Here is a 45,000-nt window from a genome sequence, read left to right as displayed (position 1 = left end):
TGGGGCAGCCTGCTCCAGCTCGATCTGGTTGAAGGTGAGCTGTTTCACCCCTTTGCCTGCGATATCTTCAAACGAGATGGTCTCGACTCCGAGATAACGCTTGGCCAGCGAATCCATGTCGTGACGGCTGGCGGTAGAGTTGAGCACATAGGACTCGAGCATGGTGTCGTAGGCAATGCCCTGCAGGTCGATGTCGTGGTTGAGCAGCACGTTGCGGTCGTACTTGAGGTTCTGCCCCACCTTAAGACGGGTCGGATCTTCCAACAGCGGCTTGAGCTTGCCCAACACCACGGCCTCGCTCAGCTGTACCGGTGCCCCCAGATAGTCGTGGCCAAACGGCACATAAGCGGCCTTGCCCTGCTCAACCGCGAAGGAGACGCCGACGATCCGCGCCTCCATATAGTCGAGACTGGTGGTTTCGGTATCGAAGGCAAACAACGGTGCCGCTTTCAGCTGTTCCAGCCAGCCGTCAAACTCGGCTTCGTCCAGAATGCAGCGGTAGTCGGTTTCGATGGCGGCAACCGGAGCGGCACTCTCATCGCCAGCCTCGTCTTGTCCGGCGCTCTCGCTGCCCTCTTCACCACCGGATTCCAGCTCCTTGATCAGGTTGCGCAGCTCGTATTCGCGATAGACCGCCAGCAGGGACTCCTTGTCGACCGGTTTGAGCAACAGCTCTTCCAGACTCTGTTCCAGCTCGACATCGGTCTTGATGGTCGCCAGTCGATAGGAGAGACGAACCTGCTCCTCCTGCTCGCGAAACTTGTCAGCGAACGCCTTGGAGCCACGGAAGCCGAGGGCGGCGACCTTGTCGAGGTTGGCGGCAATCTCGTCGATGCTGCCAATCCCCTGCAGCAGGGCCAGTGCGGTCTTCTCGCCGACACCGGTCATGCCGGGAATGTTGTCGACCTTGTCACCCATCAGGGCCAGGTAGTCGATGATGAGCTCGGGCGGCACGCCGAACTTCTCGATCACCCCTTCCCGATCGGTCTTCACATCTTTCATGGTGTCGATCAGGGTGACATGGTCGGAGACCAGCTGTGCCATATCCTTGTCACCGGTGCTGATCAGCACCGGTAGCTGCTTCTCGGTCGCCTGACGGGCCAGGGTGCCGATCACGTCGTCGGCCTCCACCCCTTCCACCATCAGGAAGGGGAAGCCCATCGCCTTGATCATCTGGTGGATCGGGGCGACCTGGCTGCGCAGATCGTCCGGCATGCTGGCGCGGGTCGCCTTGTACTCGGGGTAGATGTCGTCGCGGAAAGTCTTGCCCTTGGCATCAAACACCACGGCCACATGACAGTCAGGATATTGCTTGCGCAGGCTGCGCATCATGTTGGCCATGACACGGACGGCGCCGCTCGGCAAACCGGTCGATGTGCGCAGATCAGCCTGCTGGGAGGCGAAGAAGGCGCGGTAAAGATAAGAGGAGCCGTCGACCAGAATAAGGGGGTTGCTAGGGGCCATGAAATCGTCCTGCCAGAGATAAACAGCCGCTAGGATGCCACAGGGCCCCCCTCACACCAAGGGGCGCAGCAACAGCACACAGCGCCTGATAAAGGGACTCAATCTGTGGATAACTCTGTGTTCAAAAATGGGGCGCATCAGAGCGCACAGTGATAAAACTGTGCATAAGAATATAAAAAGCCATTAAAAACAATGCGTTGAGATCGTAAAAACCGATCGTGAGACAGTTAGAATGATCTCGATCAATGTGGAAAAAGATTTAAGGGAGTAGGTACGGCAGGATCCAAAACGAAACAATCCTAGCACAGCAAGATGACTTGACCAGCGGAGGGCGAGCGATAACCATACAAAAGTACAACAATCCATCCTGGCTCACATTTTCAACAACGAGGAGTTTGCCATGAAAAAAGTGGCCGTGATTTTGAGTGGCTGCGGTGTCTTTGACGGGGCCGAAATCCACGAGGCCGTCATCAGCCTGCTGGCGTTGGCCCGTCAGGGAGCCGCCGTCCAGTGCTTCGCCCCGAACGTGGCGCAACTCCATGTCATCAACCACCTGACCGGTGAAGTGAGCGAGGGAGAGAGCCGCAACGTGCTGGTCGAAGCGGCCCGTATCTGCCGTGGCCAGATCAAGGATGTGGCCGAGCTGGATGCGGCCGATTACGACGCGCTGCTGGTGCCCGGCGGCTTTGGCGCGGCCAAAAACCTGTGCGACTTCGCTATCAAAGGAGCCGAATGCCAGATCCAGCCCGATGTGCTGAAAGCGTGCCAGAGCTTTGCCAAAGCCAACAAACCGGCCGCCTATATCTGCATCGCACCCGCCATGATCCCGCTGATCTATGGTGCCGGGACGCTGGTGACCATCGGCCATGACGAGGGTACCGCCAACGCCATCGAGGCGATGGGTGGCAGCCATCTCAACTGCCCGGTCAACGAATTCGTGGTGGATCAGGAGCGCAAGGTGATCTCCACCCCCGCCTACATGCTGGCCAACAACATAGTCGAAGCGGCAAACGGCATCGAGAAGACAGTCAAGCAGCTGCTGACGCTGTAATCCCCGCCCTGCCAAAAACAGACGGGCCGCTCATGGAGCGGCCCGTTTTCAATTCTGCCTGAAGGCGATGAATTAGATGGTTTCGCCCATCTGATCCATCTTGCCCAGCAGAGCACGCAGACGCTCCTGCCATGCAGTGTGCTCGTTGCGCAGCTGATGGTTCTCGTCTTGCAGCTTGCTGTTCTGCTCTTTCAGCTCGTCCAGCTCCATCTTCAGCAAGGAGATGTTGTCGACGGCGGATTGTACTTTGGATTCGAGTTGCTCAAGGACTTCTAGTGACATATGCATACCTGTATGTTCAATTGCGATGCCCCACAGAGGGCGATTCAAGCGCGTGAAGCCAGCATACCCCGAGCGCATCGGCACAAACAAGCCAGTGCGCTGTAAAATGCGCCTTCCATAGATGTATTGTCTAAATATGCGTCTATTTTTCTCGCATCCTGCGCCCGAGCCGCGACAACACACTGAACCGTGCGTAAAAAGCCCCGCCACCCGCGCATCATTGGCACCCTCTCGACGGAATCGCCGTTATCCATGCAAGGCGATATAAGCCCCCAGCAACAGACAGGCGACCACATACATCAGCAGGCCGTAGAGCAGGTTCCAGCGCAGGATCAGCCCGGCACTGAGGTTGTAGCGAGAGGCCAGCGCCAGATTGGATCCGGAGAGCGGACTGGTGCCGGTGGCAAGCCCCCATCCCAGCAGGAAACACATGCCGAGCAGGCTGGGATCCGGCGCCAGCGGCCAGAGCAGCGGCGCCAGCCCGGAGATACTGATAAGCGGATGCACCCCGACGATGGCCACCAGCAGGATCAGCAGCAAAGTGAGGGACGCCTCAAGCCAGCCAAAGTGGTTGAACAGTGGCAGGCCATGACCGGCACCGAGATCGATGACCGACAGCGCGCTGTTGATGCCTGCCGCCAGCAAACCGGCCCCCAGAAACAGCACCAGCTGACCGCCGATGGCGGGAAAGCGTTCCACCACCTGCCGCTTGAGGGCCGCCTTGCGCCCGACCCTCGGCATAAAGAGCAGCGCCAGCAGCGGGGCCACCAGCGCGATCACCGCCAGAATGCCGAGCTGGGGCCAGATCTGCTTGATGAGCAGTACCAGCAGCGCCAGCGTGACCGGCAACCCCAGGGTCTGCAGCCGCAGCGGATAACCGGCAAAGTCGGCCACCCCGATCCGCTCCACCTGCCAGGCGGTCAGCCCCATCGCCAGCAAGGCGGCGAGGATCCCGAACGGCAGAATATGGGAGAGCTGCAAACCCGGCGCATAGGTGAGCGCCACCGCCATGGCGACAAAGAAGGGTGACCAGAAGGCGGCGGCACAGAAGATCCGGCTCAGTACCATCACTTGGCGCCGCTCCAGGGTGCCATTGCGCTCCAGCCGATCGCCGATGATAAAGAGCACCGAGAGATTGATGACCGCCCCCAGCAGATTGAGGCTGGCCATGGTGCTCCACAGCCCCTTGCGCCCGGTCCAGGAGGTGGTGCCGGTCAAGAGACCCGAGGTGGCGAGATTGAGGGTGCTCACCGCGGCAAACATGGTGAGCATATTGATGTTGGGCAGCAGCCAGTCACCGGCGGTGAGGGTCGCTCCCTGCCACCAGGAGAAGAAGAGCAGCAAGAGCGCCGCACCATACAAGGCCAGCGCCTGCCGCTTGGCGGCCCCCACCAGCCAGGGCCAGGTGAGCAGTGACGCCCCCCAAGCCGCAATGGCAGCAGGCCAGGGGGAGAGCCCCAGATAGAGATGCAGCAGGTTGAGCAGCCACATCCCAAGGATCAGATAACCCGACCAGCGCTTGGCCATCGACTACTCCGGCCGAGAGATCAGAGACACTGATCCATATCCAGTGAAGGCTTGTCGCACTCCGGACGGCCGACGATCTTGGCAGGTACGCCAGCGACCGTGGTATGAGGCGGCACCGGGTTGATCACCACGCTGCCCGCGCCAATTTTGGCGCCCACGCCCACTTCGATATTGCCGAGCACCTTGGCGCCCGCCCCTATCATCACCCCTTCGCGGATCTTGGGATGGCGATCGCCGCTCTCCTTGCCGGTACCACCGAGGGTCACGCTCTGCAGGATGGAGACATCATCTTCAATCACCGCCGTCTCGCCGACCACTATGCCGGTGGCATGGTCAAACATGATGCCCTTGCCGATGCGGGCGGCCGGGTGCACATCCACCCCGAACACCACCGAGATCTGGTTCTGCAGATAAAGAGCCAGCGAGCGGCGCCCCTGACGCCACAGCCAGTTGGCGACCCGATACCCCTGCAGGGCATGGAACCCCTTGAGGTAGAGCAGCGGGGTGGAGAAGAGGTCGACCGCAGGATCCCGCTCCTGCACGGCGCAGATGTCGGCCGCCACTACCGTCAGCAGCTCGGGCTCGCTGCGCAGGGCCAGCTCGATCACCTCGCGCAGGGCGATGGCGGGCATGGTGGCGCTGTCGAGTTTGTTGGCCAACTGGAAGCTCAGCGCCGAACGCAGATTCTTGTGATTGAGAATGGTGGAGTGGAAGAAGCTGGCCAGCATCGGCTCCTGGGCCGCCATGCACTCCGCTTCTTGCTGAATTTTGTGCCAGGTTTTGGCAACCAGTTCATCCATGTTGCAGCCTACTGTTGTTCTGGGTGAGGGCTCTGTTGTTCTTTTGTCAGCACCGAGATGGGGTCCATGTGGATGATGACATCCATCCGCTCGAATGCCTGGCGAACCGCCAGTTCGGCTTCATCGGCGATCTGATGGGCCTTGACCAGGGGGATCTGATCATCCAGTTCAAGATGCAACTGTACGAATCGGGTCGGCCCGGATTGACGGGTGCGCAGGTCATGTACGCCGTGTACACCTTCTACGGCACAGCAGAGCGCCATTATTCTCGCTTGTTCTTCCGCTGGCAACTGACGATCGAGCAGGGCCTGCACCGACTCGTAGCCGATGTGTCCCGCCCCCCACAGCAGGAACAGCCCGATCAGGATGGCAAACAGGCCATCGGCCCAGTACCACCCCTGCCCCGCCAGCACCAGCGCCAGCAAGACACCGGCATTGAGCAGCAGATCGGAACGGTAGTGCAGCATATCGGCCTTGATGGCCACGCTGTTGGTCTTGCGAATGACAAAGCCCTGGAAGCTGACCAGCAGCAGGGTCAGCACGATGGAGCCACCGCTGACCCAGAGACCCGCCTCCAGCCGCAGGATAGGCGCCTGATTGAGCAGGGATGAAATTCCGTGCATCACCAGCAGCAGGGCGGAGCCGGAGATAAAGGCTGACTGGATCAGCCCCGCCAGCGACTCCGCCTTGCCGTGACCGAAACGGTGTTCGTCATCGGCGGGGGCAAGCGCATAGCGAATGGCCAGCAGGTTGATGATGGAGGCACTCACATCCATGAAGGAGTCGGTGAGCGACGCCAGCAGGGTCGACGAGTCGGTCATCAGCCAGGCGATCAGTTTGCCGATGATCAGCAAGGTAGCGGTGGTGACCGCCGCTATGCTGGCAAAGGTCACCCAACGGGAATATTGTTGATGGCTCAAAACCGGCTTTCCTCTGGCGATGAAAAACTTATTATACCCTGACCCCGGCGTCAGTTTGGCGCGAAAATCTGCGGAATAACACCCGATGAACAGAATACTCCTGGTCGACGACGATCTTGAATTGACCCAGCTGCTCACCGAAATTCTGACCCTGGAAGGATTTCAGGTCACGGTCGCCGAGGATGGTGAAGAGGGGCTGCAACGGCTGGCGGAGCAGAGCTTCGATCTGGTGTTGCTGGACGTGATGATGCCCAAGCTCAACGGCTTTGCCATGCTGACCAAGCTGCGCAAGACCCACGATACCCCGGTGCTGATGCTGACCGCCCGCGGTGACAGTCAGGATCGGGTCAACGGTCTGGAAGCAGGTGCCGACGACTATCTGGCCAAGCCGTTCGATGACAGGGAACTGCTGGCCCGGGTACGCGCCATCCTGCGCCGTACCCAGAGCGCCCCGCCCCAGCGCGGCAACTCCTCCGACGAAGTGCACTTCATGGATATCGTGCTGCAACCCGGCCTGCAGCAGGCCCGCTGCGGCGAACAACTGCTGGAGCTGACCGCCACCGAGTTTGGCCTGCTGGAGTGTCTGCTGCGTAATCCCGGCCAGATCGTCAGCAAGAGCCACCTCTCCGAGCAGGTGCTGGGCAAGAAGCTGGAGCCCTTCGATCGGGCCATCGACATGCACCTGAGCAACCTGCGCAAGAAGCTGCCGGACCGCACCGATGGCCAGCCCCGCTTCAAAACCGTACGGGGGCGCGGTTACCTGTGGCTAGAGCAAGAATAGAGCGCATCAACTCCCTCAACGGGATCTCGACCCACATCTTCCTCTGGTTCTGGTTCATGCTGCTGGTGATGCTGGCCGCCGTGATCAGCCTGCCGACCCTGGATCCCCGCAACCAGATCCCGCTGCCGACCCATGAAGTGGCGCGGATGCAGAACAACGTGCAGGCCCTGCTCAACGCCGCCGAGCCGGATCAGGATTTCGATCTGGCCAAGGCGATGGACAAGATCGCCATGCTGCCGGTGGACAACGTCTACCTGCGCGACGAGAAGGGGCAGATCCAGTCCACCACCCATCCACGCAAGTTCGTGGTGCGCTTTATGGTGGATGCCGATGACCCGGCCAACCCCATGCTGGGCAATGAGGATCGCAAGGCGATCGCCGGCCCCTTCCTGATGGAGCACCACGGTCATCGCTATCACGTCTATTTCGGCCTCAATGCCGAGAATCCCTACCTGTTCCTGTTTATTCAGGTGCTGGATCACCCGATCCGCATTCTGGGCATCTCGATGCTGGTCAGCACCCCGCTCTGCCTGCTGCTCGCCTGGCGGCTGACCCGCCCCATCCTGCAGTTGCAGAAGTCGGTCTCCCAACTGGCGGCTGGCAATCTGGAGGTACAGATCCCCAACCTGGGACGGGGCGACGAGATCGGCCAGCTGGCGGATAACGTCAGCCGCATGGTGGAGACACTCAAGAGCATGATCCAGAAGCAGAAACAGCTGCTTTCCGATATCTCCCACGAGCTGCGCAGCCCCCTCACCCGGATGCAACTGGCGCAGGCGCTGATCCGCCGCAAGCAGGGTGACAGCGCCGAGCTGGCGCGGATCGAATCGGAGATTGGGCGGCTGGACAAGCTGATCGGCGATCTGCTGGATCTGTCGCGAGTGCAGCAGCATGTTGAGGCACCAGTGGTGCACCCGCTGGCCGACCTGCTGGAGCCCATCCTCGAAGATGCCATGTTCGAGGCAAACCAGAGCGGCAAACAGCTCAGACTGCCGCCACTGCCTGCAGAGTCGATCCAGATGTGGCCCGAGCTGCTGGCCCGGGCGGTGGAGAACCCCCTGCGCAACGCCCTCAAATATGCCCGCGAGTTCATCAAGGTGGACTGGTATCGGGAGGGGCAGGAGTGGGTGATGACCATTCGGGATGACGGCCCCGGGGTGCCTGACGAGCAGCAGGCGCTGCTGTTCCAGCCCTTCTTCCGGGTCGATGATGCCCGCAACGCCAAAACTGGCGGCACCGGGCTGGGGCTGGCCATCGCCTCGGAGGCAATACAGCGCCACGGCGGCACCATTGCGGCCAGCAACAATCACCCGACCGGGCTGACCATCACCATCCGCTTGCCCATCGCCTGATCCTTTTCATCCGGACGGGCGCTGGGTATGCTGGCGCCCCTTCTTGGCTTTACATCTCTTTGCAGGAGCTCGTCATGCTCGATATCGTCCTCTACCAGCCGGAAATTCCGCCCAACACCGGCAATATCATCCGGCTCTGCGCCAATACCGGTTACCGGCTCCATCTGATTGAGCCGCTGGGATTTGAGTGGGATGACAAGCGGGTAAAGCGGGCGGGACTCGACTATCACGAATTTGCCGAGGTGAAGCGCTGGCCGAGCTATGAGGCCTTTCTGGCCGCCGTTGCGCCCAAACGGGTGTTTGCCTGCACCACCAAGGGCCGCACCGCGCACTCGGCAGCACAATATGCCCTTGGCGACGCCCTGCTGTTTGGCCCGGAGAGTCGCGGCCTGCCCATCGAGATCATCGAGAGTCTGCCATTCGAGCAGCGGCTGCGCATCCCTATGGTGCCCCAGAGCCGCAGCATGAACCTATCCAACGCGGTGTCTATCTTTGTCTACGAGAGCTGGCGCCAGCTCGGCTACGACGGTGCCATGTAAGCGCCACCGATGATCAGTGGCGGGCGTCGAGCAGATGCCCGCTGCGCTCCAGCCGCCAGCAAGTGACCCCCAGCGACAGGCCACGCCCCACCATCAGCGTCGCCATCGCCGCCCATAACGCGGCCACGCCCCACGACTGACAGAGCCACCAGATCGGGAAGAAGCCGCCAAACGCGGCCAGCAACATGCTGTTGCGCATCTCCCGCGCCCGGGTCGCCCCGATAAATACGCCATCCAGCAGGAAGCACCAGACCGCCAGCAAGGGCATGGCGATCAGCCAGGGCAGCTGATGATTTGCCTCCGCCACCACGGCCGGAATGTCGGTGATATAGCCGATAAGGTGGGCACCAAAGAGGGCAAACACCAGGGTAAAACCACTGGCAATGAGGGCGGCCCAGCCCAGATTGAGCACGATGGCCTCCCGCAGTTTCTGCCGATCCCGCTGACCGATAGCTCGTCCTACCATGGCCTCCACCGCATAGGCAAAACCATCGAGTCCGTAGGAGATAAGCATCAGGAAGTTGAGCAGCACCGCATTGGCGGCCACCGCCACATCCCCCAGCCGTGCCCCTTGCAGAGTCATGAAGGCGAAGCAGAGTTGCAAACAGAGGGAGCGCAGGAAGATATCGCGGTTGAGGCCGAGCAACCGCACCATGGGCGCAAGCTGTCGCCAGCGCTGCCAGCCATCCTGCCACACCGTCGGCGCCAGTTGCCGCAGCTGACGGCGTACCAGCCAGATGCCGACTGCCAGCGCGCAGTAGTCCGCCATGACCGAGGCTGCCGCCACACCCCGCACCTGCCAGCCGAGCCCGAGCACAAACAGGGCGTCGAGCGCCATATTGACCAGATTGGTGAGGATCAGCATCACCATGGGGCTGCGGGCATCCTGCATCCCCAACAGCCAGCCCATGATCACCAGATTGCAGAGCGCCGCCGGGGCGCTCCAGATCCGCACCGCCACATATTGGCCCGCATAGAGCTGCACCTCGGGCGAGCCGCCACTCAGGGCGATCAGTCGTGGCAACAGGGGGAAGAGCAACAACAGCAGCGCCAGGCCAAGAGCAATGGCCAGCCCCAGCGCCCGCAGCAGGGTATCGAGCTGGGCACGACCATCGGCGGCGCCGTGCGCCTGCGCCGTCAGCCCGGTGGTCGACATCCGCAAAAAACCGAGCAACCAGAAGATGAGGTTGATCAGGGTCGCACCGACCGACACGCCCCCCAGAAACCAGGCCTGACCAAGATGACCGATCACCCAGGTGTCCACCAGCCCCAGCAAGGGGGTGGTGATATTGGAGAAAACCATGGGCAGGGCGAGCGCAAACACAGCGCGGTGGCGAGAGGGATCTCGCCACCGGGGGGCAACAGCTGGGGTCACGCTCAGTGGCCTGCCAGCTTCAGGATGCGGGCGAAGTCAGAGAGCATGGTGGCCATCTGCACTCGTGGCACCTGACCCGGCGCCACCTGCGGACGGAATACCGCCTGCAGCTTGCCCTTGGGATTGATGAGCACGATGGAGGCGGAGTGATCGATCAGGTAATCCTTCTCCCCCTGATTGGCGATGGAGTAGATCAGCCCCAGATTGCGCACAAACGGGAACAGCTTGTCGTGGGGGGCGGTGGCCGCCTTGAATTCGGGATTGAAGAAGGCGGTATAGGTCTTGAGACGGGGAATATCGTCACGCTGGGGATCCGCCGAGATAAACACTACCTGACTGTCGGGCGCCATCTTCTTCAGCTGGTCATAGACGGAGCGCATATCTGCCAGAGTGGTGGGGCAGATATCGGGGCAGAAGGTGTAACCGACAAACAGGAAGGTCCAGTGCCCCTTCAGGTTGGCAGGGGTGAACGGCTGATTGTCCGCATCGGTAAAGGCAAAATCATTGATGTCCCGCCCCGCCGGATAATAATCGGCCTGTTCCGGCTGCTCTGGCTGCGTGGCGTAAAACACCAGGATCAGACAGGCTGTCAGCAGCAGAAAGAGCAGGGGATAGCGGAGCTTCATCATAACAAGAGACCCTTTCAGTTCGAGGCAGATGGCCAGCAGTGACCGGACAAGAGGGAGGCATTGTACCCCAGCGAGCCGCCAAGGTGGTTCAACCTTGTGCAACGCCCTGTCAGGAGTCGACCATTTGGCATAATTAATCGCCAGTTGCGGCCATAAAAAAACCGGCCCCCTCGGGTGCCGGTTATGGATGGATTTGTTTGTCTCTTCTGCTCAGAGGCGAGCGTTGCGTCCCTGCTGCAACATCTTGCCGATGGCCCGCACGCCGATGGGAATCACGGGGGCCAGCCAGCCCTCTTCCCCCTGGCGATCGCCATGACCACGTTTGAACAGCAGCACCAGACGCACCACCTTCTCTTTCGGACATCCCAGCCAGAGCGTCCAGTGCGAACCACGATGGTGCAGCCAGAGACCGTAAAACCAGGTCATCCGGCTACCTTTGACAAAACGGGTGATTGACGATTCCGCTGGCGCAGCCCCAGCCTCTGAATCCCATGGCGATCTTGATGCCATACCAGTCCTCCTTGACCGACAGGTCATGTTGCTTCGTCGGCCTGAACTGGGAACAGGCCCGTCACGACTATCTGCAACCATTACGAGTGGTCCCCTTTGCCTGACAAGGCTCGGGATCTCCCCACTCCCCCTTCATATCCCGTGAAGGTGTACTGCCCGATTCTCGTTGTTACCGGCCCTCCCGTACCGACGCATTGTGATGGTCAGAGGGAGGCGCCAAGCCCTGTCTCGGCGACAGGGCACTGATCTGAGCATATATCTGAAATGGATGATTGGTAGCCGGTCGCGCAGGACAAAAATGCCGCCACCGATGATCTGTTTGATATGACAGGGAAAGTGCGCCAGAAACAGCACGACCTCCCGAAGGAGGCCGTGTGGCAAACGCAGTTGGCGGAGATGATTACATCCAGTCGGCGTTGCGGATCACCCCGACAGCCAGTCCCTCGATGGTGAGCTGCTGGCAGGAGAGGTCCACCTCGATGGGGGAGAGCTCTTCATTCTCCGGCAGCAGCCATACCTGACTGCCCTTGCGCTGGAAGCGCTTGACGGTGACATCCTCATCGAGACGGGCGACCACTACCTGACCGTTGCGCACCTCCTGGGTCTTGTGCACCGCCAGCAGATCGCCATCCAGAATGCCGATGTTCTTCATGCTCATCCCCTGCACCCGCAGCAGAAAATCAGCGCGCGGGTGGAACAGGGCGGGATCAACCTGATAGTGGCTCTCGATATGCTCCTGAGCCAGGATGGGTTCACCGGCAGCCACCTTGCCGATGAGCGGCAGGCCGCTCTCTTCCAGCACCTCTTCCTCTTCGAGCAACAGGCGAATGCCGCGGGACGTGCCCGGCATGATCTCGATGACCCCTTTTTTGGCCAGGGCCTTCAGATGTTCTTCGGCCGCATTGGCCGACTTGAAACCAAGCTTCTGGGCAATCTCGGCACGAGTCGGCGGCATACCGGTCTCGCTCATGTTCACCTTGATCAGCTCCAGCACTTCGGCCTGGCGGGGGGTAAGGGGTTTCATAGAATTGGCACCTGTCTTTTTATACAGCACACTGGCAGTATATACAGTGCAGTGGCCAAGGCAAGGCGCAGCTGACATTTGTCGCAACCAACCCCTCATTTACTACTGTTTTGATCCTGCGCAGCCGACTCATCGTACCTCTCGGCGACAAGGGGCTGTCGATTTGCTATGCTCACGCCGCATTTTTTTGGAGAGCAGACGCACATGTCCCTAGGACAGAAGATTTCCAGAGCCATCTTGCAATGGCCGGTCAGCGGCTTGGTCAATCACAAGAGCCTGCCGGAAAATCCCATCACAGAACTCAATCTGGATCCGGCCAGACCCATCGTCTATGCCCTGAAAACCAGTTCGATCACCGACCTGATGACCCTGCAGCAGTGCTGCGAGGATCTCGGTCTGCCCGGCCCCTTCACGCCGCTGGAACTGAACGGCCAGCTGCTGCCGCGCTATGTCTGTCTGGACCGTCCGCCTCCCCTGTTTGGCAAACGCAGCAAACCGCTCCCCTTCCTGCAGGAGTTCCACCAGCTGCTGGATCTGCACAAGCAGGATCCCGAGCTGGATATCCAGGTGGTGCCCGTCACCCTGTTCTGGGGCCGCGCTCCGGGTCGGGAAGGCGAGGAGGCCTCCGGCCTCAACATCATCAGCAGCCTGGCGCCAAACCGGCTGAAGAAGGCGCTCATCGTGATCCTCAAGGGTCGCGAGAATCTGGTGCGCTTCTCGCCGCCGCTCTCCCTGCGCTACATGGCCGACAAGCACGGCACCGACGAGGCGATCGCCCACAAGCTGGCGCGAGTGGCCCGTACCCACTTCAGCCGTCAGCAGCTGGCTGCCACCGGCCCGAAACTGCCGAACCGCAACCTGCTGTTCAAGCAGCTGCTCGACTCCGCGGTGATCCAGCAGGCGATTGAAGAGGAGGCCCAGCGCGAGGGGATCAGCCTCGAGAAGGCGCAAAAGCGTGCCCATGGCTACATGGACGAGATCGCCTCCAACTTCTCCTACCGGCTGATCCGCCTGGGCGAGAGCTTCCTCGGCTGGCTGTGGAACAAGCTCTATCGCGGTTTGTCGGTCAATGGCGCCGAGAAGGTGCGCCAGCTGGCGCAGGAAGGGCACGAGATCGTCTACGTCCCCTGCCACCGCAGCCACATGGACTACCTGCTGCTCTCCTACGTCATCTACCACCAGGGGATGGTGCCGCCCCATATCGCGGCAGGCATCAACCTCAACTTCTGGCCGGCGGGCCCGATTTTCCGCCACGGCGGCGCCTTCTTCATTCGCCGCACCTTCAAGGGCAACCCGCTCTACAGCACGGTATTCCGGGAATACCTCAACCTGCTGTTTGCCAAGGGTTACTCGGTGGAGTTCTTCACCGAAGGCGGTCGCTCCCGTACCGGTCGCCTGCTGCCGCCCAAGACCGGCATGCTGGCGATGACCCTGCAGGCAATGATGCGCGGGCTGGACAGGCCGGTGACTCTGGTGCCGGTCTATCTGGGCTACGAGCACGTGATGGAGGTGAACACCTACCACAACGAGCTCAAGGGCAGCCGCAAGGAGAAGGAGAGCTTCCTGCAGGTGCTCGGCATCCTGCGCAAGCTGCGCAACTATGGCCGTGGTTTCGTCAACTTCGGCGAGCCGCTGACTCTCAACAGCTACCTGAGCGAACATATCCCCGACTGGAAAAAGCACATCGGGGAAGAGGAGCGTCCGGAGTGGATGGCGGGCACCGTCAACAATCTGGCCGAACTGCTGATGACCCGTATCAACGGCGCGGCCGCGGTCAACGGCCTGACCCTGAGTGCGCTGGCGCTGCTGGCCGCCGAGCGCCACGCCCTGACCCGCGACGAATTGCAGGCCCAGCTCAACACCTATCTGGATCTGCTCAAGGCGGTGCCCTACAGCCCGCAGAGCACCATTCCGGATGAGGATGCCAAGACCCTGCTGGATCAGGCGATGGAGCTCAACAAGTTCGAGGTGAGCGAGGACAAGCTGGGGCAGATCATCAGTCTCGACCGCTATCAGGCGATCCTGCTGACCTACTACCGCAACAACATCCTCCACCTGTTCGCCATGCCCTCTCTGGTGGCGGCACTGATCGAACGGTGCGAGGGGATCTCCCGCAGCGAGATCATGGCCCGCTGCATCGACATCTATCCGCTGCTCAAGACCGAGCTGTTCCTGCGTTATGAAGAGGATGAGTTGCCGGCGCTGGTCGACAGCCTGCTCGATGCCCTGCAGGCCCAGCAACTGATCGAGACCCGCGATGACGGCTACTGGGTCAATCCGGCCAACCAGATGCGCCTGCTGCTGCTGGCGGAGAGCATTCAGGAGACCCTGCAACGCTACGCCATCGTGCTGACCCGGGTGCTGGCCCAGCCTCATATCGAAGCAGAGCAACTGGAAGCGGACGGCCTGATGATGGCAGAGCGCCTCGGCACCCTGCACGGCATCAACGCCCCCGAGTTCTTCGACCAGAAGCTGTTCAGCACCCTGATCCACACGCTGCGCAAGGAGGGTTACCTCTCTCCCGAGTGCAAGCCGGATCTCGGCCGCTTCCAGGCGCTGGCCGACAACATAGTACCGCTGCTGAGCAACAAGATCCGCCGCACCATTCAGGCGGGCAATCAGCTCTAATCTGCAACGCAAACAAAGAAGGCCGCATGATGCGGCCTTCTTTTTATCCAGTTTTACTCGGGGCGCAATCACGCCAGCAGGTAGTCAAGCACCAGACCGGCAAACACCAGCGCCCCCACATAGTTGTTGTTGAGAAACGCCTGGAAGCAGGCTTCCCGCTGCCGCTCGCGAATAAGCCGCTGCTGATAGACAAACAGCACCGCCGCTCCCAGCAATCCCCAGTAATACCAACCCCCCAGCGTCATCAGTTGCCCGACCGCCAGCAACAGCAGCAGCGTCGAGAGTTGCAATGCACCGATGATCCGTTTGTCGTAACGACCAAACAGGATGGCGCTGGACTTGAGGCCGATCTTGAGGTCGTCATCCCGATCCACCATGGCGTACTGGGTGTCGTAAGCCACCGTCCAGAGCAGGTTGACAAAGAAGAGCAGCCAGGCCACCAGCGGCAGGGCATCCGCCTGCGCCGCATAGGCCATCGGGATCGACCAGGAGAAGGCCATCCCGAGCACCAGCTGGGGGTTGGAGATAAAGCGCTTCATGAAGGGGTAGCTCACCGCCAGCAGCAGGGCGACAAACGACAGGCCGATGGTGAGCGGATTCATGGTCAGCACCAGACCAAACGAAATAAGCACCAGCACGAAGAAGAGCGCCAGCACCTCCCACGGCTTGACTCTGCCCGTGGGCAAAGGGCGACCAGCGGTGCGTTTGACGTGGCCATCGAAGTTGCGATCCGCATAGTCGTTGATCACGCACCCTGCCGAGCGCATCAGAAAGACGCCGACCACAAACACGGTCAGCACCCAGAGATTGGGCAGGCCACCGGCGGCCAGCCAGAGCGCCCACAGGGTTGGCCACAGTAGCAGCAGAGTGCCTATGGGTTTGTCGACGCGGGCCAACTGCATGTAGGCAAGTCCCCGCTCCTTGGTTAACAGATTCACTCCAGCTCCTTGTCACAGACGAGAGAGGGCAGAAACAGCTCGTGCACCAGCAGTGGCCACTGCCCCAGAAACAGACGGGAACGACGCCCCCAGACAGTGGCGGCCGGGCAACGGGGATTGGCGGCAATATCGAAACGGGCCAGTTGCAGATGATCGCGACGGGCAGGCTCATGGCCAAATACCCGCTCACCCAGCGGCTGCTCGCCAAGCTCGGCAATGCCGCTCCCTTGCAATGCGTCATCGGCAAACAGGGTCCAGCCCAGCACGGCGGGCCCACGATCCCCGTGCAGGATCACCTCGCGGCAGGTGCCGGCCGGCGAGGCCGAATCCACCAGCCACTGCTCATCGGCAGTAAGGGCGACCGGGTGATTGCCCAGCCACTCGACCGAAAAGTGGCGATTGTGCTGACGCAGACGCCGAGTCATGGAGCCGGGCTCCAGCAGCCAGGGGCGCAAGCTGGCGGGCAATTCGCAACATTCGGGGGCCAGCCACCCGCTTAACGGCGTGAGGGGAACAGTCAACTCGGACTTCACAGCTTCACCATCCAGAGATTTCCGTGTTCAGGTTAAAATCCGGTTTATTATCCGTAAATCAATAGCGAAATGTAAGAACATCCGTGCTTGACGGCCCCGATGGCAACATCAAAAATGGGTTATCTCTTGCTGATGAGCCATCTATATGAAGATCTTCAAAATTCTGCTGGTGTTGTTACTGAGCTGTGGCGCCCTGCAGCAGCAAGCTCTGGCTGAAGATGAGCCGCCCGCCGAGGGCGCAGAGGGCGCAGCCAAGCCTGGTTTCTCCTACCACGCGCTCGATCCCGACATCATCACCAACTACCTGAGTGATAGCAAAACCCTCGGTTATATCCGGGTCACGGTAGAGCTGATGGCGGAAAACGAGGCCGATCTCAAGCTGCTGGAGCAGCATGACCCGCTGATCCGCGATGCCATCATCCGCCTGATTGGCAGCAAAAATGCCGATCAAGTGAAGTCCCTGACCAACCGAGAAGAGCTGCGCAAGGAGTGCGAGACAACCGTCAACGAACTGCTGGTGAAAGAGACCGGCAAGAAAGCGGTGCGCGAGCTTATCTTCACCAAGTTCCTATACCAGTAATCCCTCCCGAAACAATCGCTTATTGGCATATCGGCCAATAAGCGAGCGTTGCCGGTTTATTCGAAATGAAAATCGATTACAATACGGCCGTCAAGTCGTAGAGGTAGTCGTTATGGGCAGCAAAACCCTGTGTGAATGGCGCCGTCACGAGATCCCCACCGATCTCAAGGCGTTGCGCAAGATAGTCCGCAAACCCAAGTTTGTCTGCAGCAAATGTGCCCGCAGTGCCAATGACAAGGGTTACCTCTGCCAGCCGCTGCGCTTGAAAGAGGAGTAACGCCCCTCCCTGTCAGGGCGTTATTGATCGGTCCACCCCTGACGCCCCTGTTCGAACAATCTGCGTGCCTGGGTATCATTCGGGCAAACGCCGCGATACTCCTCGCCGGAACGGCCAGCCAGATAGAGATGCTCGGGGCGGCAATACCATGCCAATCCCTTCTGATGTCCCTGCTTCCACAGTTCGGCATCCACCTTCTTGCCACACTGGCCCTGATGGAACTCGATCCGCTCGGTGGTGAAGCCCAGCTTGCCATCCGCCTCCCCAACCTCACTCCATACCTTCTCGCAGGGATCATCGTTGGAGACACAGCCACCCAGCAGGGCAGCCAACAATATGATGGTGAATCGCATAGTCATCCTTGAGCGTCATTTGGGCAGTTCATTCTACCCAGCGGCCCGCCCCTGACCAAGGACGAACGCTCAGCCGTGTGAGCGCGGCAAAAAATCAGGCGGGCCCAAAGCCCGCCTGTTCGTTCAATGCCGTGGTTCACTGGTCATCGAAAGTGTCATCATCCTGCCAGCTTTCATCTTCCCACTGATCCAGCTCTTCTTCCCAGGAATCCGGCTCCCAATCCTCATCAGAGGAGTCGTAGTCCGGCTTGTGTCCACCCATCTTCACTCTCCTTGGATAGTTCACCCGCACTCCAATTTTATCCGGAATTGTCGGGCTCGCCAGTTAGAGAGAGTTCAAAGTTTGACCAGAGTCCGGCCGGCGATCTGGCCTTGCATGATGGCCTCGGCGGCCTCCACTACCTGCTCCAGCCCAATCTCGGTAACCGCCTGTTCAAAGAAGCTGGCGGGCAGATCCCGTGCCAGTCGCTGCCACGCCAGTTGACGACGTTCAAACGGGCACATCACCGAATCGACCCCCTGCAACCGCACGTTGCGCAGGATGAAGGGCATCACACTGGTCGGCAGATCGAAACCGCCCGCTAGCCCGCAGGCCGCCACAGCGCCGCCATAGTTCATCTGGGCCAGCAGCTTGGCCAGCACCTGACTGCCAACGGTGTCGATAGCACCGGCCCACAGCTGCTTCTCCAGCGGCTTGGCAGGCACTAGCAGTTCGCTGCGCGGCACGATGCGGCTGGCACCCAGTGCGGTCAGCATGGCGCCCTGCTCTTCGGGACGACCGGTCAGCGCCGCCACCTGATAGCCAAGGGCCGCCAGCAGGGCAACCGAGGTGGAGCCCACGCCGCCAGCCGCGCCGGTGACCAGCACCTCGCCACTTGCGGGAGTAATACCCGCCTCTTCCAATGCCAGCACGCAGAGCATGGCGGTGAGACCGGCGGTACCGATGCACATGGCCTGCCGTTCATCCAGCCCGGCGTGCAACGGCACCAGCCAGTCCCCTTTGACCCGCGCCTGTTCGGCCATGCCGCCCCAGTGGCCTTCACCCACACCCCAACCGGTCAGCACCACCTTGTCGCCGGTCTGATAGCGGCTGTCGGCAGATTCGAGCACGGTACCGGCGAAGTCGATACCGGGCACCAGCGGCCACTGACGCACGATCTTGCCCTTGCCGGTGATCGCCAGCCCGTCCTTGTAGTTGATGGAGCTGTAAGCGACCGCTACCCGCACCTCACCTTCCGGCAACTGGCTCTCGGCCAGCCGGGTCAGAGTCGGTACAGTCTTGCCGTCTTGGTTTTCCAGTAACAGAGCCTTGAACATGGTTGCCTCTTTGATGACGTGTGAAACGGGGATCAGCTGCTTTGACGCTTTTGCAGTTGAAAATCGAGAGCCAGCGCGGTGCCCATCACGGGCTCCCCGGCCAGTTGGCGCAGGATCAGCTCGGCGGCCTCCTGCCCCATTTTTCGATAGGGGATCCTGACCGAAGTAAGGGTTGGATAACAGGCGCGCGCCACATCCAGATCGTCAAATCCGGCGATGGCGAGTTTACCCGGCACATTCAAATGGCGACGCTGGCACTCGAACAGTACCCCGGCCGCCAGTTCATCGTTGACGCAGATCAGCGCGTCCAGCTCGGGCCAGCGCAGCAGAAATTCACCCAGCATGGTGGCGCCGGTGCTGAAACTGGGCCGCTCAGAGGTGTTGATGATGGCATCGGGGGAGAGGTAGTTGTCGAGCAACGCCTTCTGCCAGCCCTGCATCCGCTGTTGCAGCATCCACTGCTCCTGACGGGCACAGAGAAAACCGATATTGCGGTAGCCCCGCTCGATCAGGTGGCGGGTGAGCTGATAACCGGCATCGAAGTTGGAGACTCCCACATTCATGTCGATGGGGCTGCGGGCCATGGCACCCACTTCCACCACCGGCAGGCGGGAGGCTTTCAGGCGAGTACGGATCGTCTCGCCGGGATCGCCACCAAACAGCACCACCGCCGCCGGATTGTGCTGCAAAAAGCTGGTCAGCAGGCTCTCTTCCTGCTGTTTCAGATGCTGGGCATCCCCCAGCATGATCTGGTAACCCTCGTCGAGCAGGGTCTGTTGCAGGCCAGCGATCATCTCGCCACAGCCCGCTTCCGCCAGACTCGGGACGATCACTACGATGGTCTGGGAAGTCGCAGAGGCCAACGCCCCTGCGGCCCGATTGGGGATATAGCCGAGCTCTTCCACCGCAGCTTCGATGCGCTCGCGCATCCTGTCGGAGACCATCTCCGGCGTGCGCAGGGCACGGGAAACCGTCATGGCCCCCACACCAGCCAGCTGGGCCACATCGTTGAGGGTCACCCGACCCGTGCTACGGCGCTTCTTTGCTTCTGACATCCATCCCATCCTCGACTTGCGGCTGCTCACTTTAAGGCAAAAGAGCGCCACTGACCATTTGCTCAGGGCCGATTCTACCCTCTTTCCCGGATCACGGGGGCAAGATGACTCCCGTTAATGGGTGAAGTGATAGCGCTATCACAGTTTGATGTTAGCGCTATCTGATAGCGCTAACTTTCGCGATCACCCTCACAGTTTCACCACCGCAAGATCGATAGATTGGCGCCATCTTAACTAGCCGGATCACCACCATGCTGACTCAACTGCTGACCGAGGATGTCATCCGCATCGAACCCGCCGCGCGCGACTGGCGTCACGCCATCGAACTGGCGACGGCGCCCCTGCTGGCCAATGGCACCATCGAACCCTCCTACGTGGCGGCGCTGTTTCGCTCTCATGAAGAGCTCGGCCCCTACTACGTGCTGGGCCCCGGTCTGGCGATGCCCCACGCTCGCCCCGAGGACGGCGTCAACCGGCTGGGTCTGGGGCTGACCGTCATCAAGCAGGGGGTCAACTTCGACTCCGAGGACAACGACCCGATCCAGCTGCTGATCACCCTGGCCGCCAGCGACAGCAACTCCCACGTGGAGACCATCGCCCAGCTGGCCGAGCTGTTTATGAATGAAGAGGACGTGGCGGCCATCATTGCGGCCGACACCAAAGACGACATCCTGCGCATTCTGGCGCGCTACTGATCTGCGCCACGGCGCACCTGACAGAGGAAGAGACAATGAAAATTCTGGTTGTATGCGGTCACGGTCTGGGTACCAGCCTGATGATGGAGATGAGCATCAAGAGCATCCTGAAAGAGCTGGCAGTCACCGCCGAGGTGGATCACCGCGATCTGGCCTCCGCCGGCAGCGAAACCGCCGAGATCTTTGTCGCCACCCGCGACATCGCCGAGCAGCTGCAATCCATGGGGGTCAACGGCCGTCTGGTGGCCCTCGACAACATGGTCGACAAGGCCGCGATGAAAGAGAAGCTCGCCACCGCCCTGCGCGAACTGGGCGCCCTCTAAGGATCCTCCATGCGGCCTGCGGGCCGCATCTTCCATTGCCAGGAGCTGACCATGGAATTTTTCAACTTTCTGATGTTTGACGTGCTGTCCGAGCCCGCCGTGCTGGTCGGCCTGATCGCGCTTATCGGCCTGATTGCCCAGAAGAAACCGGTGACCGAGTGCATCAAGGGCACGGTCAAGACCATCATGGGTTTCATCATTCTGGGGGCCGGTGCCACCCTGGTGATCAACTCGCTGGGTGACTTTGCCGTCATCTTCCAGCACGCCTTCGGCATCAAGGGGGTCGTCCCCAACAACGAGGCCATCGTCTCCATCGCCCAGACCTCGTTTGGCAAGGAGATGGCGATGATCATGTTCTTCGCCATGCTGGTGAATATCCTGATCGCCCGTCTGACCCCGTGGAAATTCATCTTCCTGACCGGTCATCACACCCTGTTCATGTCGATGATGGTGGCGGTGATCCTCTCTGCCGGCGGCATGAGCGGTGTGCCGCTGATCGCAGTCGGCAGTCTGGTGGTCGGCGTCGCCATGGTCTTCTTCCCGGCCATCGCCCACCCCTTCATGAAGCAGATCACCGGCTCCGATGACGTGGCGCTGGGCCACTTCTCCACCTGCTCCTACGTGCTCTCCGCCCTGATCGGCGCCAAGTTCGGCAACAAGGCCCACAGCTGCGAAGATGTACAGGTGCCCAAGAGCCTGCTGTTCCTGCGCGATACCCCGGTGGCCATCTCCTTCACCATGGGTATCATCTTCCTGGTGACCTCCGCCTTCGCCGGCCCCGAGTTTGTCTCCAGCGTCGCCAAGGGCAAGCACTGGTTCATGTTCTCCCTGATGCAGTCCATCACCTTCGCCGCCGGTGTCTACGTCATCCTGCAGGGTGTACGGATGGTCATCGCCGAGATCGTTCCGGCCTTCAAGGGGATCTCCGACAAGCTGGTACCGAACGCCAAGCCGGCACTCGACTGCCCCATCGTCTTCCCCTACGCCCCCAACGCCGTGCTGATCGGCTTCCTGTCGAGCTTTGCCGCCGGTCTGGTGGGGATGGCGCTGCTCTACGCCATGGGCCTGACCGTCATCATCCCGGGCGTGGTACCGCACTTCTTCGTCGGCGCTGCTGCCGGGGTGTTCGGCAACGCCACCGGTGGTCGTCGCGGCGCCATTCTGGGTGCCTTCGCCAACGGCCTGCTGCTGCTCACCATTCTGCCGGTGTTCCTGCTGCCGGTGCTGGGCGACCTCGGTTTCGCCAACACCACCTTCAGCGACTCCGACTTCGGTGTGGTCGGCATCCTGCTGGGACTGATCGTTCGCTAATTCCGGCAACCGCCAAAAACAAAACGGAGCGCATCGCGCTCCGTTTTTTTATGGCTGAGATGTATGAAAGGCTGAAACTCAGTCGTTCTCCAACGCAGTGAGGCAGTGCGAGAGGGTACGCGCCAGCGCACCCTGATTGCGCAGCACCACGGCGCGAGCCTGCTCCCCCATCTCGTGGCGGGCGTTGCCGTCGGCAAACAGCTGGCTCACCTGCTCGCCCAGCTCGGCGGCATCGGCCACGATGGCGGCGCCCCCCTGAGCCACCAGCTGGCGGGTGATATCGCTGAAGTTGAAGTAGGCGGGCCCCGTCAGGCAGGGCTTGCCGAGGGCTGCCGGCTCCAGCAGGTTGTGACCGCCAATCTTCACCAGACTGCCACCGACAAAGGCCACATCGGCCGCCGCCAGCATCAGTGGCAGCTCGCCCATGGTATCGCCGAGATAGACCTTATCCTCCGCACGCACCACAACACCATCAGTGCGCCGCACGCAGCCGTAAGGGGCACACAATTCGGCCACCCGGTCGAACCGCTCGGGGTGACGCGGCACCAGAATGAGCAGCGCATCGGGATGGCGTTTGAGCAGCAGATCGAAGGCGGCCAGCACCTGCTCATCCTCCCCCTGATGGGTGCTGGCGGCGATCCAGACCGGCCGATCCGCCCCCAGCTGCTGGCGCAGGGCGCGCCCTTTTGCCTGCACCTCGTCACCAAACTGGATATCGAACTTGATAGAGCCGGTCACCGCCAGCCGCGAACGCTCGATGCCGAGGCGGGCGAAGCGGTCGGCGTCATCCTGATGCTGACAGAGCAGATGGGTCAGCGGCCGGCTCAGGGCGTCGAAGGCACCGTGGAAGCGGGCATAACGCTGGCAGGAACGCTCGGAGAGGCGGGCGTTGATGATGGTCACCGGCAGGTGGCGCGCCTCACAGGCGGCCAGCCAGTTCGGCCACAGCTCGGTCTCCATCACCCAGAGCGCGCGCGGCTTGAAGGTGTCGAGAAAGGCCGCAATGGCCCAGGGGTAGTCGAGCGGCGCGTAGCGATGGATCACCAGATCCCCCAGCTTGGCAGCCTGATCGGCGCCGGTGCGGGTGGTGGTGGTGAGCAGGATCGGCAGATCGGGCCGCTCCGCCTTGAGGGCGCGAATGAGCGGCGTGATGGCCAGCGTCTCCCCCACGCTCACCGCATGGATCCAGAGCGGCGCCTCCTGCCCGGTGGCAGGCAACCGCCCGAGATGCTCGGCCCAACGCTTGCCAAAGCCGGGCTTGCCTTTCTTCGGCTTGTAGAGGGCCAGCAGCGCCAGCGGCAATCCCAGATGGATCAGCAGGTTGTAGAGCAGACGGTAGGGCATCTTACTGACTCTGCTCCAGCTTCTTGCAGGCATCGACCACCTGCTCCGGCGCCAGGTCGATCAAACACTTGAGATGGCCGAACTTGCAGGTGCGCTTGAAGCAGGGGCGGCACTCGATGTCGGTGTGAACGATCTCGACCCGATCCGCCAGCGGCGGGGTGTAGAGCGGCGAGGTGGAGCCATAGACGCCCACCAGCGGCCGGTTGAGGGCGGCAGCGATGTGCATCAGGCCGGAGTCGTTGGAGATGACCCGGCTGGCCAGCGCCATCAGATCGATCGCCTCGTGCAGGCTGGTCTTGCCCGCCAGCACGTGGCAGTTGGGGCGAGTTAGCAGGTTGACCCGATCCCGGATGGTATTGGCTACCGGGACATCCTTGTTGGAGCCGAAGATCCACACCTGCCACCCTTCGTCCAGATGCTGCTGGGCCACCACGGCATAGTGTCCCTCCGGCCAGCGCTTGGCCGGGCCAAACTCGGCACCGGGGCAGAGCACCAGCACCGGGCGAGCGCGATCCAGTCCCAGCCGCTCCAGCGCCTTGCTCTGGTTGATCAAATCGACGTGGAGAGCCGGGTGCGGAATGGTCGGAATATCGGCCCGGCTCTTCATCTGCGCCTTGGGATAGGCGAGCGCCAGATAGCCCTCCACCATCAGCGGAAAAGCAGACTTGTTGCTGCGCAGGTCGTTGAGCAGACCGTAGCGGCTCTCGCCCTTCCAGCCGGTACGGACCGGAATGCGGGCAAACCAGGGGATCAGCGCCGACTTCATGGAGTTGGGCTGGACGATGGCCTGATCGTACTTCTCCGCCGCCAGCTGCTTGCCGAGGCGGCGGCGTGCCACCAGCTTGAAGTCACCGTGGCCAAGGGGCATGGTGATCGCCTTGTCCACCTCCGGCATCCGCTCCAGCAGGGCGCAGCACCAGGCGGGGGCCATCACGTGCAGCTCGCACTCCGGATGGTTGGCCTTGATCGTCTTGTAGAGACTCTGGGACATCACCATATCGCCGACCCAGGAGGGGCCGATCACCAATATTTTCATTACGCGTCTTCTCTCGGGTCTGGCCCGGCTGTTAATCATCACTGGGCGAGATTATGCCCCAAGAATGACTGGATAAATAACAGAAGATCCTTGGCAGACGCTGCCGTCACCCCATTTTTCCAGCGGTGGCCCGCTTCCAACCGGACGAGAGGAGACAGTCAAACAGCTGATGGAAACGGGCAATGGCGGCTCTCTCTTTGGCCCATTTTTCCGTTAGAATGGCCCATCAATACGCATTCGACCCGCCAGCCGGGCAATAACCGTGAGCCCACATTCGTGAAAAAACCGACTCTGGCTGCCGTTCTGATCGTCAAGAATGAAGCCGACAACCTGCGCAAGTGCCTCGCCTCCCTCGACGGACTGGTGGACGAGATCGTCATTCTGGACTCAGGCAGTCAGGACGAGACCTCGGCCATCGCCGCCGAATTTGGCGCCCGCTTCTTCGTCAACGCCAAGTGGCCTGGCTTTGGCAAACAGCGCCGACTGGCCCAGTCCCACGTGCAGTCCGACTGGGTGCTGTGGCTGGATGCCGACGAGCGGCTCACCCCCGAGCTGAAAACCGCCATCGCCGAGGTGATGGCCAATCCGGCCAGCGATACCATCTACTCGATCCCGCGCCTCTCCTGGGTGTTTGGCCGCTTTATCCGCCACAGCGGCTGGTATCCTGATCGGGTGCTGCGTCTCTATCCCAAGGCGCTCACCAGCTACAACGAGGCGCTGGTGCACGAAAAGGTGGAAGTGCGGGCCAACATGAAGATCGTCAATATTCATGGCGACCTGCTCCACTTCACCTATCGGGATCTGGAGCACTATCTGGTGAAATCGGCCGGTTATGCCCGCGCCTGGGCCGATCAGCGCACCGCTCGCGGCAAGAAGGGCTCTCTCAGTCAGGGGCTGATCCACGCTGTCGGCTGCTTCCTCAAGATGTACCTGCTCAAAGCGGGCTTCCTCGACGGCAAGCAGGGGTTGCTGCTGGCGATCCTCTCCGCCCATTCCACCTTCGTCAAATACGCCGACCTCTGGGTGCGCCAGCAGCCGCAGCAGCCGGAATAACCGTCATACGAAACAGGGCCCCGCGGGGCCCTGTTTGCATTACTGCATACCTTACTTGCGCCAGAAAGGCGCCGCCCAGCGGGCCATCACCGGCACCATGGCCTTGGGATCGAGCTGGCTCATATCCTCAGGATGGTCGCTATCCTCCGGCGGGCTGAAGGCGAGGTGACGCCCTTCGCTGTTGAGGGGCTTCCAGCGCAGCGGAGTAGCGGAGCGGCGCATCGGGAAGAAGCCGATGGTCGGCACATCGAGCGCGCCAGCGATATGGAGCGGGCCAGTACTGCCTGCAACGAACAGGGCGGCGTTAGCCAGCACCTGACAGAACATCGGCAGACCATCGCTGGAGCGGTAGATCCAGCCGTTGCCGCCGTGGGCCAGCAACTCGGCCGCCAGCTGTTCGGCCATCTTCTCCTCACCCGGGCCTGCGGTCAGCACGCACTGCAGCTCGGGGCAGGCCTGATTGAGCTTGATGATGATGCGGGCATACTGCTCGATGGAGAGGTTGTTGGCCGAACCGCCGCTACCGGCATGCACCATCAGCCAGGGGCGGCTGGCATCGAGCTTGAGCTTGAGTGCCAGCTGTTCGCGCACCTGTCGCAGGGTCTCGTCATCGAACTGCAGGAAGGGGGTCTGGGGCTCCACCACGGCCACCTGCTGATCGGCCAGGAAGCGGCGGATCAGCTCCAGGTTGTACTCGGACTCCGGCTTCTGGGAGCGGGAACGGCGCTGCACCAGTCGCTGGTTGTAGAGCACCTGCGCCAGCTTGGTCGCCGGGGCCAGCCGGTAAGGGATATGTGCCTTCCACACCAGCATGGCGTTGCGGGAGTTGGAGAAGAGGCAGATGGACGCGTCGAACGCCGCCGCCTTGATCCGCGCCAGCAGCGCTCGCTGTTGCTCCTTGTCGGCCCGCACGCCCGGATCGATGATCACCTCGTCAATCCAGGGGCAGAGCCGGGCCAGCGGCGCCGTGTAGGCCGGAACCAGGGCAGTCACATGACACTCCATGGAGCCTTTTAGCATGGCGAAGCTAGGCCACGCCAGCATGAAGTCACCAATCTTGTCATTGCGAACGACCAGAATACGTTTCATAAAAAATCCCTTTGCTCCCTGTCACCAATGCAAGGAGGCTTGATGCGCGATGGCGTATTCTTGCCTGATGCACTGCTATTCTCAAGCGACGACCTTATAATGCGACCAAATTTCCAGGTTGCAGGACCGCAAAGATGACTACCAGGGTGATTTATCCCGGGACATTTGATCCCGTTACCAATGGCCACGCCGATCTCATCGGCCGCGCCGCCAAGCTGTTTGACGAGGTGGTGGTCGGGGTCGCCAACAGCCCGAGCAAGCGCCCGCTGTTCGATCTGGCAGAACGTGTCCAGCTTGTCCAGCAAGTGACCAGCACGCTTCCCAACGTCAAGGTGGTGGGCTTCTCCGGGCTGCTGGTCGATTTTGCCAAAGAGCATCAGGCCAACGTGCTGATCCGCGGCCTGCGCGCCGTCTCCGACTTCGAGTACGAGTTCCAGCTGGCCAACATGAACCGCCGCCTGATGCCGGAGCTGGAGAGCGTCTTCCTCACCCCAGCCGAGGAGAACTCCTTTATCTCCTCCACCCTGGTGAAAGAGGTGGCGCTGCACGGTGGCGACATTCGTCAGTTTGTCGATCCCGTGGTGGCCCAGGCCATCGCAGCCAAACAGCAACAGCGCTAATCCCTCCCCTGATTGGCAGAAACGAACAAGGGCTACCCGCGGGTAGCCCTTGTTGTATCTCTCTCGCATGGAGAGGTCAGCCTGCTTGCCGGTTACTGACGGGCAAACCGCTCATTCATCTCCTGCACCAGCTGATCGAGCCACTCGTAGCGGCGCCGATACATAGCCCGCTTCTTGGAGGCGATCTCCTCCAGCGGCTTGCGCGGCTGGGCTTGCAGGGCGACGAAGTTGGCATCCACATCCCGGGCGTCGAACTCCTGCCACAGCTCGTCATAATCGGCCTGCAAATTGGCTTTCTGCTTGCTGCTGTAGCGCTTGGCCTGAAACACATGGGCCCGCTTGCGTACCGCCAGCACCTCCGCCGCCCCCATGCTCTGCGCCAGTTGCAGCACCAGCTGCACCAGCAGGGATTTGGGCCGCAGGCCGTGTCCCTCTTTGGTCAGCTCGCGCACCCGATCCTGGGCATTGTCGACCGCAGGCTCCGGCCCCTGCATGGAGCCGATCATCAGAATCAAACGATCCACGCTGCCCGCCAGCGAAAAGGCGCAGCTGTAGAGGCGCTGCCCCTCGCCGTTGACGATGGAGAGCGCCAGCTCGGCCTCGCGGCGGAAGGTGCCATCGTGGCGCAGCAGAATGCGGCAGCCGCTCTGGGGATAGTGCCCAAGTTCGATCCCCTCGCCCAGATAGAGCGGGTCGATCAGCTGCGGGTAGCACTCCAGCAGCAACCGATAGTGATTTTCCAGCATCTCGGCCCGCTCACGGGCGCTGGCACAGGCGAAGCGATAGGGTCGCATCGGCTTGTCGAGCAGCTCGGGATAGACCGCTGGCAGCGCCTTGAGCGAGTCGCACTGAAACAGACTGAAGACCCGACTCAGCGACTTGCGATAGAGCAGGCTGCGCAGCACAAACTTGCCGCGATTGAAGGTTTTTCGGTCACATCCCTCGGGGTAGAGGAAGCGGGCCATGGATTTTGCGCAATAGCGCTCCTGCCGGGATAAATATTCCCAGTCTATTGATTTAACTGTCATTTTTATATTCTCAAACCGCCTGAACGGTCGGGATACTAGTGACAGCTGTGCAAATCTTCAACAGAGTGGAAATACGCTGTTACAACTTCCCCCGGATCGGGGCAAAAAGTGCGCTCAGCGCTGGCAATGACTGCAAAAAACCGTGGTGCGCTGGCCCATTCTTGTCTCGGTCAGCAGGGTGTGACAGTGGAAACAGGGCTGACCGCCACGGCCGTAGACCTGCAACTGCTGCACGAAATAGCCCGGCTTGCCATCGGCACTGGTGAAATCCTTGAGAGTGGTGCCGCCCTGGCGAATTGCCTCGGCCAACACGCGCTTGATCTCGGCCACCAGGGTTCCCAGCCGCTCGGCGCTGATATTACCCGCCGCCCGTTTGGGGTGAATGCCGGCAGCATAGAGCGCCTCGTTCGCGTAGATGTTGCCCACCCCGACCACCACCTGATTGTCCATCAGGAACTGTTTGATGGCGGTGCTGCGTCCCTTGGCGCGCTCACGCAGGTAATCAGCACTGAAGGCATCGGTGAGCGGCTCGGGCCCCAGCTTGGCGAGCAGCGCATGGGCTTCGGCCGGTTCGCGAGTCCAGAGCAGGGCGCCGAAGCGGCGCGGATCGTTGAGCCGCAGCAGCTTGCCATTCTCCAGCTCGATATCCACGTGGTCGTGCTTCTCGGCCGGGGTGCCGATATCCAGTACCCGCAGACTGCCGGACATCCCCAGATGGAGGATTGCTGTGCCGAAATCGGTCTCCAGCAGCAGGTATTTGGCACGGCGACGCACCCGATGGATGGTGAGGTCCACCAGCTCCTGAATCTCACCAGGGATCGGCCAGCGCAGACGGCCATCCCGCACCACTACACGCGTCACCTTGATACCGGTGAGCCAGGGGGAGATCCCCTGACGACTGACTTCAACTTCTGGCAATTCAGGCATGGGCACCTCGCAAGGAAAAGGAACTCAGGGGGCAGGACGCAGCAGATCGCGATACTGCTCGGCAGTGAGGGCGAGCCAGAGACCGGAGGGCAGCTGAGCGCCATATTGGCCGCTGTTCTGATAGAGGCCGATCTCGACCGGATCGTTCTGGCCGGCAATCCACACCTTGATGGCCACCGAGGTGCCGCGCACCACCTCGCCGGGGGGCAGCAACCAGCTCTGCCAGCGCGCCAGACGGGCATCCAGCTGAGCCGTGTCGAGCCCCAGATCCGGCACGCTGCGCCAGCCCTGACCAATCCGCTCAATCTGCCAGCTCGGCCCCTGCCAAGTGAGCACCACGGCCGCATCCGGCAGCAAGGGGCGAGCCCGCTTGGCGCTGTTCTCCTGCTGGGCAGTCTCCATACGATGCAACAGGGTGATCACGATCAGCACCACCACAATGATCACGTTATTCCAGCCTTTGCGGCTCAATTTGAACATGGCAAGCCTCCCTTTGAACCGGCAGTGTACTGAATTCGGCGCATAAAAAAACCCGGCACGAAGCCGGGTTTTTGGGAATGCAGCATCAAGTAATTACTTGATTTTGCCTTCCTTGTAGATCACATGCTGACGAACAACGGGATCAAACTTTTTGATCTCCATTTTTTCGGGCATGGTGCGCTTGTTTTTGGTAGTGGTATAGAAGTGACCAGTACCGGCGCTGGAGTTCAGGCGAATTTTCTCGCGAATACCTTTAGCCATGATCTAATTCCTTATACCTTAACACCGCTGGCGCGCAGTTCAGCCAGAACCACTTCAACGCCACGCTTGTCGATGATACGCATGCCTTTTGCGGATACGCGCAGGCTTACGAAGCGTTTTTCACTCTCAACCCAGAAACGGTGAGTGTGCAGGTTCGGCAGGAAACGACGCTTGGTGGCGTTGTTAGCGTGCGAACGGTTGTTACCAACTGCCGGGCGCTTGCCGGTTACTTGGCATACTCTAGACATGTCAGTCTCTCCAAATCTTACTTCATTGCTCGAGCAAATATCTGCCCCGCTGGCCTTCGATTGCGGGGCAAACAGAAGGCGGCATTTTATACAGCATCCGTGATCAAAGATCAACTAATACGGTGCCAGAGCACAGTTATAGCCAACCGCGCTCGGCAAAAGAAACCGTGATGCCATCACCGATCACCAAGTGATCCAGCACTCTGATATCGATCAGGGCCAAAGCGGCCGTGATCCGATCCGTGATCTGGCGGTCGGCCCTGCTGGGCTCGGCGACGCCGGACGGGTGATTATGCGCCAGAATCACCGCGGCTGCATTATGTTTGAGCGCGATCTGCACGATTTCTCTTGGCCAGACGCTCGCCGAGTCGATGGTGCCGAAAAAAAGCTCAACAAATTGAATGACTCTGTGCTGATTGTCGAGCAACAGCAGGGCAAACACCTCACGCGGCCGATCCCGCAGCTGGGCCTGCAGATAGTCGCGGGTCAGCTGGGGCGAGGTGAGCGCATCGCCCCGCTGCAACTGCTCGGCCAGATGGCGTCTGGCCATCTCCAGCACCGCCTGCAACTGGGCATATTTGGCCGGGCCAAGGCCGTGCGCCTCGCAGAATGCCCGTTGATCCGCGCCCAGCAAGCTGCGCAAAGAGCCGAATTGATTCAATAGATTACGTGAAAGATCCACTGCACTCAGGCCATTAACACCGGTGCGCAGAAAAATGGCGAGCAGCTCGGCATCGGAGAGCGCCGCAGGCCCCTGACGCAGCAGCTTCTCTCTGGGGCGTTCATCTTCCGGCCACTCTTTGATGCTCATTTGTCTCTCCCTCATCCCTGTTGAGAAAAAACATAGCAAAAAATTGCGCGCGCCCGACCACGCCCCTTGATGCCAACCCCTGTCGTCATCCATTGCGTGTGGTATCTTAGCCGACCAGTCAGAATGAGCCGGATAGAGAAACAGCAGATGAGATTGGCCGATAAACGCATCCTGTTGGGTGTCAGCGGCGGGATCGCCGCCTACAAGAGTGCCGAGCTGGTACGCCGCCTGAAAGATCAGGGCGCCGAAGTGCGGGTGGTGATGACACGCTCCGCCAAGGAGTTCATCACCCCGCTGACCCTGCAGGCGGTCTCCGGTCATCCGGTGGCCTACAGCCTGCTGGACCCCTCTGCCGAAGCGGGCATGGGCCATATCGAGCTGGCCAAGTGGGCCGATCTGGTACTGATCGCCCCCGCCAGCGCCAACCTGATGGCGCGGATGGCTGCAGGCATGGCCGATGAACTGCTGACCACCCTCTGTCTGGCCACTCCGGCGCCCATCGCGCTGGCACCCGCCATGAACCAGCAGATGTATCTCAACGCCGCGACCCAGGCCAACCTCAAGACCCTGGCCAGCCGCGGCATTCTGCTGTGGGGGCCGGATGCAGGAAGCCAGGCCTGTGGCGATGTGGGCCCGGGCCGGATGCTGGATCCCCTCGAACTGGTGGATCGCTGCTGCCAGCAGCTGGCCGCCGAGCCCTTGCTGGCGGGCGTCAAGCTGCTGCTCACCGCAGGTCCGACCCGCGAGGCACTGGATCCGGTGCGCTACATCAGCAACCACAGCTCCGGCAAGATGGGCTACGCCATCGCCCGAGCTGCCCGTGAAGCGGGCGCCGAAGTGACGCTGGTGAGCGGCCCGGTGACGCTAGCTACGCCTGCTGGCGTGACCCGTGTCGATGTCGAGAGCGCGGAGCAAATGCATCAGGCGGTGATGAGCCGGGTCGGCGAGTGCGACCTCTTCATCGGCTGCGCCGCGGTAGCCGACTATCGCCCCGAGCAGGTCGCCAGCCAGAAGATCAAGAAAACCGGCGACAACGACCAGATGGTGGTGAAGCTGGTGAAAAATCCCGACATTATCGCGGCCGTCGGCGCCCTTTCAGACAAACCCTTCACCGTCGGATTTGCCGCCGAAACCGTGGATGTGGAACAATACGCCCTCGACAAGTTGCAGCGTAAGCGGCTGGACATGATCGCCGCCAACGATGTGTCCCGCGAGGGGCAAGGCTTCAACGCCGATGACAACGCCCTGACCGTGTTCTGGCAAGGGGGCCAGGCCCCGCTGCCGCTGGCCGACAAGCTGACGCTGGCCCGTCACCTGATCGCCCTGATTGCGCGCCACTACCGGCACTGAGCGTCCCGAAAGAACAAGACTCACGGCACCCCGCCTGCCAAGAGGGGCGCCAATACAAGATCCAACTGAAAAAGCGATTCATGACTACACAAATTGAACTGAAGATTCTGGATGCCCGTATCGGTACCGAGTTCCCGCTGCCCGCCTACGCCACACCGGGCTCTGCCGGCATGGATCTGCGCGCACTGCTGGATGCGCCGCTGACTCTGGCTCCGGGTGATACCACCCTGGTGCCGACCGGTCTGGCCATTCACATCCAGGATCCGGGTCTGTGTGCCACCATCCTGCCCCGCTCCGGCCTCGGCCATAAGCACGGCATCGTGCTGGGCAACCTGGTCGGTCTGATCGATTCCGATTACCAGGGTCAGCTGATGGTCTCGGTCTGGAACCGCGGCAAGGATGAGTTCACCATGCAACCCGGCGAGCGCATCGCCCAGCTGGTGATCATGCCGGTAGTTCAGGCCAGCTTCCAACTGGTCGATGAGTTCAATCAGAGCGAACGGGGTGAAGGCGGTTTTGGTTCTTCTGGTCGCCAATAACAGACCACACCAGCCCGATGGGCGGTGCCTAATAACAGAATCAAGCCATTGTTTTTTTAGGGGAATCCATGGCAAGCAGTAATCAGAAACAGAGTCGGCGCGATCAGATCCTGCAAGCGCTCGCCCATATGCTGGAAACCAGTCCGGGTCAGCGCATCACCACGGCCCGTCTGGCGGCCGAGGTCGGCGTCTCTGAAGCAGCCCTCTATCGACATTTTCCCAGCAAGGCGCGGATGTTCGAGGGGCTGATCGACTTTATCGAGGATTCCCTGCTGTCACGGGTCAATCTGATCATGGCGGAAGAGAAGGACACCATGGCGCGCTGCCACCATATCCTGCAGCTGCTGCTGGTGTTCGCCGAGCGCAATCCCGGCATTACCCGCATCCTCAATGGCGACGCCCTGCTGGGTGAGCACGATCGGCTGCGGGATCGCATCAGCATCCTGTTCGACAAGCTGGAGACCCAGATCAAGCAGGTACTGCGCGAAAAGCGGCTGCGCGAAGGTCAAGGCTTCCAGCTAGACGAGACCATGCTGGCCAATCTGCTGCTGGCCTACACCGAAGGTCGCATCAGCCAGTTCGTGCGCTCCGAGTTCAAGCTCAAGCCCACCGCCGGTTTCGAAGATCAGTGGCAATTTATCCGCAGCCAACTGCTGCAGAGCTGATGGTTTTTTCGCATCATTCAGCAAAAAGAAGGGAGGCTTTGGCCTCCCTTCTTTTTTGTGTCAGGTTTTTATGGCAGAAAAGAAGTACCAGATGCGACCCGTACTGTCGCGCTGCGGTGTTAGATTTATCCACCATAAACCTTTTAGAACCTGACAGGACATCCTATGGAACCCGAAATCATTACCGAAGCGCAGACCTGGCTGGTCAATAATCAGGGACTGCTGATCGAATACGGCGTCAATATCGCCGCCGCCCTGCTGACCCTGCTGGTCGGCTATATCGCCGCCAACCTCATCAGCGGTGGCGTGGTCAAGGTGATGCAGGCCCGCAAGCTGGACACCACAGTCACCCACTTCGTCGGCAGCATCCTCAAATACGCCATTCTGGTGTTCGTAGTGATCGCCGCGCTGGGCCGTGTCGGCGTGCAGACCGCCTCCTTCGTCGCCATTATCGGTGCCGCCGGTCTGGCCATCGGTCTGGCGCTGCAAGGCTCGCTCTCCAACTTCGCTGCCGGCTTCCTGCTGATCATCTTCCGCCCCATCAAGGCGGGCGAGTTTATCGAAGTGGCAGGTACCGCGGGTGTAGTACAGTCCGTTCAGCTCTTTACCACTACCCTCACCTCAGGTGACAACAAGATGGTGGTAGTACCGAACTCCGCCATCCTCAACGGCACCATCGTCAACTACTCGCGCATGGATACCCGCCGCGTCGATATGACCTTTGGCATCGGCTACGGCTCTGACCTGCGCAAGGCCAAACAGGTCCTCGAGCGTCTGGTGAGCGAAGAGCCGCGCATCCTGAAAGATCCGGCAGCCACCATCGCCGTTGCCGCGCTGGCCGACTCCTCGGTCAATATCGTGGTGCGCCCCTGGGTGAAAACCGCTGACTACTGGGGTGTCTGGTTCGACTTCCACGAGAAGGTGAAACTGACCTTTGATGCCGAAGGGATCGAAATTCCCTTCCCGCAGATGGTGATGCACATGCAAAAAACGCAGGCGTGATCGCGGTTCTGCTGCAACAGACAATGCCAGCCTTCGGGCTGGCATTGTCGTTTCTGGCCCCACCCCATGGCCGTGTCGGTGCATAACCACGCCAACCGGATGAAAACAATTTCAGGCCATCGGGGTGGCCCCAATCATGAGCAAGCGCAAGATCCGCCTTGCTTTCGTGACACATAATCCCAATGTTCTGGTTGTATGCTCCCGACAGTGACCCATTGCGGTAAAAGACAATCGGTAAAAATCTGTTACACGGGCCGCCCGATCGGCTCGCTATAATGCTCGGATAATAAGGTTTGGCGGGACCTTGCCTGCAAGGTTCAAACACAACTTGGCATTTCAGGAATCCTATGAAAAACATCAATCCAACCCAAACCCAGGCCTGGCAGGCACTGGAAGCCCACTTTGCAGCAAACAAAGAGACCCGACTCAAGGATCTGTTCGCGCAGGACCCGAAGCGCTTTGACAAGTTTTCCCTTACCTTCGGCGGCGACATCCTGGTTGATTACTCGAAGAACCTGATCACCGAAGAAACCCTCAAGTTGCTGGTTGATCTGGCCAAAGAGACCGATCTTCGCAGCGCGATCGATGCCATGTTCAATGGCGACAAGATCAACATGACCGAAGGCCGCTCCGTACTGCACGTGGCCCTGCGCAACCGCTCCGACCGCCCCATCGAGTGCGACGGCAAGGACGTGATGCCGGAAGTGAACGCCGTACTGGCCAAGATGAAAGGCTTCTGCGAGAAGATCATCTCCGGCGAGTGGAAAGGCTACACCGGCAAAGCGATCCAGCACGTGGTCAACATCGGTATCGGTGGCTCAGATCTGGGCCCGGTGATGATCACCGAGGCACTGCGTCCCTACAAAAACCACCTGCAGATGCACTTCGTCTCCAACGTCGATGGTACCCACATCGCCGAGACCCTGAAGAAGATCGATCCGGAAACCACCCTGTTCCTGGTGGCCTCCAAGACCTTCACCACCCAGGAGACCATGACCAACGCCCTGACCGCCCGCGACTGGTTTATCAATATCGCCGGTGACAAGGCCCACGTTGCCAAGCACTTCGCTGCCCTCTCCACCAACGGCAAGGCCGTGGCCGAGTTCGGTATCGACACCAACAACATGTTCGAGTTCTGGGACTGGGTTGGCGGCCGCTACTCCTCCTGGTCTGCCATCGGCATGCCCATCGCCCTGTCTGTCGGTTTCGAGAACTTCGAAGCCCTGCTGCAAGGCGCCTTCGAGATGGACATGCACTTCGCCACTGCCTCCTATGAGCAGAACGTGCCGGTGCTGCTGGCGCTGATCGGCCTGTGGTACAACAACTTCTACGGTGCCGAGTCCGAAGCCATTCTGCCGTACGATCAGTACATGCACCGCTTCCCTGCCTACTTCCAGCAGGGCAACATGGAATCCAACGGCAAGTACGTGGATCGCAACGGCAAGCCGGTTGACTACCAGACTGGCCCCATCATTTGGGGTGAGCCGGGCACCAACGGCCAGCACGCCTTCTACCAGCTGATCCATCAGGGCACCAAGTTGATCCCCTGTGACTTCCTGGCGCCAGCCATCAGCCACAACCCAATCGGTGACCACCACCCGAAACTGCTGGCCAACTTCTTCGCCCAGACCGAGGCGCTGGCCTTCGGCAAGAGCAAGGAAGAGGTCGAAGCCGAGTTTCTGGCGGCTGGCAAAACCCTGGAGCAGGTCAAGGATCTGGTGCCGTTCAAAGTGTTCGAAGGCAACCGCCCGACCAACTCCATCCTGTTCAAGAGCCTGACCCCGAAAACCCTGGGTGCCCTGATCGCCATGTACGAGCACAAGATCTTCGTACAGGGCGCAATCTGGAACATCTTCTCCTTCGACCAGTGGGGCGTGGAGCTGGGCAAACAGCTGGCCAACAAGATCCTGCCGGAGCTGGGCAACAACGAGGCTGTCACCAGCCACGACTGCTCTACCAACGGCCTGATCAACACCTGGAAAGCGTGGAAAGCCTGATTTATCCAGCCTTTCTGAATGCAAAAGCCCCGCTCGATGAGCGGGGCTTTTTTATGACTGTCAGGCTGGTTTTTCTGGCTGGCCGGTCGGGTGTCCAGTCCGACCGGCGATGGGGATCGTCATCCCCGCCCCTTCATCCTCCAGCCCGATGCTGGCTTAACCACCAACAGCGATGCGCTTCATGTCCTTCATGTAGCCACGCAGTACCTGACCGATTTTCTCGATCGGGTGGTTGCGGGTCGCTTCGTTGGCCGCCAGCAGCGCCAGGTTGTCGACGCTCTGCCCTTCCGCCTTGCTGGCACCCAGATCGCCCGCTTTCAGGGTCGGCATGAAGTGCTCGCGCAGCAACGGCACGGCGGCGTTGGCGAACAGGTAGTTGCCGTACTCGGCGGTGTCGGAGATGACCACGTTCATCTCGTACAGACGCTTGCGAGCAACTGTGTTGGCGATCAGCGGCAGCTCGTGCAGGGATTCGTAGTAGGCAGACTCCTCGTAGATACCGGAAGCCACCATGGTCTCGAACGCCAGCTCGACACCCGCCTTGACCATGGCCACCATCACCACGCCATTGTCGAAGTACTCCTGCTCGGCAATCTTGCCTGCAAACGCCGGCGCATTTTCGAAGGCAGATTTGCCGGTCTCTTCGCGCCAGCCGAACAGCTTGGCATCGTCTTCGGCCCAGTCGGCCATCATGCCGCGGGAGAACTCACCGGCGATGATGTCGTCCATGTGCTTCTCGAACAACGGGCGCATCAGGGTCTTGAGCTGCTCGGAGAGCTCGAAGGCGCGCAGCTTGGCCGGGTTGGACAAGCGGTCCATCATCAGACTGATGCCACCCTGTTTCAGGGCTTCGGTGATGGTCTCCCAGCCGAACTGGATCAGCTTGCCGGCGTAGGCCGGGTCTGTCCCTTCGGCAACCAGCTTGTCGTAGCAGAGCAGAGAACCGGCCTGCAGCATGCCGCAGAGGATGGTCTGCTCGCCCATCAGGTCGGATTTCACTTCCGCCACGAAGGAGGACGCCAGCACGCCAGCACGGTCGCCGCCGGTGGCAGAGGCCCACGCCTTGGCGATGGCCATGCCTTCGCCTTTCGGGTCATTTTCCGGGTGAACGGCGATCAGGGTCGGTACGCCGAAGCCGCGCTTGTACTCCTCACGAACTTCGGTGCCCGGACACTTGGGCGCCACCATCACGACAGTGATGTCGGAGCGGATCTGCTGACCCTCTTCCACCACGTTGAAGCCGTGGGAGTAACCCAATGCGGCGCCCTGCTTCATCAGCGGCATCACGGTTTTCACCACGTCGGAGTGCTGCTTGTCCGGAGTCAGGTTCAGCACCAGATCTGCGGTCGGGATCAACTCTTCATAGGTGCCGACCGCGAAGCCGTTATCGGTAGCTTTCTGCCAGGAGGCACGCTTCTCGGTGATGGCGGCCTTGCGCAGGGCGTAGGAGATATCCAGCCCGGAGTCACGCATGTTCAGACCCTGGTTCAGACCCTGGGCACCACAGCCCACAATCACCACCTTCTTGCCCTTCAGCACGTTGCAGCCGTCCGCGAATTCTTCGCGCTGCATGAAACGACACTTGCCCAGCTGGGCCAACTGCTGACGCAGGTTCAAGGTGTTGAAATAGTTAGCCATGGTGATTGCTCCGTTCGATTGATTCCATGCCGGATAGCGGCGTTGTCTGAACCACTATAGCGCGGGACACTTATTGCCTGAACTGATATATTCGAAACAGTACGTTGCAATAACTGAAAGACTCACCCTTCATAATTGCCTGCTGAATGTACCGCGAGATGGCAGAAACAAGCCACCAACCGCTGGGTATCGGGCACACAAGCCGCGCCAGGAGCTGAAAGATGGACCTTCGCAATCTCGAGCTGTTTCTCCACCTCGCCGACTCCCTTCATTTCGGCAAGAGTGCCGATGCCATGGCGGTCAGCCCCTCCACCCTGAGCCGCGCCATCCAGCGACTGGAACAGGAGACCGGCTGCATCCTGTTCGAGCGGGACAACCGCTCGGTACGGCTCACCCCCGCCGGCGAGAAGCTGCGCGAATTCGGCGGCGGCCTGTTGCAGGAGTGGCGTCAGCTCAAGCAGGAGCTCAAACGCAGCGATGAACCGCTGCAGGGGCGGCTGCGGGTATTCTGCTCGGTCACTGCCAGTTACTTTCTGCTGCCCGAGGTGCTGGAGCGCTTTCGCCGCCGCTACCCCCAGCTGGAGATCAAGCTGGAGACCGGTGACCCGGCGCTGGCGGTGGACAAGATCCTGGCCGACGAGGCCGATCTCGCCATCGCTGCCCGCCCCGATGCCCTGCCCGCCAAGCTGGAGTTCGCCAGCCTGCAGCAGGTGCCGCTGGTCTTTATCGCGCCGCGCAACGCCCCGCAACTGAACCAGTGGTTCCGTCAGGGAGAACCTGATTGGGAGCAACTGCCAGTCATCCTCTCCGAACAGGGACTGGCCCGCAAACGCAGCGACCAATGGTTTCGCAACAAGGGGATAGCGCCCAACATCTATGCCGAAGTGGCGGGTAACGAGGGGATTGTCGCCATGGTGGCGCTCGGCTGTGGCGTAGGATTGGTACCTGCGGCGGTAATCGACCATAGCCCGCTCGGTGACAAGGTGCGGATCATCGACCTCAAGCCAGCCTTCAAGCCATTTGATGTGGGGATCGGGGTGCTCAAGAAGCGGCTGGAGGAACCGCTGATCCGCGCCTTCTGGGATACCGCGCAGAATCAGGGGTCACTGCGCTGACACCGGATTATAGATAAGGGCCGGATCGGCCATCATGATGCGGCTGGGCAGCGGCAAGTCGGGGTTGTGCAGCTCGAGGCGCACCCGCTCATCCAGTTTCAGCCGCCGAATGGTGCTGCCAAATCCCTCTTCAAAGACCCGGTCAAAAGCACCAGACTGCCGCGCCCGCAGCAGGCCGAGCTCGATACGCTGCGCCAGCTCCGGATATTTTGGCGAGACAAAGAAGAGCAGCGCCAGCGGATAGCGAAACACCAGACGGGGCTCGATGGCGAGATCGGGATGCTGCCTGAGCTCATCCTCGATCTCGATGACCGAGCGCAGGAAGCAATCAAAACGCTTCTTGCGCAGCATGTTGAAGAGCGCCTCATAAAGATTGCCCACCGTCACCTTGAGGCCGTTAGCCCGCAGCAACTGGGTGTCTGGCCAGGACCTGTGCTGACCAATGGAGAGCCCGGCGCGATGCCAGTCCGCCAACGATCCGATCGCGGCAAAACGCCCCTCATCCCCCTGCCGAACCAGACACACCCGCCACCCCAGCAGCCCCTTGGCCAGCGGAATGTGGATTGCCAGCAACTCCCGTTCTCGCTCACCATCGGGGGCAAAAACACCGACCTGAACCAGCTCGCCGCTGCGCAGCTCCTTCACCGCCCGCCCCTGCTCCATCTGCGGGCTGGAGACCAGCTGGTAGGGGCCATATTCGGGTACGGTGAGATCGAGGGAGAGGCGCAGCAACTGGACGACGGCGGGGTTGGGATGATCCAGCAGCAGATTCCAGGCGCGGATAGGCTGCTCGACTGCCGATACGCCAACCGTCCACAGTGCCATGCACCACCACCAGACTCTGATCATCCTGCGCACCATCCGTGCCTCATGCTCCTCGCCATACTATAACGCCAGCCAGCGCCTCAACGGCGCCCTCTCTGAAAGATGTGTGAGCGCTCTCGTGTCAAATCTCATGTCAAAAGTGACAATAGGCAAACCCGGCAGGTCATCGCAGACTGGGCGTTCATCAACAAACGCCAAGGCGCAGGGAGGAGAACCATGAAACAGCATCTGGTAGAGATCAAGGGTTCAACCCTGTTTGACGAGTATCTGCAAAGCATGGGCGTACCCAGCACGGCGCTCGATCGGGAGCAGGATATCTATCTGCAGGAACGCCACCTGGGAGCCATTCGCCGGGTGCAGGGCGAACTGCGCTTTTATCTGCGTGCCAATGCCCTCAACAAACGGTGATCAGGATCCGGTCACAGAACCCGCAGCAAAGGCGTATTAGACTGGTATCTTCCCCCTTTTGTCGGGAGTGCCCATGAAAGCAAGCGGTCTGGATCGGCTGTTCAAACCCCACTCAATCGCCGTGATCGGCGCCTCGACCGACCCGCTCAAGGCGGGTCATGTGATCGTGCGCCACCTGCTGGCGGGCCAGTTCAAAGGGCCCATCCTCCCCGTCACCCCGCGCAACAAGTCCATCGCCGGTGTGCTGGCCTATCCCGATATCGCCAGCCTGCCGCTAACCCCGGATCTCGCCATCATCTGCACCAGGCGGGAGCGGGTCTTGCCGTTGCTGGAAGCGCTCGGCCAGAAGGGCGCGGGGGCGGCCATCATACTGGCCGCCGACTTTTCCCCCGAGGAGCGACTGGAGCTGAAACGGGTCTGCCAACAATATGGCATTCGCCTGCTCGGCCCCAACAGCATGGGGATGCTGCTGCCCGGCCAGGGGATCAACGCCAGCTTTTCCCCCATTGCCGCCAAGCCGGGGCAGGTCGCCTTTCTCTCGCAATCCGCCGCCGTCAGCACCACCATTCTGGATTGGGCCAAGCAGCATGAGCTGGGCTTCTCCGCCTTCATCTCCCTGGGTGATCACTGCGACATCGACTTCGGCCAGCTGCTGGATCAGCTCTCCCGCGACAGCGTCACCCGCGCCATCTTGATCTACATGGACAAGCTGCACGACGCCCGCCACTTTCTCTCGGCGGCGCGGGCAGCCTCGCGCAACAAGCCGATCCTGGTGCTGAAAAGCGGGCGCCACGATCCGGCCCACGGTCTCGACAATGTCTATGATGCCGCCATCCGTCGCGCCGGCATGCTGCGGGTACGGGATACCCACGAACTGTTTGCCGCGGTGGAAACCCTCAGCCACTCCATGACCCTCAAGGGAGAGCGACTCGCCATCATCTCCAACGGCCGCGGACTGGCCAATATGGCGGTGGATGTGCTGCTGGAGCGGTGCGGCAAGCTGGCTCGCCCGCCACTCGATATCGGCAGCGATGCCACCATCACCACCTATCAGGAGGCACTGGACAACGTGTTGCAGGAAGATGGCATCGACGCCATCCTGATCATCCACGCCCCCTCGCTCACGGCACCGAGCGCGCCGCTGGCCAGCCATCTTATTGCCCATCTGAAACAGCATCCCAGAGCGCGCCGTTTCAACATCCTCACCAACTGGGCGGGCGAATACTCGGCGCAGGAGGGGCGCAAACTCTTTACCGAGGCGGGCTTCCCGACCTACCGCACGCCGGAAAGCGCCATGGCCGCCTTCATGCACATGGTGGAATACCGCCGCAACCAGAAGCAGTTGATGGAGACACCGGCATCCCTGCATGGCAACCAGCTCAATGTCGATCTGTGCCAGCAGCTGATCCGCCAAGCGCAGGAGCGCAAACAGCTAAGATTGGATACCCATCTGGTGCACCCGATTTTACAAGCCGCCGGTCTCTCGACCCTGCCAACCTGGATCGTCACCGACGCCATCGAGGCAACCCTGACTGCCGAGCAAATCGGCTACCCGGTAGCAGTCAAACTCCGTTCGCCCGATATCCTGCACAAGTCTGCCGTACACGGGGTGGTCCTCAATCTGCGCACCTCGGCCGAAGTGGCGCAAGCTGCAGATGCCATTCTGGACAGGGTCAAACAGCATGATCCGGGCGCCCGCATCGAAGGGTTGCTGGTGCAGCGGATGGCTCGCCGCAGCGGCGGCCTCGAGCTGCGGGTACGGATCCAGCAAGACGCCATCTTTGGCCCCGTCATTCTGTTGGGTGAATCTGGTGCGGAACCGCAGGAGATGATGGCAGCGTTACCGCCGCTCAATCAGGCGCTGGCCCGTTACCAGATCATCGGAGCCCTCAAGAGCCGCAAGATCCGTGAGCAGGCCACACCGGAACGACTGGATATCGATGCCCTCGGTCAGGTGCTCTGCCAACTATCCGAACTATTGCTCGCCTTTCCTGAGATTCAGGAACTGGACCTGCACCCGCTGCAAGCGTGCGGCGCAGAGATGGTGGTGCTAGATGCCAGCCTCACACTGGCTAACCCCGCCATCCCGACCAGCAACCGACTGGCGATCCGCCCCTATCCTACCGAACTGGAGGAGGGGGCCTGGCTTAAAGATCAGCGCCATATCCTGCTGCGCCCGATCCGGCCGGAAGATGAACCGGCTCACAAGCAATTCGTGCTGCAGGTCTCCGATGAAGACAGGTACAAACGCTTCTTCGCCGATGTCGGCGAACTGGGCCATGAAGAGCTGGCTCGCATGACCCAGATCGATTACGACCGAGAGATGGCCTTCGTAGCGGTGGGGCAAGATGGCGAGCTGCAGGATCATATCCTCGGCGTGGTACGCGCCATTTCGAGCCCGGACCAGAGCGATGCCGAGTTTGCCATTCTGGTGCGATCGGACTTGAAAGGGGTGGGGCTCGGTAAATTGATGATGGAGAAGATCATCCGTTACGCCAAAGAGCAGGGGATTGGCAAGTTATCCGGCATGACCATGCCCAGCAATCGCGGCATGGTCAACCTCGCCAAACGGCTTGGCTTCAAGATCGACGTGCAAATGGAAGAGGGGGTGGTCAATATGGAACTTCCCTGTAGTCAGCAGGCAGCAGAAGGCTGATTTGACCATCTGTAGAGCTGTTCAAATGGCTGTGAATGAAACTGATAAGGCTCTGATATAGCCAGAAAATGGTGGAAATAAACGGCTATCTGGCTCTCTTTTGGCAGGAAAAAACCAAACGTTGACTGTTTAACACGCTAAAAATACAAAAGCCCGGTTATGAAGCCGGGCCTTGCTGTTCGTTCTGGTGTGCAAACCTGTGGCTCTTATGGGCAAAAAACGCCCATAGCAAAAAGGCCTTCCCAATCGGGAAGGCCTTAAAATTAGTGGCGGAGCGGACGGGACTCGAACCCGCGACCCCCGGCGTGACAGGCCGGTATTCTAACCGACTGAACTACCGCTCCGCATTCGGTTAGCTTTCGCTAAATCTTCTGCTGCATTTTCTGAGGTGTCATCCTCGCAGCCAGTGACGTGATTCTTCACATCGCTGTTTAATTGAGTGCCTGGCAGTGTCCTACTCTCGCATGGCGAATGCCACACTACCATCGGCGCTACCGCGTTTCACTTCTGAGTTCGGCATGGGATCAGGTGGTTCCACGGCGCTATGGCCGCCAGGCAAATTCTTAATCTAGAAAGCTGACGTGAATAACGACTAGGTCATTATCACTGAATTAGTAGTTCGCTTGGTATCTGTTACAAGCCTTAGAACACTTCTTGGGTGTTGTATGGTTAAGCCTCACGGGTAATTAGTACGGGTTAGCTCAATGCATCGCTGCACTTACACACCCCGCCTATCAACGTTGTGGTCTCCAACGGCCCTTTAGGACCCTCAAGGGGTCAGGGATGACTCATCTCAGGGCTCGCTTCCCGCTTAGATGCTTTCAGCGGTTATCGATTCCGAACTTAGCTACCGGGCAGTGCCACTGGCGTGACAACCCGAACACCAGAGGTTCGTTCACTCCGGTCCTCTCGTACTAGGAGCAACTCCCTTCAATCATCCAACGCCCACGGCAGATAGGGACCGAACTGTCTCACGACGTTCTGAACCCAGCTCGCGTACCACTTTAAATGGCGAACAGCCATACCCTTGGGACCGACTTCAGCCCCAGGATGTGATGAGCCGACATCGAGGTGCCAAACACCGCCGTCGATATGAACTCTTGGGCGGTATCAGCCTGTTATCCCCGGAGTACCTTTTATCCGTTGAGCGATGGCCCTTCCATTCAGAACCACCGGATCACTATGACCTACTTTCGTACCTGCTCGACCTGTCCGTCTCGCAGTTAAGCTGGCTTATGCCATTGCACTAACCTCCTGATGTCCGACCAGGATTAGCCAACCTTCGTGCTCCTCCGTTACTCTTTGGGAGGAGACCGCCCCAGTCAAACTACCCACCAGGCACTGTCCGCGAGCCCGATTCAGGGCCCTGCGTTAGAACATCAAACATACAAGGGTGGTATTTCAAGGACGGCTCCAGCGCAACTGGCGTCACGCCTTCAAAGCCTCCCACCTATCCTACACATGTAGGTTCAATGTTCAGTGCCAAGCTGTAGTAAAGGTTCACGGGGTCTTTCCGTCTAGCCGCGGGTACACCGCATCTTCACGGCGAATTCGATTTCACTGAGTCTCGGGTGGAGACAGCATGGCCATGGTTACACCATTCGTGCAGGTCGGAACTTACCCGACAAGGAATTTCGCTACCTT

The 45,000-nt window shown here is 60.6% G+C and carries 46 protein-coding genes, 1 tRNA gene and 2 rRNA genes (2 of these 49 running past the window's edge); 20 read left to right on the top strand and 29 right to left on the bottom strand.

What is annotated here, in order from left to right:
• Positions 1-1,464 carry the 5' portion of a DNA polymerase I gene (gene polA, locus ACTG1K_RS03535; RefSeq protein WP_101531037.1) on the bottom strand. 1,302 nt of this gene lie to the left of the window's left edge, so 1,464 of the gene's 2,766 nt are visible here — the first part of the coding sequence; the start codon lies at positions 1,462-1,464; the stop codon falls past the left edge of the window.
• Between the two features lie 400 nt (positions 1,465-1,864).
• Between polA and elbB the strand changes: the two genes are divergently transcribed.
• Positions 1,865-2,515, top strand: coding sequence for an isoprenoid biosynthesis glyoxalase ElbB (gene elbB / locus ACTG1K_RS03530; RefSeq protein ID WP_429151236.1), 651 nt, complete (start codon positions 1,865-1,867; stop codon positions 2,513-2,515).
• A 72-nt stretch (positions 2,516-2,587) separates the two neighbouring features.
• Here elbB and ACTG1K_RS03525 read toward each other — a convergent pair whose 3' ends face one another.
• The 4 genes from ACTG1K_RS03525 to fieF form a co-directional block, all read right to left on the bottom strand.
• Complete coding sequence (locus tag ACTG1K_RS03525; protein ID WP_005339554.1) at positions 2,588-2,797, bottom strand: cell division protein ZapB; 210 nt, start codon at positions 2,795-2,797, stop codon at positions 2,588-2,590.
• 246 nt (positions 2,798-3,043) lie between these two features.
• A complete protein-coding gene (locus ACTG1K_RS03520) occupies positions 3,044-4,324 on the bottom strand; it encodes a hypothetical protein (RefSeq protein ID WP_101531036.1) in 1,281 nt (426 codons plus the stop codon).
• Positions 4,325-4,344: 20 nt separating this feature from the next.
• On the bottom strand, positions 4,345-5,124 hold the full coding sequence (gene cysE, locus ACTG1K_RS03515) for a serine O-acetyltransferase (protein WP_005339552.1): 780 nt from the start codon (positions 5,122-5,124) through the stop codon (positions 4,345-4,347).
• Positions 5,125-5,132: 8 nt separating this feature from the next.
• Positions 5,133-6,044, bottom strand: a complete 912-nt coding sequence (fieF, locus tag ACTG1K_RS03510) for a cation efflux pump FieF (RefSeq protein ID WP_440004818.1) — start codon at positions 6,042-6,044, stop codon at positions 5,133-5,135.
• 85 nt (positions 6,045-6,129) lie between these two features.
• Here fieF and ACTG1K_RS03505 point away from each other — a divergent pair, with 85 nt between their 5' ends.
• The 3 genes from ACTG1K_RS03505 (at position 6,130) to trmL (ending at position 8,716) form a co-directional block, all read left to right on the top strand.
• Positions 6,130-6,825: a response regulator gene (locus ACTG1K_RS03505; RefSeq protein ID WP_005339549.1), complete on the top strand. Its 696-nt coding sequence runs from the start codon at positions 6,130-6,132 to the stop codon at positions 6,823-6,825.
• A complete protein-coding gene (locus tag ACTG1K_RS03500) occupies positions 6,807-8,177 on the top strand; it encodes an ATP-binding protein (protein WP_005339547.1) in 1,371 nt (456 codons plus the stop codon). The genes ACTG1K_RS03505 and ACTG1K_RS03500 overlap by 19 nt, the downstream gene beginning before the upstream one ends.
• Positions 8,178-8,251: 74 nt before the next feature.
• Positions 8,252-8,716, top strand: coding sequence for a tRNA (uridine(34)/cytosine(34)/5-carboxymethylaminomethyluridine(34)-2'-O)-methyltransferase TrmL (trmL, locus tag ACTG1K_RS03495; protein WP_440004817.1), 465 nt, complete (start codon positions 8,252-8,254; stop codon positions 8,714-8,716).
• A 13-nt stretch (positions 8,717-8,729) separates the two neighbouring features.
• On the opposite strand, the gene dinF is transcribed toward trmL, so the two are convergent.
• The 4 genes from dinF to lexA all read right to left on the bottom strand — a co-directional run bounded on the left by dinF (position 8,730) and on the right by lexA (position 12,254).
• Entirely contained in the window at positions 8,730-10,091 is a 1,362-nt protein-coding gene (dinF, locus tag ACTG1K_RS03490; protein WP_440004816.1) for an MATE family efflux transporter DinF, read from the bottom strand.
• A gap of 2 nt (positions 10,092-10,093) precedes the next feature.
• Complete coding sequence (locus tag ACTG1K_RS03485) at positions 10,094-10,720, bottom strand: SCO family protein (protein ID WP_005339543.1); 627 nt, start codon at positions 10,718-10,720, stop codon at positions 10,094-10,096.
• Positions 10,721-10,930: 210 nt separating this feature from the next.
• Positions 10,931-11,146 (bottom strand): hypothetical protein, encoded by a 216-nt coding sequence (locus tag ACTG1K_RS03480; protein ID WP_440004815.1) that lies wholly within the window; start codon positions 11,144-11,146, stop codon positions 10,931-10,933.
• Positions 11,147-11,630: 484 nt separating this feature from the next.
• Positions 11,631-12,254, bottom strand: coding sequence for a transcriptional repressor LexA (gene lexA, locus ACTG1K_RS03475; RefSeq protein WP_005339540.1), 624 nt, complete (start codon positions 12,252-12,254; stop codon positions 11,631-11,633).
• Between the two features lie 204 nt (positions 12,255-12,458).
• On the opposite strand from lexA, the gene plsB reads away from it, so the two are divergent.
• Complete coding sequence (gene plsB / locus ACTG1K_RS03470; protein ID WP_101531031.1) at positions 12,459-14,882, top strand: glycerol-3-phosphate 1-O-acyltransferase PlsB; 2,424 nt, start codon at positions 12,459-12,461, stop codon at positions 14,880-14,882.
• 68 nt (positions 14,883-14,950) lie between these two features.
• On the opposite strand, the gene ubiA is transcribed toward plsB, so the two are convergent.
• Both ubiA and ACTG1K_RS03460 read right to left on the bottom strand, forming a co-directional pair.
• Complete coding sequence (gene ubiA, locus ACTG1K_RS03465) at positions 14,951-15,820, bottom strand: 4-hydroxybenzoate octaprenyltransferase (RefSeq protein WP_440004814.1); 870 nt, start codon at positions 15,818-15,820, stop codon at positions 14,951-14,953.
• Positions 15,817-16,353 carry a chorismate--pyruvate lyase family protein gene (locus ACTG1K_RS03460; RefSeq protein ID WP_005339534.1) on the bottom strand — a complete coding sequence of 179 codons (537 nt, stop codon included), beginning with the start codon at positions 16,351-16,353 and terminating at the stop codon, positions 15,817-15,819. The genes ubiA and ACTG1K_RS03460 overlap by 4 nt, the downstream gene beginning before the upstream one ends.
• A gap of 145 nt (positions 16,354-16,498) precedes the next feature.
• On the opposite strand from ACTG1K_RS03460, the gene ACTG1K_RS03455 reads away from it, so the two are divergent.
• Together ACTG1K_RS03455 and ACTG1K_RS03450 are read left to right on the top strand one after the other, a co-directional pair.
• Positions 16,499-16,933, top strand: a complete 435-nt coding sequence (locus ACTG1K_RS03455; RefSeq protein WP_005339527.1) for a flagellar basal body-associated protein FliL — start codon at positions 16,499-16,501, stop codon at positions 16,931-16,933.
• 112 nt (positions 16,934-17,045) lie between these two features.
• Positions 17,046-17,210, top strand: a complete 165-nt coding sequence (locus ACTG1K_RS03450; RefSeq protein WP_005339525.1) for a hypothetical protein — start codon at positions 17,046-17,048, stop codon at positions 17,208-17,210.
• 20 nt (positions 17,211-17,230) lie between these two features.
• Here ACTG1K_RS03450 and ACTG1K_RS03445 read toward each other — a convergent pair whose 3' ends face one another.
• From ACTG1K_RS03445 to ACTG1K_RS03430, 4 genes are all read right to left on the bottom strand, one after another.
• Positions 17,231-17,563, bottom strand: coding sequence for a DUF2799 domain-containing protein (locus tag ACTG1K_RS03445; protein WP_425857266.1), 333 nt, complete (start codon positions 17,561-17,563; stop codon positions 17,231-17,233).
• A gap of 136 nt (positions 17,564-17,699) precedes the next feature.
• Entirely contained in the window at positions 17,700-17,825 is a 126-nt protein-coding gene (locus ACTG1K_RS03440; protein ID WP_265324604.1) for a hypothetical protein, read from the bottom strand.
• Positions 17,826-17,899: 74 nt separating this feature from the next.
• Positions 17,900-18,880: an acrylyl-CoA reductase (NADPH) gene (gene acuI / locus ACTG1K_RS03435; RefSeq protein WP_425857264.1), complete on the bottom strand. Its 981-nt coding sequence runs from the start codon at positions 18,878-18,880 to the stop codon at positions 17,900-17,902.
• 32 nt (positions 18,881-18,912) lie between these two features.
• Positions 18,913-19,935 (bottom strand): LacI family DNA-binding transcriptional regulator, encoded by a 1,023-nt coding sequence (locus ACTG1K_RS03430; protein ID WP_150997306.1) that lies wholly within the window; start codon positions 19,933-19,935, stop codon positions 18,913-18,915.
• A gap of 251 nt (positions 19,936-20,186) precedes the next feature.
• On the opposite strand from ACTG1K_RS03430, the gene ACTG1K_RS03425 reads away from it, so the two are divergent.
• The 3 genes from ACTG1K_RS03425 to ACTG1K_RS03415 are packed head-to-tail and all read left to right on the top strand — an operon-like array spanning position 20,187 to position 22,264.
• Positions 20,187-20,630, top strand: a complete 444-nt coding sequence (locus ACTG1K_RS03425) for a PTS sugar transporter subunit IIA (protein WP_201991018.1) — start codon at positions 20,187-20,189, stop codon at positions 20,628-20,630.
• 35 nt (positions 20,631-20,665) lie between these two features.
• Entirely contained in the window at positions 20,666-20,953 is a 288-nt protein-coding gene (locus ACTG1K_RS03420; protein WP_005356014.1) for a PTS sugar transporter subunit IIB, read from the top strand.
• Between the two features lie 51 nt (positions 20,954-21,004).
• Complete coding sequence (locus ACTG1K_RS03415; RefSeq protein WP_440004813.1) at positions 21,005-22,264, top strand: PTS ascorbate transporter subunit IIC; 1,260 nt, start codon at positions 21,005-21,007, stop codon at positions 22,262-22,264.
• A 78-nt stretch (positions 22,265-22,342) separates the two neighbouring features.
• Here the strand turns inward: ACTG1K_RS03415 and waaA are convergent, their stop codons facing one another.
• Both waaA and waaF read right to left on the bottom strand, forming a co-directional pair.
• Positions 22,343-23,608 (bottom strand): lipid IV(A) 3-deoxy-D-manno-octulosonic acid transferase, encoded by a 1,266-nt coding sequence (gene waaA / locus ACTG1K_RS03410; protein ID WP_440004812.1) that lies wholly within the window; start codon positions 23,606-23,608, stop codon positions 22,343-22,345.
• 1 nt (position 23,609) lies between these two features.
• The gene (waaF, locus tag ACTG1K_RS03405) at positions 23,610-24,644 is read right to left on the bottom strand and encodes a lipopolysaccharide heptosyltransferase II (protein WP_236323385.1); all 1,035 of its coding nucleotides are present in this window, start codon (positions 24,642-24,644) and stop codon (positions 23,610-23,612) included.
• A gap of 276 nt (positions 24,645-24,920) precedes the next feature.
• Here waaF and ACTG1K_RS03400 point away from each other — a divergent pair, with 276 nt between their 5' ends.
• The gene (locus ACTG1K_RS03400; RefSeq protein ID WP_440004811.1) at positions 24,921-25,697 is read left to right on the top strand and encodes a glycosyltransferase family 2 protein; all 777 of its coding nucleotides are present in this window, start codon (positions 24,921-24,923) and stop codon (positions 25,695-25,697) included.
• Between the two features lie 51 nt (positions 25,698-25,748).
• On the opposite strand, the gene ACTG1K_RS03395 is transcribed toward ACTG1K_RS03400, so the two are convergent.
• Positions 25,749-26,786: a glycosyltransferase family 9 protein gene (locus ACTG1K_RS03395; RefSeq protein ID WP_216979848.1), complete on the bottom strand. Its 1,038-nt coding sequence runs from the start codon at positions 26,784-26,786 to the stop codon at positions 25,749-25,751.
• A gap of 134 nt (positions 26,787-26,920) precedes the next feature.
• Between ACTG1K_RS03395 and coaD the strand changes: the two genes are divergently transcribed.
• Positions 26,921-27,406, top strand: a complete 486-nt coding sequence (gene coaD / locus ACTG1K_RS03390; protein WP_111901322.1) for a pantetheine-phosphate adenylyltransferase — start codon at positions 26,921-26,923, stop codon at positions 27,404-27,406.
• A 92-nt stretch (positions 27,407-27,498) separates the two neighbouring features.
• Here coaD and ACTG1K_RS03385 read toward each other — a convergent pair whose 3' ends face one another.
• From ACTG1K_RS03385 to radC, 6 genes are all read right to left on the bottom strand, one after another.
• Positions 27,499-28,371 (bottom strand): VirK/YbjX family protein, encoded by an 873-nt coding sequence (locus tag ACTG1K_RS03385; protein ID WP_058057065.1) that lies wholly within the window; start codon positions 28,369-28,371, stop codon positions 27,499-27,501.
• Positions 28,372-28,548: 177 nt separating this feature from the next.
• Positions 28,549-29,361 carry a bifunctional DNA-formamidopyrimidine glycosylase/DNA-(apurinic or apyrimidinic site) lyase gene (gene mutM, locus ACTG1K_RS03380; RefSeq protein WP_021231536.1) on the bottom strand — a complete coding sequence of 271 codons (813 nt, stop codon included), beginning with the start codon at positions 29,359-29,361 and terminating at the stop codon, positions 28,549-28,551.
• Between the two features lie 24 nt (positions 29,362-29,385).
• The gene (locus tag ACTG1K_RS03375; protein WP_159164593.1) at positions 29,386-29,841 is read right to left on the bottom strand and encodes a hypothetical protein; all 456 of its coding nucleotides are present in this window, start codon (positions 29,839-29,841) and stop codon (positions 29,386-29,388) included.
• Between the two features lie 93 nt (positions 29,842-29,934).
• Positions 29,935-30,102 carry a 50S ribosomal protein L33 gene (gene rpmG, locus ACTG1K_RS03370; RefSeq protein ID WP_005307500.1) on the bottom strand — a complete coding sequence of 56 codons (168 nt, stop codon included), beginning with the start codon at positions 30,100-30,102 and terminating at the stop codon, positions 29,935-29,937.
• A gap of 11 nt (positions 30,103-30,113) precedes the next feature.
• Positions 30,114-30,350 (bottom strand): 50S ribosomal protein L28, encoded by a 237-nt coding sequence (gene rpmB, locus ACTG1K_RS03365; protein ID WP_005307492.1) that lies wholly within the window; start codon positions 30,348-30,350, stop codon positions 30,114-30,116.
• A 136-nt stretch (positions 30,351-30,486) separates the two neighbouring features.
• Positions 30,487-31,161, bottom strand: a complete 675-nt coding sequence (gene radC / locus ACTG1K_RS03360; RefSeq protein ID WP_005339502.1) for a RadC family protein — start codon at positions 31,159-31,161, stop codon at positions 30,487-30,489.
• Between the two features lie 147 nt (positions 31,162-31,308).
• Between radC and coaBC the strand changes: the two genes are divergently transcribed.
• From coaBC to pgi, 5 genes are all read left to right on the top strand, one after another.
• The gene (coaBC, locus tag ACTG1K_RS03355) at positions 31,309-32,511 is read left to right on the top strand and encodes a bifunctional phosphopantothenoylcysteine decarboxylase/phosphopantothenate--cysteine ligase CoaBC (protein WP_005357385.1); all 1,203 of its coding nucleotides are present in this window, start codon (positions 31,309-31,311) and stop codon (positions 32,509-32,511) included.
• A gap of 80 nt (positions 32,512-32,591) precedes the next feature.
• Positions 32,592-33,050 (top strand): dUTP diphosphatase, encoded by a 459-nt coding sequence (dut, locus tag ACTG1K_RS03350; RefSeq protein ID WP_005355985.1) that lies wholly within the window; start codon positions 32,592-32,594, stop codon positions 33,048-33,050.
• A gap of 68 nt (positions 33,051-33,118) precedes the next feature.
• Positions 33,119-33,715, top strand: a complete 597-nt coding sequence (gene slmA, locus ACTG1K_RS03345) for a nucleoid occlusion factor SlmA (RefSeq protein ID WP_005339495.1) — start codon at positions 33,119-33,121, stop codon at positions 33,713-33,715.
• Positions 33,716-33,880: 165 nt separating this feature from the next.
• Positions 33,881-34,717 carry a mechanosensitive ion channel domain-containing protein gene (locus ACTG1K_RS03340; RefSeq protein ID WP_425857239.1) on the top strand — a complete coding sequence of 279 codons (837 nt, stop codon included), beginning with the start codon at positions 33,881-33,883 and terminating at the stop codon, positions 34,715-34,717.
• A 347-nt stretch (positions 34,718-35,064) separates the two neighbouring features.
• Positions 35,065-36,714, top strand: a complete 1,650-nt coding sequence (gene pgi / locus ACTG1K_RS03335) for a glucose-6-phosphate isomerase (protein WP_005339491.1) — start codon at positions 35,065-35,067, stop codon at positions 36,712-36,714.
• 156 nt (positions 36,715-36,870) lie between these two features.
• Here pgi and ilvC read toward each other — a convergent pair whose 3' ends face one another.
• Positions 36,871-38,352, bottom strand: a complete 1,482-nt coding sequence (gene ilvC, locus ACTG1K_RS03330) for a ketol-acid reductoisomerase (RefSeq protein ID WP_440004810.1) — start codon at positions 38,350-38,352, stop codon at positions 36,871-36,873.
• A gap of 221 nt (positions 38,353-38,573) precedes the next feature.
• On the opposite strand from ilvC, the gene ilvY reads away from it, so the two are divergent.
• Positions 38,574-39,467: an HTH-type transcriptional activator IlvY gene (ilvY, locus tag ACTG1K_RS03325; RefSeq protein ID WP_040069423.1), complete on the top strand. Its 894-nt coding sequence runs from the start codon at positions 38,574-38,576 to the stop codon at positions 39,465-39,467.
• Here ilvY and ACTG1K_RS03320 read toward each other — a convergent pair.
• Entirely contained in the window at positions 39,456-40,316 is an 861-nt protein-coding gene (locus ACTG1K_RS03320; protein ID WP_440004809.1) for a hypothetical protein, read from the bottom strand. The genes ilvY and ACTG1K_RS03320 overlap by 12 nt on opposite strands.
• A gap of 192 nt (positions 40,317-40,508) precedes the next feature.
• On the opposite strand from ACTG1K_RS03320, the gene ACTG1K_RS03315 reads away from it, so the two are divergent.
• Complete coding sequence (locus tag ACTG1K_RS03315; RefSeq protein ID WP_005339486.1) at positions 40,509-40,700, top strand: hypothetical protein; 192 nt, start codon at positions 40,509-40,511, stop codon at positions 40,698-40,700.
• Between the two features lie 73 nt (positions 40,701-40,773).
• Positions 40,774-43,356 (top strand): bifunctional acetate--CoA ligase family protein/GNAT family N-acetyltransferase, encoded by a 2,583-nt coding sequence (locus ACTG1K_RS03310; RefSeq protein WP_440004808.1) that lies wholly within the window; start codon positions 40,774-40,776, stop codon positions 43,354-43,356.
• A gap of 267 nt (positions 43,357-43,623) precedes the next feature.
• Here the strand turns inward: ACTG1K_RS03310 and ACTG1K_RS03305 are convergent.
• The 3 genes from ACTG1K_RS03305 to ACTG1K_RS03295 form a co-directional block, all read right to left on the bottom strand.
• Positions 43,624-43,700 (bottom strand) — tRNA-Asp (locus ACTG1K_RS03305).
• A 97-nt stretch (positions 43,701-43,797) separates the two neighbouring features.
• A 5S ribosomal RNA gene (gene rrf, locus ACTG1K_RS03300) occupies positions 43,798-43,912 on the bottom strand.
• 109 nt (positions 43,913-44,021) lie between these two features.
• Positions 44,022-45,000, bottom strand: a 23S ribosomal RNA gene (locus tag ACTG1K_RS03295); it runs 1,911 nt beyond the window's last position.

It is taken from the genome of Aeromonas sp. 102P (assembly GCF_051920345.1).
Classification (GTDB): domain Bacteria; phylum Pseudomonadota; class Gammaproteobacteria; order Enterobacterales; family Aeromonadaceae; genus Aeromonas; species Aeromonas veronii.
The sequence above is the reverse complement of the archived record's forward strand: the minus strand, read 5'-3'. Positions and strand labels throughout refer to the sequence as shown.

Bases quoted from the DNA above. Each gene is read 5' to 3' on its own strand.
- pgi (WP_005339491.1), top strand. From the start codon at position 35,065: ATGAAAAACATCAATCCAACCCAAACCCAGGCCTGGCAGGCACTGGAA.
- plsB (WP_101531031.1), top strand. From the start codon at position 12,459: ATGTCCCTAGGACAGAAGATTTCCAGAGCCATCTTGCAATGGCCGGTC.
- ACTG1K_RS03415 (WP_440004813.1), top strand. From the start codon at position 21,005: ATGGAATTTTTCAACTTTCTGATGTTTGACGTGCTGTCCGAGCCCGCC.
- ACTG1K_RS03505 (WP_005339549.1), top strand. From the start codon at position 6,130: ATGAACAGAATACTCCTGGTCGACGACGATCTTGAATTGACCCAGCTG.
- ilvY (WP_040069423.1), top strand. From the start codon at position 38,574: ATGGACCTTCGCAATCTCGAGCTGTTTCTCCACCTCGCCGACTCCCTT.
- ACTG1K_RS03340 (WP_425857239.1), top strand. From the start codon at position 33,881: ATGGAACCCGAAATCATTACCGAAGCGCAGACCTGGCTGGTCAATAAT.
- ACTG1K_RS03320 (WP_440004809.1), bottom strand. From the start codon at position 40,316: ATGATCAGAGTCTGGTGGTGGTGCATGGCACTGTGGACGGTTGGCGTA.
- ACTG1K_RS03440 (WP_265324604.1), bottom strand. From the start codon at position 17,825: ATGGGTGGACACAAGCCGGACTACGACTCCTCTGATGAGGATTGGGAG.
- acuI (WP_425857264.1), bottom strand. From the start codon at position 18,880: ATGTTCAAGGCTCTGTTACTGGAAAACCAAGACGGCAAGACTGTACCG.
- ACTG1K_RS03525 (WP_005339554.1), bottom strand. From the start codon at position 2,797: ATGTCACTAGAAGTCCTTGAGCAACTCGAATCCAAAGTACAATCCGCC.
- waaA (WP_440004812.1), bottom strand. From the start codon at position 23,608: ATGCCCTACCGTCTGCTCTACAACCTGCTGATCCATCTGGGATTGCCG.
- ACTG1K_RS03420 (WP_005356014.1), top strand. From the start codon at position 20,666: ATGAAAATTCTGGTTGTATGCGGTCACGGTCTGGGTACCAGCCTGATG.
- ACTG1K_RS03480 (WP_440004815.1), bottom strand. From the start codon at position 11,146: ATGACCTGGTTTTACGGTCTCTGGCTGCACCATCGTGGTTCGCACTGG.
- rpmB (WP_005307492.1), bottom strand. From the start codon at position 30,350: ATGTCTAGAGTATGCCAAGTAACCGGCAAGCGCCCGGCAGTTGGTAAC.
- ACTG1K_RS03455 (WP_005339527.1), top strand. From the start codon at position 16,499: ATGAAGATCTTCAAAATTCTGCTGGTGTTGTTACTGAGCTGTGGCGCC.
- rpmG (WP_005307500.1), bottom strand. From the start codon at position 30,102: ATGGCTAAAGGTATTCGCGAGAAAATTCGCCTGAACTCCAGCGCCGGT.
- dut (WP_005355985.1), top strand. From the start codon at position 32,592: ATGACTACACAAATTGAACTGAAGATTCTGGATGCCCGTATCGGTACC.
- ACTG1K_RS03315 (WP_005339486.1), top strand. From the start codon at position 40,509: ATGAAACAGCATCTGGTAGAGATCAAGGGTTCAACCCTGTTTGACGAG.
- ACTG1K_RS03310 (WP_440004808.1), top strand. From the start codon at position 40,774: ATGAAAGCAAGCGGTCTGGATCGGCTGTTCAAACCCCACTCAATCGCC.
- ACTG1K_RS03375 (WP_159164593.1), bottom strand. From the start codon at position 29,841: ATGTTCAAATTGAGCCGCAAAGGCTGGAATAACGTGATCATTGTGGTG.
- ACTG1K_RS03425 (WP_201991018.1), top strand. From the start codon at position 20,187: ATGCTGACTCAACTGCTGACCGAGGATGTCATCCGCATCGAACCCGCC.
- mutM (WP_021231536.1), bottom strand. From the start codon at position 29,361: ATGCCTGAATTGCCAGAAGTTGAAGTCAGTCGTCAGGGGATCTCCCCC.
- ACTG1K_RS03520 (WP_101531036.1), bottom strand. From the start codon at position 4,324: ATGGCCAAGCGCTGGTCGGGTTATCTGATCCTTGGGATGTGGCTGCTC.
- ACTG1K_RS03485 (WP_005339543.1), bottom strand. From the start codon at position 10,720: ATGATGAAGCTCCGCTATCCCCTGCTCTTTCTGCTGCTGACAGCCTGT.
- waaF (WP_236323385.1), bottom strand. From the start codon at position 24,644: ATGAAAATATTGGTGATCGGCCCCTCCTGGGTCGGCGATATGGTGATG.
- ilvC (WP_440004810.1), bottom strand. From the start codon at position 38,352: ATGGCTAACTATTTCAACACCTTGAACCTGCGTCAGCAGTTGGCCCAG.
- ACTG1K_RS03450 (WP_005339525.1), top strand. From the start codon at position 17,046: ATGGGCAGCAAAACCCTGTGTGAATGGCGCCGTCACGAGATCCCCACC.
- radC (WP_005339502.1), bottom strand. From the start codon at position 31,161: ATGAGCATCAAAGAGTGGCCGGAAGATGAACGCCCCAGAGAGAAGCTG.
- lexA (WP_005339540.1), bottom strand. From the start codon at position 12,254: ATGAAACCCCTTACCCCCCGCCAGGCCGAAGTGCTGGAGCTGATCAAG.
- ACTG1K_RS03445 (WP_425857266.1), bottom strand. From the start codon at position 17,563: ATGCGATTCACCATCATATTGTTGGCTGCCCTGCTGGGTGGCTGTGTC.
- slmA (WP_005339495.1), top strand. From the start codon at position 33,119: ATGGCAAGCAGTAATCAGAAACAGAGTCGGCGCGATCAGATCCTGCAA.
- ACTG1K_RS03385 (WP_058057065.1), bottom strand. From the start codon at position 28,371: ATGGCCCGCTTCCTCTACCCCGAGGGATGTGACCGAAAAACCTTCAAT.
- coaD (WP_111901322.1), top strand. From the start codon at position 26,921: ATGACTACCAGGGTGATTTATCCCGGGACATTTGATCCCGTTACCAAT.
- elbB (WP_429151236.1), top strand. From the start codon at position 1,865: ATGAAAAAAGTGGCCGTGATTTTGAGTGGCTGCGGTGTCTTTGACGGG.
- trmL (WP_440004817.1), top strand. From the start codon at position 8,252: ATGCTCGATATCGTCCTCTACCAGCCGGAAATTCCGCCCAACACCGGC.
- ACTG1K_RS03395 (WP_216979848.1), bottom strand. From the start codon at position 26,786: ATGAAACGTATTCTGGTCGTTCGCAATGACAAGATTGGTGACTTCATG.
- coaBC (WP_005357385.1), top strand. From the start codon at position 31,309: ATGAGATTGGCCGATAAACGCATCCTGTTGGGTGTCAGCGGCGGGATC.
- cysE (WP_005339552.1), bottom strand. From the start codon at position 5,124: ATGGATGAACTGGTTGCCAAAACCTGGCACAAAATTCAGCAAGAAGCG.
- ACTG1K_RS03430 (WP_150997306.1), bottom strand. From the start codon at position 19,935: ATGTCAGAAGCAAAGAAGCGCCGTAGCACGGGTCGGGTGACCCTCAAC.